Origin of the sequence: Kroppenstedtia guangzhouensis, assembly GCF_014637345.1 — a bacterium.
Classification (GTDB): Bacteria; Bacillota; Bacilli; order Thermoactinomycetales; family DSM-45169; genus Kroppenstedtia; species Kroppenstedtia guangzhouensis.
On sequence record NZ_BMEX01000002.1, the window covers coordinates 171943 to 229465 of the forward strand.

At 54.1% G+C, this 57523-nt stretch carries 56 protein-coding genes, 1 pseudogene, 2 riboswitches and 2 other annotated features (1 of these 61 cut by a window edge); of the genes and pseudogenes, 12 read left to right on the forward strand and 45 right to left on the reverse strand.

Annotated features, from left to right (window positions below; all coding sequences use genetic code 11):
- On the reverse strand, nt 1-754 hold the 5' portion of the coding sequence (gene gpr / locus IEV46_RS03405; RefSeq protein ID WP_229735879.1) for a GPR endopeptidase. It extends 368 nt beyond the left edge of the window; 754 of the gene's 1122 nt are visible here — the first part of the coding sequence; its start codon is at nt 752-754; its stop codon lies off the left edge, out of view.
- A 184-nt stretch (nt 755-938) separates the two neighbouring features.
- Between gpr and rpsT the strand changes: the two genes are divergently transcribed.
- Nucleotides 939-1205, forward strand: coding sequence for a 30S ribosomal protein S20 (rpsT, locus tag IEV46_RS03410; RefSeq protein WP_188429911.1), 267 nt, complete (start codon nt 939-941; stop codon nt 1203-1205).
- A gap of 42 nt (nt 1206-1247) precedes the next feature.
- Here the strand turns inward: rpsT and trpS are convergent, their stop codons facing one another.
- The gene (gene trpS, locus IEV46_RS03415; protein WP_188429913.1) at nt 1248-2231 is read right to left on the reverse strand and encodes a tryptophan--tRNA ligase; all 984 of its coding nucleotides are present in this window, start codon (nt 2229-2231) and stop codon (nt 1248-1250) included.
- A gap of 42 nt (nt 2232-2273) precedes the next feature.
- Nucleotides 2274-2495, reverse strand: a binding site (T-box leader).
- Between the two features lie 150 nt (nt 2496-2645).
- Here trpS and IEV46_RS03420 point away from each other — a divergent pair.
- Entirely contained in the window at nt 2646-3149 is a 504-nt protein-coding gene (locus IEV46_RS03420; protein WP_188429915.1) for a CcdC family protein, read from the forward strand.
- A gap of 71 nt (nt 3150-3220) precedes the next feature.
- Here the strand turns inward: IEV46_RS03420 and IEV46_RS03425 are convergent, their stop codons facing one another.
- From IEV46_RS03425 to IEV46_RS03450, 6 genes are all read right to left on the reverse strand, one after another.
- Nucleotides 3221-4747, reverse strand: coding sequence for a class I adenylate-forming enzyme family protein (locus tag IEV46_RS03425; protein WP_188429917.1), 1527 nt, complete (start codon nt 4745-4747; stop codon nt 3221-3223).
- A 492-nt stretch (nt 4748-5239) separates the two neighbouring features.
- Nucleotides 5240-5707, reverse strand: coding sequence for a GNAT family N-acetyltransferase (locus tag IEV46_RS03430; RefSeq protein WP_188429919.1), 468 nt, complete (start codon nt 5705-5707; stop codon nt 5240-5242).
- A gap of 390 nt (nt 5708-6097) precedes the next feature.
- Nucleotides 6098-6571: a 2-thiouracil desulfurase family protein gene (locus tag IEV46_RS03435; RefSeq protein ID WP_188430336.1), complete on the reverse strand. Its 474-nt coding sequence runs from the start codon at nt 6569-6571 to the stop codon at nt 6098-6100.
- A gap of 272 nt (nt 6572-6843) precedes the next feature.
- A complete protein-coding gene (gene holA / locus IEV46_RS03440; protein ID WP_188429920.1) occupies nt 6844-7860 on the reverse strand; it encodes a DNA polymerase III subunit delta in 1017 nt (338 codons plus the stop codon).
- Entirely contained in the window at nt 7832-8566 is a 735-nt protein-coding gene (locus IEV46_RS03445) for a zf-HC2 domain-containing protein (RefSeq protein ID WP_188429921.1), read from the reverse strand. The genes holA and IEV46_RS03445 overlap by 29 nt, the downstream gene beginning before the upstream one ends.
- Nucleotides 8563-9111, reverse strand: coding sequence for an RNA polymerase sigma factor (locus IEV46_RS03450; protein WP_188429922.1), 549 nt, complete (start codon nt 9109-9111; stop codon nt 8563-8565). The genes IEV46_RS03445 and IEV46_RS03450 overlap by 4 nt, the downstream gene beginning before the upstream one ends.
- A 423-nt stretch (nt 9112-9534) precedes the next feature.
- Between IEV46_RS03450 and IEV46_RS03455 the strand changes: the two genes are divergently transcribed.
- Nucleotides 9535-9771 carry a hypothetical protein gene (locus tag IEV46_RS03455; RefSeq protein ID WP_188429924.1) on the forward strand — a complete coding sequence of 79 codons (237 nt, stop codon included), beginning with the start codon at nt 9535-9537 and terminating at the stop codon, nt 9769-9771.
- On the opposite strand, the gene IEV46_RS03460 is transcribed toward IEV46_RS03455, so the two are convergent.
- The 5 genes from IEV46_RS03460 to IEV46_RS03480 all read right to left on the reverse strand — a co-directional run bounded on the left by IEV46_RS03460 (nt 9744) and on the right by IEV46_RS03480 (nt 17403).
- Entirely contained in the window at nt 9744-10664 is a 921-nt protein-coding gene (locus IEV46_RS03460; protein WP_308420269.1) for a pseudouridine-5'-phosphate glycosidase, read from the reverse strand. The two genes, IEV46_RS03455 and IEV46_RS03460, sit on opposite strands and share 28 nt — an antisense overlap.
- Before the next feature lie 2 nt (nt 10665-10666).
- Nucleotides 10667-11776, reverse strand: a complete 1110-nt coding sequence (locus IEV46_RS03465) for a carbohydrate kinase (RefSeq protein WP_188429928.1) — start codon at nt 11774-11776, stop codon at nt 10667-10669.
- A 436-nt stretch (nt 11777-12212) separates the two neighbouring features.
- Nucleotides 12213-12539: a YbjQ family protein gene (locus IEV46_RS03470; RefSeq protein WP_188429930.1), complete on the reverse strand. Its 327-nt coding sequence runs from the start codon at nt 12537-12539 to the stop codon at nt 12213-12215.
- A 43-nt stretch (nt 12540-12582) separates the two neighbouring features.
- Complete coding sequence (locus IEV46_RS03475; RefSeq protein WP_188429932.1) at nt 12583-15015, reverse strand: DNA internalization-related competence protein ComEC/Rec2; 2433 nt, start codon at nt 15013-15015, stop codon at nt 12583-12585.
- A 126-nt stretch (nt 15016-15141) separates the two neighbouring features.
- Nucleotides 15142-17403, reverse strand: a complete 2262-nt coding sequence (locus tag IEV46_RS03480; protein ID WP_188429934.1) for a transglycosylase domain-containing protein — start codon at nt 17401-17403, stop codon at nt 15142-15144.
- Nucleotides 17404-17725: 322 nt separating this feature from the next.
- Between IEV46_RS03480 and IEV46_RS03485 the strand changes: the two genes are divergently transcribed.
- A complete protein-coding gene (locus IEV46_RS03485; RefSeq protein ID WP_188429936.1) occupies nt 17726-17953 on the forward strand; it encodes a hypothetical protein in 228 nt (75 codons plus the stop codon).
- A gap of 538 nt (nt 17954-18491) precedes the next feature.
- A complete protein-coding gene (locus IEV46_RS03490) occupies nt 18492-19310 on the forward strand; it encodes a YitT family protein (protein ID WP_268235873.1) in 819 nt (272 codons plus the stop codon).
- 109 nt (nt 19311-19419) lie between these two features.
- Here the strand turns inward: IEV46_RS03490 and IEV46_RS03495 are convergent, their stop codons facing one another.
- The 5 genes from IEV46_RS03495 to IEV46_RS03515 all read right to left on the reverse strand — a co-directional run bounded on the left by IEV46_RS03495 (nt 19420) and on the right by IEV46_RS03515 (nt 24276).
- A complete protein-coding gene (locus IEV46_RS03495) occupies nt 19420-19683 on the reverse strand; it encodes a hypothetical protein (protein WP_188429939.1) in 264 nt (87 codons plus the stop codon).
- Between the two features lie 199 nt (nt 19684-19882).
- A complete protein-coding gene (dcd, locus tag IEV46_RS03500) occupies nt 19883-20440 on the reverse strand; it encodes a dCTP deaminase (protein ID WP_188429941.1) in 558 nt (185 codons plus the stop codon).
- A 130-nt stretch (nt 20441-20570) separates the two neighbouring features.
- On the reverse strand, nt 20571-21752 hold the full coding sequence (locus IEV46_RS03505; RefSeq protein ID WP_188429943.1) for an aminotransferase class I/II-fold pyridoxal phosphate-dependent enzyme: 1182 nt from the start codon (nt 21750-21752) through the stop codon (nt 20571-20573).
- Between the two features lie 22 nt (nt 21753-21774).
- Nucleotides 21775-22923 (reverse strand): aminotransferase class I/II-fold pyridoxal phosphate-dependent enzyme, encoded by a 1149-nt coding sequence (locus IEV46_RS03510; RefSeq protein ID WP_188429945.1) that lies wholly within the window; start codon nt 22921-22923, stop codon nt 21775-21777.
- A gap of 48 nt (nt 22924-22971) precedes the next feature.
- Complete coding sequence (locus IEV46_RS03515) at nt 22972-24276, reverse strand: homocysteine synthase (protein WP_188429947.1); 1305 nt, start codon at nt 24274-24276, stop codon at nt 22972-22974.
- A gap of 78 nt (nt 24277-24354) precedes the next feature.
- A riboswitch (SAM riboswitch) is annotated at nt 24355-24467 on the reverse strand.
- Between the two features lie 235 nt (nt 24468-24702).
- Here IEV46_RS03515 and IEV46_RS03520 point away from each other — a divergent pair.
- On the forward strand, nt 24703-25896 hold the full coding sequence (locus tag IEV46_RS03520) for an ornithine--oxo-acid transaminase (RefSeq protein WP_188429949.1): 1194 nt from the start codon (nt 24703-24705) through the stop codon (nt 25894-25896).
- Nucleotides 25897-25927: 31 nt separating this feature from the next.
- On the opposite strand, the gene IEV46_RS03525 is transcribed toward IEV46_RS03520, so the two are convergent.
- The 4 genes from IEV46_RS03525 to IEV46_RS03540 form a co-directional block, all read right to left on the reverse strand.
- Nucleotides 25928-26518, reverse strand: coding sequence for a hypothetical protein (locus IEV46_RS03525; RefSeq protein ID WP_188429952.1), 591 nt, complete (start codon nt 26516-26518; stop codon nt 25928-25930).
- A gap of 95 nt (nt 26519-26613) precedes the next feature.
- Nucleotides 26614-27045 carry a hypothetical protein gene (locus tag IEV46_RS03530; RefSeq protein ID WP_188429954.1) on the reverse strand — a complete coding sequence of 144 codons (432 nt, stop codon included), beginning with the start codon at nt 27043-27045 and terminating at the stop codon, nt 26614-26616.
- Nucleotides 27046-27241: 196 nt separating this feature from the next.
- A complete protein-coding gene (locus IEV46_RS03535; RefSeq protein WP_188429957.1) occupies nt 27242-27796 on the reverse strand; it encodes a TlpA family protein disulfide reductase in 555 nt (184 codons plus the stop codon).
- Nucleotides 27793-28344, reverse strand: coding sequence for a MauE/DoxX family redox-associated membrane protein (locus IEV46_RS03540; protein WP_188429959.1), 552 nt, complete (start codon nt 28342-28344; stop codon nt 27793-27795). The genes IEV46_RS03535 and IEV46_RS03540 overlap by 4 nt, the downstream gene beginning before the upstream one ends.
- Nucleotides 28345-28496: 152 nt before the next feature.
- Between IEV46_RS03540 and IEV46_RS03545 the strand changes: the two genes are divergently transcribed.
- Together IEV46_RS03545 and IEV46_RS17975 are read left to right on the forward strand one after the other, a co-directional pair.
- Nucleotides 28497-28919 (forward strand): DUF421 domain-containing protein, encoded by a 423-nt coding sequence (locus tag IEV46_RS03545; RefSeq protein ID WP_229735880.1) that lies wholly within the window; start codon nt 28497-28499, stop codon nt 28917-28919.
- 4 nt (nt 28920-28923) lie between these two features.
- Nucleotides 28924-29073, forward strand: a complete 150-nt coding sequence (locus IEV46_RS17975) for a hypothetical protein (RefSeq protein WP_505712041.1) — start codon at nt 28924-28926, stop codon at nt 29071-29073.
- Here IEV46_RS17975 and IEV46_RS03550 read toward each other — a convergent pair.
- Nucleotides 29070-30236, reverse strand: a complete 1167-nt coding sequence (locus IEV46_RS03550; RefSeq protein WP_188429961.1) for an alpha-hydroxy-acid oxidizing protein — start codon at nt 30234-30236, stop codon at nt 29070-29072. The two genes, IEV46_RS17975 and IEV46_RS03550, sit on opposite strands and share 4 nt — an antisense overlap.
- 419 nt (nt 30237-30655) lie before the next feature.
- Nucleotides 30656-31297 carry a helix-hairpin-helix domain-containing protein gene (locus IEV46_RS03555; protein WP_188429963.1) on the reverse strand — a complete coding sequence of 214 codons (642 nt, stop codon included), beginning with the start codon at nt 31295-31297 and terminating at the stop codon, nt 30656-30658.
- A gap of 113 nt (nt 31298-31410) precedes the next feature.
- Between IEV46_RS03555 and comER the strand changes: the two genes are divergently transcribed.
- Nucleotides 31411-32250: a late competence protein ComER gene (gene comER, locus IEV46_RS03560; RefSeq protein WP_188429965.1), complete on the forward strand. Its 840-nt coding sequence runs from the start codon at nt 31411-31413 to the stop codon at nt 32248-32250.
- Nucleotides 32251-32347: 97 nt separating this feature from the next.
- Here comER and IEV46_RS03565 read toward each other — a convergent pair whose 3' ends face one another.
- The 10 genes from IEV46_RS03565 to IEV46_RS03610 all read right to left on the reverse strand — a co-directional run bounded on the left by IEV46_RS03565 (nt 32348) and on the right by IEV46_RS03610 (nt 42881).
- Complete coding sequence (locus IEV46_RS03565) at nt 32348-33211, reverse strand: MurR/RpiR family transcriptional regulator (protein WP_076524231.1); 864 nt, start codon at nt 33209-33211, stop codon at nt 32348-32350.
- Nucleotides 33212-33219: 8 nt separating this feature from the next.
- Complete coding sequence (locus IEV46_RS03570) at nt 33220-34593, reverse strand: aspartate aminotransferase family protein (protein ID WP_076524230.1); 1374 nt, start codon at nt 34591-34593, stop codon at nt 33220-33222.
- Between the two features lie 325 nt (nt 34594-34918).
- Nucleotides 34919-35716, reverse strand: coding sequence for a hydroxyethylthiazole kinase (thiM, locus tag IEV46_RS03575; protein WP_229735881.1), 798 nt, complete (start codon nt 35714-35716; stop codon nt 34919-34921).
- 89 nt (nt 35717-35805) lie between these two features.
- Nucleotides 35806-35904: riboswitch (TPP riboswitch) on the reverse strand.
- A gap of 118 nt (nt 35905-36022) precedes the next feature.
- Nucleotides 36023-38476, reverse strand: a complete 2454-nt coding sequence (gene leuS, locus IEV46_RS03580; protein WP_188429969.1) for a leucine--tRNA ligase — start codon at nt 38474-38476, stop codon at nt 36023-36025.
- A 49-nt stretch (nt 38477-38525) separates the two neighbouring features.
- Nucleotides 38526-38756, reverse strand: a binding site (T-box leader).
- A gap of 116 nt (nt 38757-38872) precedes the next feature.
- Nucleotides 38873-39214, reverse strand: coding sequence for a ribosome silencing factor (rsfS, locus tag IEV46_RS03585; protein ID WP_188429979.1), 342 nt, complete (start codon nt 39212-39214; stop codon nt 38873-38875).
- Entirely contained in the window at nt 39211-39801 is a 591-nt protein-coding gene (yqeK, locus tag IEV46_RS03590) for a bis(5'-nucleosyl)-tetraphosphatase (symmetrical) YqeK (protein ID WP_188429989.1), read from the reverse strand. Before yqeK ends, rsfS begins: the two co-directional genes overlap by 4 nt.
- Entirely contained in the window at nt 39788-40390 is a 603-nt protein-coding gene (nadD, locus tag IEV46_RS03595; protein ID WP_188429991.1) for a nicotinate-nucleotide adenylyltransferase, read from the reverse strand. The genes yqeK and nadD overlap by 14 nt, the downstream gene beginning before the upstream one ends.
- Nucleotides 40390-41241: a shikimate dehydrogenase gene (locus tag IEV46_RS03600; protein WP_188429993.1), complete on the reverse strand. Its 852-nt coding sequence runs from the start codon at nt 41239-41241 to the stop codon at nt 40390-40392. Before IEV46_RS03600 ends, nadD begins: the two co-directional genes overlap by 1 nt.
- An 18-nt stretch (nt 41242-41259) precedes the next feature.
- Nucleotides 41260-42363 carry a ribosome biogenesis GTPase YqeH gene (gene yqeH / locus IEV46_RS03605; RefSeq protein WP_188429995.1) on the reverse strand — a complete coding sequence of 368 codons (1104 nt, stop codon included), beginning with the start codon at nt 42361-42363 and terminating at the stop codon, nt 41260-41262.
- Nucleotides 42360-42881, reverse strand: a complete 522-nt coding sequence (locus tag IEV46_RS03610; protein ID WP_188429997.1) for a YqeG family HAD IIIA-type phosphatase — start codon at nt 42879-42881, stop codon at nt 42360-42362. Before IEV46_RS03610 ends, yqeH begins: the two co-directional genes overlap by 4 nt.
- Nucleotides 42882-43055: 174 nt before the next feature.
- On the opposite strand from IEV46_RS03610, the pseudogene IEV46_RS03615 reads away from it, so the two are divergent.
- A pseudogene (locus tag IEV46_RS03615) lies at nt 43056-43628 on the forward strand (PD-(D/E)XK nuclease family transposase).
- A 141-nt stretch (nt 43629-43769) separates the two neighbouring features.
- Here IEV46_RS03615 and IEV46_RS03620 read toward each other — a convergent pair.
- From IEV46_RS03620 to IEV46_RS03630, 3 genes are all read right to left on the reverse strand, one after another.
- Nucleotides 43770-44726, reverse strand: coding sequence for a DUF4349 domain-containing protein (locus IEV46_RS03620; protein WP_188429999.1), 957 nt, complete (start codon nt 44724-44726; stop codon nt 43770-43772).
- 225 nt (nt 44727-44951) lie between these two features.
- Nucleotides 44952-46277: a helix-turn-helix domain-containing protein gene (locus tag IEV46_RS03625; RefSeq protein ID WP_229735882.1), complete on the reverse strand. Its 1326-nt coding sequence runs from the start codon at nt 46275-46277 to the stop codon at nt 44952-44954.
- Between the two features lie 430 nt (nt 46278-46707).
- The gene (locus tag IEV46_RS03630) at nt 46708-47601 is read right to left on the reverse strand and encodes a DUF2268 domain-containing putative Zn-dependent protease (RefSeq protein ID WP_188430002.1); all 894 of its coding nucleotides are present in this window, start codon (nt 47599-47601) and stop codon (nt 46708-46710) included.
- A 147-nt stretch (nt 47602-47748) separates the two neighbouring features.
- On the opposite strand from IEV46_RS03630, the gene IEV46_RS03635 reads away from it, so the two are divergent.
- Nucleotides 47749-47934 (forward strand): hypothetical protein, encoded by a 186-nt coding sequence (locus IEV46_RS03635; protein ID WP_188430004.1) that lies wholly within the window; start codon nt 47749-47751, stop codon nt 47932-47934.
- 227 nt (nt 47935-48161) lie between these two features.
- Here IEV46_RS03635 and IEV46_RS03640 read toward each other — a convergent pair whose 3' ends face one another.
- The 8 genes from IEV46_RS03640 to IEV46_RS03675 all read right to left on the reverse strand — a co-directional run bounded on the left by IEV46_RS03640 (nt 48162) and on the right by IEV46_RS03675 (nt 55005).
- Nucleotides 48162-49856, reverse strand: a complete 1695-nt coding sequence (locus IEV46_RS03640; protein ID WP_188430006.1) for a serine hydrolase domain-containing protein — start codon at nt 49854-49856, stop codon at nt 48162-48164.
- A 100-nt stretch (nt 49857-49956) separates the two neighbouring features.
- Nucleotides 49957-51216 (reverse strand): ABC transporter permease, encoded by a 1260-nt coding sequence (locus IEV46_RS03645; protein ID WP_188430008.1) that lies wholly within the window; start codon nt 51214-51216, stop codon nt 49957-49959.
- Nucleotides 51213-51929: an ABC transporter ATP-binding protein gene (locus IEV46_RS03650; protein ID WP_188430010.1), complete on the reverse strand. Its 717-nt coding sequence runs from the start codon at nt 51927-51929 to the stop codon at nt 51213-51215. Before IEV46_RS03650 ends, IEV46_RS03645 begins: the two co-directional genes overlap by 4 nt.
- A 316-nt stretch (nt 51930-52245) precedes the next feature.
- A complete protein-coding gene (locus IEV46_RS03655; protein WP_188430012.1) occupies nt 52246-52428 on the reverse strand; it encodes a hypothetical protein in 183 nt (60 codons plus the stop codon).
- A 480-nt stretch (nt 52429-52908) separates the two neighbouring features.
- Nucleotides 52909-53133: a hypothetical protein gene (locus IEV46_RS03660; RefSeq protein WP_188430013.1), complete on the reverse strand. Its 225-nt coding sequence runs from the start codon at nt 53131-53133 to the stop codon at nt 52909-52911.
- Between the two features lie 135 nt (nt 53134-53268).
- Complete coding sequence (locus tag IEV46_RS03665; RefSeq protein ID WP_188430015.1) at nt 53269-53472, reverse strand: hypothetical protein; 204 nt, start codon at nt 53470-53472, stop codon at nt 53269-53271.
- 442 nt (nt 53473-53914) lie between these two features.
- Nucleotides 53915-54106 carry a capping complex subunit for YIEGIA gene (locus tag IEV46_RS03670; protein ID WP_188430017.1) on the reverse strand — a complete coding sequence of 64 codons (192 nt, stop codon included), beginning with the start codon at nt 54104-54106 and terminating at the stop codon, nt 53915-53917.
- Nucleotides 54106-55005 (reverse strand): YIEGIA family protein, encoded by a 900-nt coding sequence (locus tag IEV46_RS03675; protein ID WP_188430019.1) that lies wholly within the window; start codon nt 55003-55005, stop codon nt 54106-54108. The genes IEV46_RS03670 and IEV46_RS03675 overlap by 1 nt, the downstream gene beginning before the upstream one ends.
- Before the next feature lie 308 nt (nt 55006-55313).
- Here IEV46_RS03675 and IEV46_RS03680 point away from each other — a divergent pair, with 308 nt between their 5' ends.
- Nucleotides 55314-57473: an ATP-dependent Clp protease ATP-binding subunit gene (locus IEV46_RS03680; protein ID WP_188430021.1), complete on the forward strand. Its 2160-nt coding sequence runs from the start codon at nt 55314-55316 to the stop codon at nt 57471-57473.
- Nucleotides 57474-57523: the final 50 nt, after the last annotated feature.

Sequence of the window (57523 nt, forward strand, 5' to 3'; positions counted from 1 at the left end):
CCACTGTCGGAATCCCGATGGCGATGACAGGAATGCCCAGACTTTCCCGGTTGAGAGCCTTCCGCTTATTTCCCACCCCAGAACCGGGATGGATGCCGGTATCCGCCACTTGGATGGTGGTGTTGACCCGACTGAGAGCGCGGGAAGCCAAGGCATCAACAGCGATTACCGCATCAGGGCGTGTTTTCTCCACAATCCCGAAGATAATTTCGCTGGTCTCCATCCCCGTGGTTCCCAAGACGCCGGGGGCGATGGCACTGACGGGTCGATACCCCTTCTCCACCTGTTCCGGCATCAGTTCAAACAGGTGTCGGGTAACCATCATATGCTGCACTACAAAAGGCCCCAGAGCATCGGCGGTGACATCGCGGTTGCCCAGACCGACAATCAGGATGTCAGCGTTGGGATCGATTCCTGTTTCCCGAAGAAACTTCTCAAATTGAACGGAAAAATGGGAGGCTACCCGGCTCTGCAATTCGGAATCCTTGCTGCGGAGAGCAGGAATCTCCAACGTCAGGTAAAGGCCGGGGACTTTACCCAGCGCCTCTGCCCCCTGTTCATCCTCGATTCGGATCCAGCTCGTGGTGATCCCTTCCTCCTCATGCTCATCCATCTGAACTCCCGGAATCCCGCTTCCGTCCCCCCGGTTTTGTACCGCCATATCGACGGCTTCCCGGGCCAGATCCGTCCGAATCGGGAAGTTCGCCAAGTTCAGCCGTTGATCCTTATCTCTCATCTCATGTTCAGAGGCCATCAGCAGCTCCATCCCTTCTGTTCATTTCTTACCATTTATTCCATGATCGGATGTAATTTATTCCCTTTCCTTCCCAGGGATGAACCTGTGACCTGTCTTGCTTTTTGCCATTCCCCGTGATAAAATTTAGCGTGTTGCACACTTATCGGGCGATTTTGACCTGAACGACCGGGAGGTGAACCAGATGCCCAACATTCAATCCGCCATCAAACGGACCAAGACCAATGAGAAACGGCGCCAGCAACGGATGGCCCAAAAATCAGCCATCCGCACCTCCGTCAAAAAATTCCTGGTGGCTGTTGAAAATCAGGAAAAGGAAACGGCCGGCAGCCTGTTGCGGGAAGCCAAGCGAAAGCTGGACAAAGGAGTGACCAAAGGCCTGCTCCATAAAAATGCTGCCGCCCGGCAAAAATCCCGCCTCGAGAAAAAGTTCAATGCCCTGAATGGCTGACACGGATCCATTTAAAAACGACCCTTACGGGTCGCTTTTATTTTATTTGGAAACCAGCCCCATCGCTTGTTGCATCCGGGACAGCGTCTCACCTGCCACTTCCCGGGCGCGCTCGGCTCCTCTGGCCAAGGCACGTTGCACTTCTCCACTGTCCATCACATCGCGGAAACGATCCTGCAGCGGTTTGAGCTCCTGGATCACTGCCTCGGCAGTATCGATCTTGAGATGGCCGTACCCTTTATTCCGATACCGCTTTACGAGGGATTCGACGGACTCCCCGGTCATCGCACTGTGGATATCGAGCAGGTTGCTGATTCCCGGCTTGTTTTCCCGGTCATACCGGATGTTGTTTTCCGAATCTGTGACCGCCCGTTTAAACTTCTTGAGAATGAGATCTGGATCATCGAGAAGTTGGATGCTGTTCAGATAACTGTCAGCACTCTTGCTCATTTTCTTCTCCGGATTGTCCAGCGCCATGATGCGGGCTCCAGTTGTTCCGATTTGGGGTTCCGGAATCTTGAACACCTCTCCGTAGATCCGATTGAACCGTTCCGCCAAATCCCGGGTCAACTCCAGGTGTTGTTTCTGATCTTCCCCGACCGGGACGAGATCCGCCTGGTACAGCAGAATATCAGCCGCCATCAAAACAGGATAGCTGAACAGACCGGCAGTGGCTGAATCAGATCCTTTTCCCTTATCCTTGAACTGAGTCATGCGACTCAATTCACCCATGCGGGTGATGCACTGAAGCAACCAAGCCCCCTCCGAATGAGCCGGGTTGTGGGATTGAACAAACAAGGCACTCCGATCCGGGTCCAGCCCCGCCGCAAGATAGAGCCCGGCCAACTCCAGGGTTTTTCTGCGCAACTCTGCCGGATCCCGAGGCACGGTCAAAGCGTGCAGATCAACCACACAGAAGAAACACTCCGCTTCTTCCTGCAACGGAATAAACTGTTTCAGCGCTCCGATGTAGTTGCCCAAATGAAGATCTCCTGTCGGCTGCATTCCGGAAAAAACACGTTTCATACTTTCAGCCACTCCTTTGCAGAAAATAAAAAAACCCGTCCACATCGGGACGAGGTTTCTCTCGCGGTACCACCCGGTTTCGCCAACTGAGGCGCGCTCTCAGAAATAACGGCCGGAACTGGGCCGACCGGCCTCCCCCTCTCCTTGACGGGTCGAAGGAGGCAGCTCCGAAGTCCATTCACGCAGTGTTTCCACCGGCTCGCACCCACCGCCGGCTCTCTGGGCGAAACTCTCTGCGCTACTCTTCTTCTTCATCGCCAAAGGGTCATCAATCGTTTGTTTCTAATCATCATACTCTTTGGCATGGAAAAACGCAATGCCCACCTGTTTTGCTTTTTTCCGGCCAAGAGGTTACTATAGCTATGGAAGTTTCCAAACGGGAGAATAATCGGGATGATGAAGGAGTCATGTACGATGGGGCATGTGTTTCCGCTCAATTTGCAACTGGCGGCCACTTTGGGCACTCTGTTCATGGCCCTGATGGTTATCTTTCTCCGTCTCAGAGCCTCCAAAAAACCCACCAACGCCAAAAAGATTCTGATGCCGCCGATCGGGATGAGCACCGGCTTTCTGATGTTTGCCTTTCCGCCCTTTCGAATTCCCTTCACTTGGGGACTGGCAGCCTTTGTAACGGGAACACTTCTCTTCGCCTGGCCCCTGATCCGCACCTCCCGGTTTGAAACGGGAAAGGATGGACAGGTTTATCTGAAACGATCCAAAGCCTTCATTCTGATTCTGTTCGCATTGTTGATTATCCGGTTGTGGGCTCATGAGTATATAGAACAATTTATCACGCTGGAACAGACCGCCGGTGTATTTTTCACTTTGGCCTTTGGCATGCTCTTTCCCTGGAGGATTATGATGTATCTGAAGTATAAAAAACTGAAAGAAGAAGTGCAGAGTACGGTAACGAAATGAAACGGCAATCCGGTGGATCAAACTTGAAATTCAGGCGACAGCCGGGCGGGATGTTCTTCCGCCCGGTTGTTTTATTCCACCATATCGACGGTTTTCATCCGATCTGCCTGTTCCCGCAGAACGTATTTCGTTACCATACCCAAACTGTTTCTGGGAAGCATGTCGACAAAGGCAACTTCCATCAGCTGATGCTCCGCAAGACGTTCCCGGCCGTAGCGAAGGACATCCTCCTCAGTGATAGAGGAATTTTCCTCCTTGACCACATAGGCACGGGGTACTTCCCCCTTCTCCGGGTCCTTCACACCGATCACTGTTACTTCTGCCACACCCTCCATCTCTCCCAAGACCTTCTCCACCTCAGTGGGTAAAACCAGTTCTTCATTGCAGTGAATCAGGTCTCTCCAACGATCCACCACATAAAGAAGTCCATCTTCCTCCAGTCTGCCGGCATCTCCCGTATGAAACCAGCCATCCCGGATCGCCCTCGCCGTCTCCTCCGGATCCTTCCAATATCCCGGTGTCACTTGTGGGCCCCGGTACACAATTTCCCCGATTTCACCCGGAGGCACCTCTCCGCCGGATTCCGGATCAACCACCTTGATCTCACCGAGCAGTCTCTTCCCTGCAGAGTGGCAGGTAGAAAGCCCCATATCCGGATTCCAAAAAGTGATTCCACCGGTCACCTCACTTGCTCCATAGATCTGGACAATCGGAAAGCCCAGTGAAGAATATTGCCGGATGATCTCCTCCGGTACCGGACCACCACAGAGAAATTCCCGCATCGAACCCGTGTCCCAATCCCCGTTCATCGCGGGGGGAAGCATGTAGCCCAACATCGCGGGCAGGCTCACCAAATGGGTGATCCGCTCTCTTTCCACCACTTCCCACACACGAACCGGATGAAACTCCGGCATGAATATCACGGTGCCCCCCAACAAAAGTGCATTGACCATCGCCGAGATCCCGTTGATTCGGAAAAGCGGGGTGCAGATCAGAAAACGGTCCCCCCTTCGTACATCCAGAGTCAAACTGGCCGCCACCCCGAAGGCATGAAAATTGGAATGGGTGGTAATGACACCCTTGGGCTTCCCGGTGGTACCGGAAGTATAAGTGAGAGCCACCTGATCTTCCGGATCAATCTGCACATTCGGTTCCGTGTCCGGATATTCCAGGAGAGCTTGTGCAAAGGGGGGATTCAGTTTCTGATCAATGCTGACCCGAACCATCCGCTCCAGAAACTCACAGGACTCTAGCTCGTCCGCAATTTCGGAAAACTCCTCGTCAAAGAAAAGAAGTTTGGGTTCAGTCTGCTCCATCATCTGCCAAAGCTCTGCCAAACTGAGCCGCCAATTGAGGGGGACCGCCACTGCCCCCAGTTTGGCTGCCGCCAATAACACCGTGGCAAAGGGGTGATTGGTGCTACAAAGAATCCCGATCCGGTCCCCTTTTTGAACATCCAATTCCATCATAAAATGGGCCAACCGGTTCACCCGCCGGTTCAATTCCCGATAGGTAACACGCTCGTCCCCATACACAACGGCCTCCAGATGCGGCGAAAAATCAGCTCTGTTTCGCAGCATCTCGCCAACAGTAAACATCACTTGCACACCTCTGTTGAAATATATTCTGAATGAATTAGGACCTTATCTAAACCATTATATAACAGAAAAAAGGATCTCAAAAGGAACTTTCCTTCAGACGCCAAAATATTGACAGGGGAATCCATGGAAAAAGCCCTCAAGGACAGCAAACCCACTGAACCCGTTGCTGTCGGAGATCAGGAATGAAAAAATCCCCCGTCCCGCTGTGCCTTCTTTTCCTTTCAAGAAAAAGGAAGGAAAAGTGGATTCCATCCAGGTCTGACCCGTCGTCGATGCATCCGTTCGCCACTCCTCCCGGTTTCCGTCTACGATACCGGTCGACGGGAATCCACCGAAATTTACCATCAGATTATTCATTAAGGCATATGTGAAGAAATACCGATTCAAGGTGACCCCCCACTGAAGACTTCATCTGATGGATGAAAAAAACACAGGCAAAGACCTGATCCAATTCTTCCGCCTGCACCGGATTGATTCCGATAACAAAGATTAACCGGCATCTCCATCCCGAACCATCGTAAAACGGGTCATCCAAAATCCCGGGGCCGTCTCCTCTTCTCCAACCTCAATAAAGCCCAGCCTCCGGTACAACTTTCTCGCCGGATGATTGAGCGATCCGGTGCGGACTTCCACCCGGTGAACTGCAGTCGTGGAATCCAGCAGTGATTGGAGGAGGGCGGTGGCCACTCCTTTGCGAAAGTGGCGGGGGTGCACCATCACCCGATGAATGTCCAACACCTTCTCTTCCAATTTGTACGAAACCGCCCCGGCCAACTCCCCTCCCAGATACCAGCCGTAGAAGGTTTCCCCGCTGGAGATTAGCATCTCCACAGTATCCCGGAGAGGAGGGATCCCGTCAAATCCTGTCAGTTCCGCTTCCACCCGGTAGGAGGAGAGTTGCAGATCCAACACCTGTTGCGCCACTTTCCGATCAGTGATGTCCAATTCCTTCATCATGCTGAAATCCCTCCTCAAGCAGATACACCTATTCAATCACAACAATAAAAAGAAAACAAAGAAAGGGATCGAATCTCCAGTCGGAGGGGGGAGTACACCTTTGACCGCCAGCCAAGACATCTACACCCGCACATACCGGCCTCATTTTCCATTGAAAGCTTTGTGATATAGTGCCTTCCAAGCCGGTCGGGACGGGGTTTCACACTCCACGCAATCGTTCTGACGGGCCAAAGGCGCTTCATATGTAACCCAATCCTCCCTGTGACGAGCTTTTCACAACACTTCGTTTAACCACGACAGGGAGAGAGTGACGCCACTTTCCGATTTTTCGAACCCATGAAGCAAAAACCGCCCAACCGGGCGGGTTCCATTCCCAAAACGGATCTAGTTTCAGGACTCTTCCTTCTCCCCTTCTTTGCCTTCCCATGTCTCCTCCGAAACCACACGGATACCGTGGCGGCGGAGCAGAGCCGCAGTCACTCCCAGTCCAGCTTTTTTTGATTGCCTGAAGGTACCGTCATAAATCATGCAACTGCCACAGGATGGACTCCGCTCTTTCAAAATCGCTTCCGTAGCGCCCACGGCCTGGGCCATGGCCAATGCCTCACGCGCACCTTCCACAAATTGTTGGGTGACATCGTTGCCCTGATTGTCGATCACTTTCGCCTTGCCGTCCAGCACATCGTCACCATCCCCGCCAACAATCTCCGCCGGATTGCGGGGGGTTGGAAGTCCCCCCATCTGTTCGGGGCAGACGGGGATGGCCTTTCCTTCCCGGACCAGCTTCCGGATCTTATCGATCTTATTGTGCTTTTTGTCATAACGGCAGTTAACCCCGGCAAAACAGGCACTGACAATCTTCACCTCTGCCGGTCCACTCTTACCCATGAATCCGTAACCTCCTTTCCCATTGATTTACCTGATTTGGATGTGAAGATCATATCCAGACATGGAAAGTTGTATCCATAGGACACTAGGAGCGTTGTGATTTAGTGCGTTCTTGGACGGTCGGGATTGGGTTTCACATGACCTTTTCGTTTCCGAACTGCCAAAACACTCCATGTGAAACCCAACCCTCCCTGTGAACAGCTTTTCACAATGCTTCCAGAGTGGCTATCCTTCAAACCCGGCGCCTTTCACCGGATGGACAGGATCAGACGCTCCACCGCCAAGGTCTTATCGATCCGGCCGGATTTGATAGCCCGATCCGCCTCGATCGCCCGGAACAGCCATTCCCGCAAGGCTCCCTCCGAACAGGAGCTGACCTGTCGCAAGGCAAGTTTCACCGGATAAGGATGAACTTTGAGGGTGGATGCGATCTCCCGCTCAGACATCCCCTTGGCAGCCAACACCTTCACCTGGAGCATCAGGCGAAATTGGCGGATGATCAATGCCAGGATACGGATCGGCTCTTCCCGGTTCTGCAACAGATCGTAAAAGAGAGCGATTCCTTCCGCAACCCTCCGTCGTGCGACCCGATCCACCAGTTTAAACACATCCTGCTCCAAGGTGCGGGAGACCAGCTCCGTCACTGTCTCGGGTGTGATTCTACCGGAAGGCCCCGCATAGGTAGCCAGCTTCCGGATTTCCATGTCGAGGAGACGCAAATCCCCTCCCACCTGGCGGATGAGAACTTCCCCTGTCTTGGGGTGAACCTCCACCCCGGTTTCTTTCAGCTTTTCTGCCACCCAACGGGGGAGCTCCTTGGAATCCAGGGGGTGAAAAACGACTTCCCGGACCTGTTTCCTCAACTTCTTCACCACTTTTTTCCGGGCATCCAGCTTTTCCGCGGGCACGGTGAGGACCAGCACATTCCCTTCCAGGGGTTGGGTGGCGTAGCGGACCAGCTCCTCCGGCCGGTGCTCTTGTTTCTTCCTGCCCTGTGCAGAGGTGAGAAACCAAGCGTTCTTCCCCACTACCAACCGATGCCTGCCAAAAAATGAAGGTGTTTCCGCCTCCAACACCAGGTCTTGGACCGGTATCTCCTCCAAATCCATCACGGTATGATTCCATTCCCGATCCTCCCCAACACCCAGCACCGCGTCCTCCAGACGCTTGATCGCCTCCTCCATGAGGAAAGTCTCCATTCCGTAAAACAGGTAGACCGGTGCGTACCGACCGGACTCAATCTCCTTGATCCACTTGCGATCCATGATGCGCGCCTCCGTTTTGCGAACTTGGTTGGTCCCCATCCGGGCTGGGGAGGTTTACCCTTTTGCTTTTTCCCGACTCCGGAAACCGAATGATCAAAATATCCGCCCGTTCCCATTCCAGCTGGATCTCCTCCTTCATCTGCAAAGGGGAAGATCGGTATATCACTTTACCTTTTTGATTCCGGACGATCACACGGTTCTCCGAAATCATGGCCTGATACTCCCCTCCCGGAGACCACTCTTCCTCCCCTGACATGAGAGAGTCCACGCCGGATTTGTTCTCCTTGGAAGTTTCCGGGGGGAGATCGGCTTCTTCCATTTCAAACCCCTCCAAATCCGGTCGCGATTTCCCTCCGATAGGAAATCCATCCTTTAAGCTGACCATCGCCAGGATGACAGCAGCCACAGCCACCCCCGCCGGAATGGTGCGGAACAGCCACTTTTTCCTGTGGGACCGGGGCGAATTCACCACGGGCTCCGCCGGTGGCATCGTCGTGTTGTCATTGAGCACCTGATCCACCAGTGAAACCGGCGGTTCCGGACGCGGCAATCCAGACAGAAGACGGGATACTTTCTCCAGCTCCCGGGCCACCTGTGCACATACGGGACAAGTGGACAGATGACGGTTCAGCTCCTCTCCCTCCGCGGGAGACAGGTCTCCATCCAGATTCCGTTGGATCCAATCCTGCCACTCTTTGCAATTCATGGGCGCACCCCTCCCTCCCGATAGTCCGCCAACCACTTTTGCAGTTTTTTGCGTCCCCGGAACAGGTGCGACTTGACTGTATTCAACGGTAATTGAGTCGTCTCCGCGATCTCCTCATATGTAAAATCCTGTAGATAACGTAGGATGACCACCCTGCGCTGAGGTTCCGGCAACCGGTGAATGGCGCATTTCACATCGTGGGAGACCCCCGCCCATTCCACCGGACTTTCCCGCCGCCCCCGGTCGGGATCCATCCCTTCATCCAGAGGAAGGATTTTTTTCCTCCTTCTCAGAAAGTCGACAGCTGTGTGGAGTGCGATCCGTTGCGCCCAAGTTTCCACCTTCGCTTCAAACCGGTAACCGGGTAGGTTTCGATAAATACGGAGAAGTGCCTCCTGAGCCGCATCCAGGGCATCCTGCTGATTTCCCAACATATACAAAGCTGTACGATAGACCGGTCCTTCCAGCTCTTTCAGCAATCCGACCAGGGCTTCCCGGTTTCCATCCTGGGCCCGCCGTACCTGATCCCCCTCGAGCAAATCCATCCCTCCTGGCAGAATTGACGGATCCATGCCACCAAAAGTTGCAATGGATTTCGAACCTCACTCCACCATCCCGCCTTTTGCCAAATCTCCGCTTCATTCCTGTTCCCGTCCATTGTATCACAGAGAAAAGTCCCCGATCCTCGGAAGGGAAGGGGAGCAGTAGCAAAGTCAAAGGGGATTCCGGTGGAGGTTCCGGACAAGGGGGTGCAGATTCTTGCCAGCGCACTCTGCTTATTTGTCCGGATCCGGTTGTTTTACACGATCGGCGAAAGAAAGAAGGCTCAAATGTATTCATTATCCGTATTTTAAGTGGGGAGGATCGTGTTCTGACACGCACATTGCACCTATAGGGAAAGTCCCGTCAGGGTTTCCGACGTCCTTTCTCCCAGTTCATCCACAGCCTTGGGGAGGAGTTCGAAGTGGATGGTGGACCGTTTGACATCTTCTCCTTCCTCTCATGCTTCACACCTCGGTACGGACCGGATCCATCTGTTGGCGGGGCTTTTTGCTCATGGCACTGTCCCGGGTCCGTTAAAAAAGGCAACCGGTGCCGCCGGTCGCAAAAGCAGAGTGAAAGCTGTGCGAAGTTCCATCATCAGAATACCAGGAGAGGGTGCCACTTTTGGGACAGGTCAGGAACGACTCAAAGCGGCCAACTGAACAGCCAGATCCCCTCCCACCCGGGCATTGTGTTTCACCAGGGCGATATTGGCCTGCAAGCTGGCCCCGCCTGTCATGGTTTTCACCTCATCCAACAGGAAAGGGGTAACCTCCTTCCCTGTGATCCCCTGTTTCTCCGCCTCGGCGAGAGCTCGTCGGATGATGTCGTCCATCTCATCGGCATCCAGAGCGTCTTCCTCGGGAATCGGGTTGGCCACCACCACTCCGCCTTTTAACCCCAAGGACCATTTGGTATGGATCAGGCGGGCAATTTCCCCGGTGGTCTTCAGTGAAACATCCAGAGAAAAACCGGAACGGCGGGAATAAAAAGCGGGAAACTCCTCCGTCCCCACCCCGACGACCGGAACCCCGTGGGTTTCCAGGTATTCCAGGGTCAATCCGATATCCAGGATCGATTTGGCCCCGGCGCAAACCACCGCCACATCGGTGTGGGACAATTCATTCAGATCGGCAGAGATATCCAGAGTGTTCTGCCCTTCCCGGTGAACACCTCCGATCCCTCCGGTGACAAACACATCGATCCCGGCCCATTCCGCCAGGATCATCGTGGTCGCCACCGTCGTCGCCCCGTCTTTTCCCGCAGAGATCACGTAGGGCAGATCCCGGCGGCTCACCTTGAGCACATCCTTACTGTGAGCCAGGTGTTCCAACTCCGCTTCGGTCAGCCCCACCTTCACCTTACCGCCCAAAATGGCAAGGGTGGCAGGGACCGCACCACGGCTGCGGACAATCTCTTCCACCGCTTTTGCCGTGTTCACATTCTCAGGATAAGGCATCCCATGAGAAATGATGGTCGACTCCAAGGCAACCACCGGTTTTCCGGTGGCTAAAGCCTGATGCACTTCGGGGGTGAATTCCAGTCGGTTTTGGATTTTCATCGTTTTTTTCCTCCCTCTTCGTTCCAGATTCCCTCTCCGAGACCTGGGGCGACACTTGCTTCCGTTTCCAATGTTGCTTTGGCAAAAGTGAGGCCCCTGCGGCAGGCATCTTCCAATCCGCTCCCCAGGTGGAGACTGCCGATCACCCCTGCGGCAAAAGCATCCCCCGCTCCGGTGACATCCACCACCTCCACCACCGGGCTTTCCAGCCTCCCTTCGACATTTCCTTCACCGGCATAAAGAATTCCAGCCGCCCCCCGGGTGAGGACCACATTTCGAATGCCCAGCTGCCGGAGCATCCGGCAGGCCTCCATTCCATCCTCCTCCCTCCGGATCCCGGCTCCGATGGTTGCCGCCGCTTCATCCGCATTGCCGACCCACACCGTCACGCCGGTGAGATCTTGCGGCAGCCGGTCCGCCTTTGGAACTGACACCGGAACGATAGCAAGATCCAATTCATCCTCCCGACAGCGTTGGATGAGCACCGCCAGAGTCTCCGGCGGCAGGTTGGTATCAGCGACCACAGTTTCCGCAGAACGGATCCTCGGCCACAACCGCTCCAGCAGAGAGGGGACGATCTGATCCAATACTTCCATATCCGCCAAAGCGAGAGCCATCTCCCCTCCCGGTTCCAACACCGCCGTATAACTGCCGGTTTCATACCCGGACCACCGGGTCGATAAGCTGACATCTACACCGAACTCCCGGCAGTGATCCAAAATCGCCTCCCCGTCCCGGTCCTCTCCGACAGCGGTGAGGAGGGAGACTTCCACTCCGGCTCGCGCCAGATTTTCAGCAATGTTGCGGGCCACCCCCCCAAAAGTGCGCATGCCCCTCACCGGATTGGAAGTTCCCGGACGGAGAGGGGCGTGGAGGCGGACCTTACGATCCACATTGGCCCCTCCGATGCAGACCAGCCCCTTCCGTTCAGGAAGGATATAGGCTCTCCCAACTATCTGTCCTTTTCGGGTCAGGCTGGAGACATGACCGGCCACCGCTGATCGGGACAGGCCCAGCTGGTTGGACAGTTCCTGCTGTGTCACAAAGGGATTTTTCCGAATCAGTTCCAAAACCTGCTTCTCCTTCTGTGACAATGACACCCTCATGGATATCCCTCCGTTTTACAAACAACTGTTTATATGATAAACAATTGTTTGTACAGGATCAAGTCGGAACTGATGGGCCCAGAAGCATTGTGAATCAGTGCTGGCCAGGTCGGCCGGGATTGGGATTCACATTCCGCTTCATTGGTTCTGATGAACCAAAGACGCTTCATATGTAACTCAACTCTCCCTGTGACAATTTTTTCACAACGCTTCCAGAGCCGGCTCAACTTTGAATTACGATAATGTTCAGGTTCAAAGCAGTACCGGATTCATAACTAAAAAAGCCGTTCCCGGTCACAAAGGAATCGGCTTTTTTCAAGTTATTCCTATAATATAGATTTCCAATCACTCAGACAGGAACGACCTCACCCAAAGGATCCAGCCAGAACAATTCACTCGAAGACCGAAGAGCGTTTCATGACGATTCATCTCACATCTAATCTGTCACCGGTTCTGTCACCACGGCCGTTCCATATACGATGATCTCCGAAGCACCATCCATCACTGCAGAAGTCTGCAGACGGACGGCGACGATCGCATCAGCCCCCAGTTCTTCCGCCTCCTGGGTCATCCGCTGAATGGCGACCCGACGGGCCTCCGTGAGCAACTCGGTATAGTCGCTGATCTCTCCACCCACGAGATTTTTCAATCCGGCCAAGATATCCTTGCCAATGTGTTTTGCCTGCACAGTACTTCCTTTGACCCATCCCTTCACTTCCCGAATTCTGCGTCCGGGTATACTTTCTGTTGTCACAATGATCATGATGGATCAATCCCCTTTCCTGTAGTCCGAACTTTCCACCTTATTATATCCTGAGTTTCTCCCGCCGGCATCCCTGTGAGTGGGGAATCATCGACTCCACTTTCACCCCTTGCGGACGGATTCGGAGGATGATTGCCCCGTGCTGATCAGTCCTCCACAGGCGGATCCCTCGCACTTTCAGACGGTCCACCACTTCGGGAGCCGGATGGCCGAAACGATTTCCCCTGCCGACAGAGATGATCGCCTCCCGGGGACGGAGGGTCTCCAGCCACTTCTCTCCCGTGGAGGTCCGGCTCCCATGGTGACCCACCTTTAAAAAATCGATCCGCGGCAGTTGCCAGCGCTCCAAAATTTCCTGCTCTCCCGATTCCTCCAGATCCGCGGGCAACAGGACGGAATGTCCGAAAGCCGTCAACAGAAGGACGACAGAAGCCTCGTTATCAGATCGGGGTTTTGGATCTGCCACCGGGGGATGGAGAACCTGCAACCGGATTCCCGGCTCCGGCTCCCACCATGTTCCCGGTTTGGAAACGGTGACCGGGATCCCTCGTCGGAACAACGTCCCCATCAATTCCCCTTCCAATCCAGTCCCCGGAGGCAATGGGTTACGCAACACCCTCACTACTGTCAACTCCTCAACCACTGCTCGCAACCCGCCGATGTGATCCGCGTCCCCATGGGTCATCACCATCCAGTCCACGCGACGGATTCCCCGGTATTTCAGATAGGGGACCAAGACATCTCTTCCCACTTCAAACTCCTTCCGTCGCTTTTGCCAGGGTTCTTTTTGCCAAGGCAGCGTCCCACCTCCATCCACCAGAATCACCCGGCCACCCGGCGTTTCGATCAGGGTGGCATCCCCCTGTCCCACATCGATAAAAGTGATCCGCAACTCCCGATCTCCGCCAACAGATCCTGGGAGAGAAGCGATCACCACCACGATGGCGATCATCCAGGACAACCCACCGTGCCGGGCCCGCCGCAGCCCCCCTCCACTCCAAGCCCACAAAAGATAAAGGACGGAACCGGTATATCCGGCCATCCACATCCCCGACGGAGGAGCCCAGGGGATGCGAAACCCTGTCCAGGACGCCGGGAAAGATAAAAGATACTGAACTCCTGAAAGCAGTTTTGAGCTGATCCAGGCTGGCCAAAAACCGAGGGTGACATGAAACAGTCCCATGACCAGAGAGAGCATGCCCAGAGGGATGACCAAAGCGGTCATCACCGGGACGACAATCCCATTTACTGCAAAGGAGAGAAGGGAAAATTCGTGAAAGTGGTAAATAAGCAAGGGAAATGATGCCATCTGAGCAATCAGCGTGACCGCCATCAGCTGATTGAAACGGGGCCAGGGGGTGGGAATCCGGCGGCTCAAGGGACCCGTCGCCACCAACAGGGCACCTGTGACCATAAAGGAGAGTTGAAACCCTGCCTCCATCAACTGATACGGATTCCACCACAACATCACCAGTGCCGCCAGCCCGAGGAAGGAGAGACTGTCTTTCCACCTGTTCAGGATCACCGCCACCAGACCCATCCCGGCCATCACCGCCGCCCGAATCACCGGTGCGCCAGCCCCGGTCAACATTGCATAGAAGGGGAGAAACAGGAGACAGATAAACGCCGTTTTCTCCCTTGTCACTCCGACCCATGTGAGAATCCCATACAAACAACCCACAAACACCCCCACATGAAGACCTGAAATGGCCAGCAGATGCACCAAGCCGAGAGAGCGAAAATTCTCTTCCGTTTCAAATGGAACCGCCTCCCGGTCTCCAAGAAGCATCCCCTTCATCAACCCCGCATGATCCGAAGGGTAGAGACGGTCCAATCGCTCTTCCAACCGGTCCCGCAACCGGTCCAGTTGCCTCCGGATGGAAAAAGTTTCAGACAAGATTCGGACATCCCGGAGATTCCCTTCTCCCAACAGATGAATTCCCTGTCGGCGGAGATAGCCGCGATAGTCAAATGCCCCCGGATTGCGTGGAGGATCCGGCCGTGTCAACTTTGCGGTGGTCACAATCTCCGTCCCCCGCCCCAAACGGAGAACAGCCTGTTTCTCTCCTGGATTGCGAAGGCGGAATTGAAATTGAATCCTCTCCTCCACATTCAGTTCCCGTTGTCCCAACCGGACACGCTGACTGCGAATCGCCAGCTCAACCCGATCCCCGTCCACTTTCGCCGGAGTGTCCATTCTCCCTTCCACCACCGCTTGAACTGAGGAGTTTGCAGGAACAGGAATTTGGGAGCGATTGTTCACATCGACTCCCCGAAAGTGAGCCGCTCCCAAAAAGCATCCTGCGAAAAAGAGGGTTAAAACCAACCCCCGCATCCGCCAGTAGTACCCGATCCCCCCGACCAACAGCACCGCTCCGCCCAAGCCTCCCCAAACCAGCCATGTGCCACCCCACCACTGTCCCAGACCAATCCCGAAGGCCCACCCCAAAGCCAACACAAAGAAAGGCCGCTTCATCAAGTCACAACCTTTCCAAAATACAGATGGTGCAATATTTCCACAAAAAATGACAATTCCCTTTTTTATGATCACTTTTATACAATGTAAAACCCCCGTCCGTGTGACGGGGGTTCAGTTTCTGTTTTAATCTGTGGACTGGGGGTCTCCCTCATTCGGGGGAGGGTTGGGGGTTCCCGGTTGTCCATGCCCATTGTCTCCTTCGTTCCCGGGAGGCCTATCACGTTGCTCTTCCCTCTGGTTCGAAGGCTGTTGAGGGGCGGAGGGTTGACTTGTCTGTCCCTCCCGCTTCTCTTCTTTCTCTTCTTTTTTCTCCTCTTTCTTGACCCGGTTACATTCGTAACATTTGAAGGGATATGCAGGCTGGGCCGGGAAGCCTGCACCGCTGATCAGCTTGGGATCGGTTTTGACTGCCGCCCGGAACAGATTGATCCAGACATATCTCGCCCGTTTGTCATTGGGAATCCTTTTGGGATAATCATAACCGGTCCAGACTCCCAGAGCCACATCCGGCGTATATCCGACAAACCAAACATCCTTGGTGGAGTTGGTTGTTCCCGTTTTCCCCGCCAGATGGTATCCCGGAAAGCTCTTGCCAACCAGGGTACCGGTTCCTTTCCGGACCACATCCTTGAGCATGTCTGTCGTCCAATAGGCCGCCCTGGGGGAGAGGACCTGCACCGGTTCGCTCTTGTGTTCATAAATCACTTTTCCATTGGAATCCTCAATCTTGCTGATCATGTACGGTTCGTTGAATTTTCCCTGATTCCCCAGCATGGCATAACCTGCCGTTATCCGTTGCACGTCGAAGCCGTAGGTGAACCCGCCGATAGCGGAAGATTCACCGTCATATTCATGAATGGGGAAGTTCATCTTGCGCAGATATTTGAATCCCGTCTGAATGCCGATGGAGCGTAACATTTTGATCGCCGGAATGTTTATTGACTTTGCCAATGCTTCACGGGCCGTCATGGCACCGTCATACCGATGGGTATAGTTTCGATACGTTTTGCCACCGGCACTCAGTGGTTCGTCAATGATGATCGAGTCGGGAGAGATGACTCCCCGGTCCAGGGCCGGACCGAAGTCCAAAAGCGGTTTGATGGATGATCCCGGTTGTCGTTGCATGTCCAGAGCGTGGTTTTTCTGATTCTTGTTATAATCCCGGCCCCCGACAAAAGCCAGGGTACCCCCGGTTTTGACATCGAGCAGAACCGCACCCACCTCCTCTTTGCTGTCGGCAAAGGGAGTGTTACGGGACGCCTCGTTCATCGCATTGTACAGCTTCTCATCCAGGGTGGTGGTGATCTTATAGCCGCCGGTCAACACTTTCTGTTGGTATTTATCCAGTGTGTCCCGGTATTTTCCCTGTTTGCTCAGCTTCTTGGCGTCTTTCCCGTCCACCTTCATCAAAACCTTGGCCGCTTCTTCCTCCACTGCCATAGTGATAAAAGGATACTTGCGGAAGGCGATCGCGGTATCATCCTTGGTTTTGATCGCACCCTTCACATCGTAAGCGGCCGCTTTCCGGTATTCCGCTTCGGAAATCTTTCCATTCTCCACCATATTTCGAAGAACCTGCTTCATCCGCCTTTTGCCGTTTTCCAGATTCTTCTCGCCGCGGAATGGGTTGTAGGCGTTGGGGCGCTGCACCATGCCCGCAATATAGGCGGCCTGCGGCAGATTGAGATCCTTCGCATCCACATCGAAAATCCCCTTGGCCGCCGCCTGGACTCCCAACATATTGCGGCCGCTGACGTTCTTTCCGAAGTAAACGCTGTTGAGATAGGCATTCAGGATATCTTCTTTGCTGAACAGCCGCTCCATCCGCATCGCCAGAAAGATTTCCTTGGCTTTGCGGTCCATGTTGCGCTGTCTGTAGTCGAGAAAAAGATTTTTGACCAGCTGCTGGGTGATCGTACTTCCCCCGGTCTGTATTTCCGCTCCGGAAACCATCTGGTACCCCGCCCGCATCAGGGACTTGGGAACAATCCCGTTGTGAGTGTAAAACTCCCGGTCTTCGGTGGAAAGCAAAGCGTCGATCAGGAGGGGACTGACCTCCTTCGTCGTCACCACTTTCCGGTCTTCCCCTCCACTCAATTTCCCGATGGGGGTTCCATCACGGAAATAAGCGTGACTGGTCTGAGTCCAACTCGTGATCTTCACCTTAATTTCTTCTTTGTCCCTGACTGGTTCATCTTTGACCAAGGACGCCACATAACCCGCGGCAGCCCCCACTGTGGCCACACTTCCCACTGCAATTAATGTAATAAGTACCAAAGATGTGAAAAGGATTCCTTTCCACACTTTTCGCATCCGTCCTGCGGGTTTGCCCGCCGATGACTCTTCCCGTCCTCTGTCCGAACGGGATTTATCTTGCCTCGCCACCGCTCAACCCTCCTTCAGCTCTGAGAAATATTGTATCATATGTAGGAAATTCCGGAGAGATGGCAGTTGTAAAAATGTGAACCCAAAATGAACCATGCCCCCCCAGCCCCCCCCAACTTCCACACCCGACCTGCCCACTGGACTCCGTCCTCTGTTATCCTATCACATGAAGAGACAGGATAGAATCCGGCTTCAGTAGTATAATGGCGGCGGGACGATGCAGCAATCAAAAATCTTTTTTATCTTGTGGAAAACGTTTTTTCCCGTCAAAAGAATCTCGGGAGTTGCAAGAACGCAACCAACCGAAAGAGGGGGGATATTCATGGAAAGAGAAACCGATTTAACCCATCGATCCCGAGAAGCTGGAGTATTACGAAGGAAGGATAAATTGTTCGCTGATGTACAGACACAAGGTATTGAAACAGGTGAACCTGTTACTGGCCATATTTTTTACTATCCCACCGGTTCAGACGAGAGGAAAAGAGGTGGAATTTTGAATTCCACGAACCCTGAACCCCAGAATCCCCCGGATGAATCTGGATATTTATAACCAAAATGTGGAGGATAGATCCATACCGCAGCTATGTCTGGGGCTTGGCTTTTCAGCGTTCACCGTTTCGCGGGATTACGGGAGCATGAAGGCCGGCTTTCCTTTGCCGGAGTTTCCGGGACAGTGGATAAGCTGCCGTTTCTCCATTCAAAGTTCGACGCTGTCGGATACGGCAGACTGAAGAAGGGAAAACCCGATCCGTCCATCCGGAAGGCCGCACGTTCGTTGTCGGTATCTGCTTTTGCAAACTCACTCCGGAAGCCGACTGGATCCTTGCTGATCCTTCCAGGATCACCCTGGAAGAATTGAGGCGACGCTTCCAGTCGTGGCACCTGCGAGAAAACCGATTGCGGCAGAGGTGAATCCGGTGGTAGCATGAAATAGGGATATGTACCCCTGAAGAGGCTTTCCGTCACGCACCCCACCCTGGGTGGTTCGAATCCCCTCTCAACGGGATTCCAGTCCGGCGGGATTCTCCGAGATCATTTTGGCTGAGTGCCTAGATCACCATTTGAACGAGAGGAGGCCATGCGCCTTGTTGCGCCGTCTGGTCGAGATTGTCACAATCATTGTGATGTCCGCCTTGATCGGTTTCGCCTTCAATATGTTTCTGTTGCCCCAGGAAATCCTGAGCGGGGGGGTGTCCGGGATTGCCATGATCCTGGGTTTGCGTACCCCTTTCAACACCGGAGTCATCATCTTCCTGCTGAACATCCCGATCCTCCTCTTGGGCTATTTCCGATTGGGAAAGAGGTTTATCGCCTACAGTTTGTTGTCGGTGGGTGTCACTTCCATCAGCATGCAATGGATCCCGGTGAGCGGGATCTCTGACGATGCCATTCTCTCTTCCGTTTTCGGAGGCGTGATCGTGGGTGCAGCCACCGGTCTGATCTTTCGTTCCGGCGCTTCCACAGGCGGATTCGACATCATCGGGATGGTGGTGAACCAGAAAAAAGAGTTCCCTCTCGGGGAGCTGATCTTCGGCATGAATGCCGTCGTTGTCTTTGTTTCAGGCTTTATTTTCGATTGGGATCGGGCTCTGTACACCATGATCTCCATCTTTGCCTCCGGCAAACTGATTGACTCGGTGCACACCCGTCATGTGAAACTGACTCTGATGATCATCAGCAACAAAGGAGAGGCCATCAAGAAAAAACTGTTGGCCAACTTTGTCCGGGGGATCACCGTGATCGATGCGGAAGGGGCGTACACAGCGGAGAAACGCAAAGTTCTTTTCACTGTGATTACCCGCTATGAACTGGAAGATGTAAAGCGGGTCATCCGGAAAGCTGACCCCCAGGCCTTTGTCAACATCACCCAGACTGTGGATGTAATGGGCTATTTCCGCCGGAATTGATCCCCTCACAAACACCGCCCGCTGAATCGGATTCAGCGGGCGGTGTTAAGCCGCGGGAGGGGGGATAACCGCTTCCCCCGGTCCATCGCAAAATGGAGTTGCCCACACCTTAAACCACTTGAGGTTGTCGGGAAACTTCCCCTTTCTTCCAGGTGGGCAGGCTGACCGGGACCACTTCATCGGCATAGATCAGACCCATCCCATCCGTCACATACACCTGTCGGTTGTTATACCGATAACTCTCCAGAATCTTCAGCTGGTTCACCTTGCCGAAGGCCCCGATCAGAGAGAGCTCATCACCGGGTTGGAGCTGGTCCAGAACCTCTCCGGATTTGGTTCCGCCAAAAACGTATCTTGCTCTGTATTTTGCCATACTGGATGAAAACCTCCTGTTTGAAATAAATATTTCGAAAATTGACCCCGAAGTTGAGGTGTCATTTTCATGTGCATTTATTTTAATATAATTTTTTCTCTTTGCACTGCCTACTGTTTGAATATTTCTTGAACAATCCCGGAGTCAAAAACGGAAGCCAAGGTTTTTCGCACCCACAGCTTCCGTTTCTCTCCCGGTTTCAAATCCGTGGCAGGGTGATACCGCGCTGGTTTTGGTATTTTCCCTTTTTCGCCTTGTAGGAGACTTCACAGGTTTCATCACTTTCGAAGAACAGCACCTGGCACAACCCCTCATTGGCGTAAATCTTGGCCGGCAGCGGGGTGGTGTTGGAGATCTCCAGGGTCACATGCCCTTCCCACCCCGGTTCAAAAGGAGTCACATTGGTAATGATCCCGCAGCGGGCATAAGTGGATTTGCCCACACAAACCGCGAGCACATTTTCCGGAATGCGGAAATACTCGACAGAGGTGGCCAAAGCGAAGGAGTTGGGCGGGATAATACAAACATCCCCTTTGTAGTCAAGAAAGGAGTCGGCACTGATCGCCTTCGGATCGATCACCGGCATCAGGGCATTGTGGAATATCTTGAACTCGTCTCCCACGCGAAGGTCATAGCCGTAACTGGACAAACCGAAGCTGATCGCTTCCCCTTTGCCCACATTGCTGTCAACGAAGGGGTCGATCATTCCCTGTTCGGTTGCCATTCTTCGTATCCATTTATCGGATTTGATCGTCATGAGTATGGATGCTCCCTTTCCTTTTCTGATTCCCATCTATTTTACATGATTCCGAAACAGACAAAAACCGCCCGAATCCGATTTGGATGGGCGGTTATTTCAGGAAGATCCCGGAGAAAGAAATAAGCGGTCACAAGACTGAGGCCCGCCCTTCCATACCGGCGGAGACAATCCGTCGTCCCCGGATGGCCCCCTCCAGATCCTCCAGAAGGTCCCCGGGATCTTCCAGACCCACAGACAGGCGGAGAAGACCGTCGGTGACTCCCCGGTTCAACCGTTCTTCCCGAGGCATAGCAGCATGGGACATCCGAGCCGGCCAGGAAAGAATACTTTCCACCGCTCCCAAACTGACAGCAACCAAGGGCAACTGAACACGGGAGAGGACCTTTCGGGACATTTCTTCACTCCCCAGGTCGAATGAAAGGACCGCTCCGTGACCATCGGCCTGAGCCGCCTGCAACCGATGTCCAGGGTGGTCTTCCAACCCGGTGTAATAAACCTGGCGAACCTCCGGAATCCGTCCCAGCTCCCGGGCGATCCGGTCCGCGGCAGCTTCCGCCGCCGCCATCCGCGCATTTAAGGTTTTCAGCCCCCGCAGGGTGAGCCAGGAATCCTGCACTCCCAGGATCGAGCCGAGGGTGTTTTGCAAAAATGCGATCTCTTCGGCCAACTCTTTCTCTCTCACCACCACCGCTCCCGACACCACATCACTGTGACCGGAGATAAACTTTGTGGCACTGTGAATAACCAAATCCGCTCCCCATTCGAGAGGACGCTGAAGACAAGGAGTTAGAAAGGTGTTGTCCACCAGGGTGAGCAACCCGTGATCCTTGGCCAGCCTGGACACCCCCCTGAGATCGGTCACTTTGAGCGTGGGATTGGAAGGGGTTTCTATATAGATCCCCCGGGTATCGGGCCCGATCGACGCCTCCACCCGATCCAGATCGGTAGTATCCACAAAATCCGCCCGAATTCCCAGTCGGGGAAGCACTTTGGTCAGCAGACGGTAGGTTCCTCCATACAAGTCCTCAGAGACAATCAAGCGATCCCCTTCGGAAAACAGGAGAAGAACCGTAGAAATGGCAGCCATCCCCGAGGCGAAGGCGAACCCCCGGCACCCTCCCTCCAGTTCCGCCAAAGTTTGTTCCAACGCATGACGGGTGGGGTTGCCGGAGCGTCCGTAATCGTAAGAACCTGGATGATCCAGGTCCGATTGATGAAAAGTGGATGTTTGATAAAGAGGAATGCTGGCCGCCCCGGTCTCGGGGTCGATTTCATTTCCGTTATGCAGAAGCCGGGTTGCAAATTTCATCCCACTCTCCTCCTTTCGCCCCTCATACGACCACCCGGGCGTGATTCAAAGCGCGGGACAGATCTCCGACGAGATCTTCCAAATGTTCGATTCCGACAGACATCCTCAACAACCGGTCGCAAACTCCTGTCCGTCTCCGAATCTCCTCCGGCAGGTCAGCATGGGTCTGGGTGGCCGGATGAGTAATCAGGCTTTCCACTCCGCCGAGACTTTCCGCGTAGGAGACCAACCCTAGATTGGACAAGAATGGAGACACCATTTCCTTCTGTTGTACGCGGAAGGAGAGCATCCCGCCATATCCCGTAGCCTGCCCTTCCTGCACCTTGCGCTCTCCGGGGCAAAAAGCCGGGTAATACACTTGATCCACAGCAGGATGGGTGGACAGGTACTGGGCAATGGCCATCGCATTTTCCTGATGCTTTTCCATCCGGAGGGCCAAGGTTTTCATCCCCCGCATCAACAGCCATGCTTCCTGAGGCCCGAGTACTGCCCCCAGCGTATTTACCAGCTCACCCACACGCTCTGACAACGCAGGGGTCGCGGTGATAATCAGTCCCGCCAACACATCGTTATGACCACCGAGATACTTGGTGGCACTGTGGACCACCACATCCGCCCCTTTCAACAAAGGCTGCTGACAATAAGGGGTCATAAAGGTGTTATCCACGATGGAAAGCCACCCCTTGTCCCGGGCCATTCGGCAGAGAGCGGTCAGATCCGTCACCCGCATCAGGGGATTGGTCGGTGTCTCGATAAAAATCCCCCGGGTCTGTGGAGTCGCCGCCGCTTCCACCGCCCGCAAATCCCGCAGATCCACATAGCTGAAGGAGAGACCGAGGTGCACCAACACCCGCTCAAACAGGCGATAGGTCCCCCCGTACAAATCGAGGGAGACAATCAGGTGATCTCCTTGGGAAAATAACCCCATCACCGTCTGAACCGCCGCCATTCCCGAACTGCAGGCAAATCCGGCATCGCCCCCTTCCAATTCGGCGATCGCCTCTTCCAGCACCGACCGGGTGGGATTGGCGGTCCGGGTATAATCAAATCCAGTGCTTCGGCCAGGGCCGGGATGTCGATAAGCGGTGGAGTGGTATACGGGAAAACTGATCGCTCCCGTCTCCCGCTCCCGATGATTCCCCATCTGGGCGAGAATCGTCTCCTTGTGCATCCTTCCTCCTCCCTTGCCACTGCCATTGCAGATGGAAAAGAAACACACTCACATCTGTACCGGGTGCTGACTTTTTTTCAAGGCTTGATCCAAATCCGCGATTAGATCTTCCACCGCTTCAATGCCGACGGAAAGGCGGATCAACTCCGGGTTGACTCCGGCAGCCTGTTGCTCCTCTTCCGTCAACTGCTGGTGGGTGGTGCTGGCCGGATGAATCACCAGAGATTTGGCATCCCCCACGTTGGCCAGATGGGAAAAGAGTTCCAAGTTATCGATCAGACGGCGCCCCGCTTCTACTCCACCCTTGATGCCAAAAGTGAAAATAGCTCCCTGTCCCTTGGGCAGATACTTCTTCGCCTTGTCATAATCGGGATGAGTCGGCAGGCCGGGATGGCTCACCCAGTCGACTGCCTCATGTTCCTGCAACCAGCGGGCCAGCTTCAGGGCGTTGTCGCTGTGTCGCTCCATCCGCAGATGAAGGGTCTCCAATCCCTGAAGCAACAGAAATGCATTAAAGGGGGAGAGTGCGGCCCCCAGATCCCGCAGAAGCTGGACCCGGGCTTTGACGATATAAGCCTGTTCACCGAGAGCCTCTGAATAGGAGATCCCATGATAACTGGGATCCGGCTCCACCAGTCCCGGGAATTTTCCGTTATTCCAGTCGAATTTTCCGGAATCGACAATCACACCGCCGATGGAGGTTCCGTGACCGCCGATAAATTTGGTGGCTGAATGGACGACGATATCCGCACCGAATTGGATCGGGCGCAACAGGTGGGGCGTGGCGAAGGTATTATCCACAATCAACGGAACCCCCGCTTCATGAGCCACCATTGCCACCTCCTCCAGGTCCAACACATCTCCCTTGGGATTCCCGATGGTTTCCCCAAAGACCGCCTTCGTCCTCCCGGTGATCGCCTGTTTGAAATTTTCCGGCTCTGAGGGGTCCACAAAGTTCACCTGAATACCCAATTTGGGCAATGTGTGACGGAACAGATTGTAGGTTCCACCGTACAGGCTGCTGGAAGCCACCACCTCATCCCCGGCTTTGGCGATGTTCAGGATGGAATACGTGATCGCCGCTTGACCGGAACTGACCGCCAGTGCCCCGACTCCCCTTTCCAAGGCTGCCACTCGCTGCTCAAACACATCCTGGGTCGGATTCATGATTCTCGTGTAGATATTTCCCGGTTCCGCCAGGGAAAAGAGATTAGCCGCATGGTCGGTGTTGTCAAAAGTGTAGGAGGTGGTCTGGTAGATCGGCACCGCCCGGGAACGGGTCACGGGATCAGGTTCCTGTCCGGCATGGACCGCCAAGGTTTCAGGACGAAAAGAACGCTCCCTTTCACTCACAAAAATCGCCTCCTCAGGAATTAAAAAACCTCTTCCCGATGAGAGAAGAGGCTTTGTTCACACACAAAACAGACCCTTCTCTTATCTCTCAGCAGCCTCTGAGGCTCTGCAAGAATTGGCACCTTCCGGTATTGAATGACCGGGGTTGCCGGGCTTCATCGGGCTCGTCCCTCCGCCTCTCTTGATAAGAGCGTCTTTTCAATGTTTATGGAGTTATTCCAGTCTGAAAACTTGTATTTTATTATACTGGGGGTTTTCAGCTTCGTCAACAGCCAATTTGACGAATGCATGATTAACAATGCCAGCCAATGTTTATCCGTTTTGCCGGGAAACCTTCTTATATCGGGGTCTTGATGGTACACTTGGAAATGGAACCCCGTTGTCCGGCGAGGCGACGGGAAGAGCGCAAGAAAAAGGAGGATACCGATGTCACGAAACCAAGAATTGATCCACCTCACAGACAAATACGGAGCCCGGAACTACCATCCGCTCCCCATCGTCATCTCCAAGGCGGAAGGCGTTTGGGTGGAAGATGCTGACGGCAAGCGCTATATGGATATGCTGAGTGCCTATTCCGCCCTGAATCACGGTCACCGCCATCCCAGACTGATCCAGGCATTGAAGGAACAGGCGGACAAGGTGACCCTCACCTCCCGCGCTTTTCACAATGATCAACTGGGACGGTTTTATGAAAAAGTGGCTCAACTCACGGGGAAAGAACGGGTCTTACCGATGAACACCGGTGCGGAGGCGGTTGAAACCGCTGTCAAAGCGGCCCGGCGCTGGGCCTACGATATAAAAAAGGTACCTGATAACCAAGCGGAAATCATTGCTTGCGTGGAAAACTTCCACGGCCGAACCATGACTGCCGTCTCCCTTTCCTCCAGCGACGAATACAAGCGGGGCTTCGGACCGATGCTTCCGGGGATCAAAATCGTCCCCTACGGCGACACCAAAGCTCTGAGGCAGGCGATCACCCCCAACACCGCCGCTTTTCTGGTGGAGCCGATCCAGGGGGAGGCCGGCGTGATCGTACCCCCGGAAGGCTACCTCAAGGAGGCAGCCGCCATCTGTAAAGAGAGCCGGGTCCTCTTCATCGCCGACGAAATCCAGACCGGTTTTGGACGGACCGGCCAACTCTTCGCCTGTGATTGGGAACAGGTTCAACCGGACATGTACATCATGGGGAAAGCCCTAGGCGGTGGGGTGATGCCCATCTCCGCCGTGGCTGCCGATGAAGAGATCCTCGGCGTGTTTGAACCGGGCTCCCACGGTTCCACCTTCGGCGGCAATCCCCTGGCCTGCGCCGTATCCGTGGCTGCTATGGATGTCCTGGAAGAGGAGAACCTCGTCCAACGCTCCCGGGAACTGGGACAACATTTCATGGATGAACTGAAAAAGATCAAAAATCCCGCTATCAAGGAAGTGCGGGGCAAAGGGCTCTTCATCGGAATGGAACTGCATGAACCCGCCCGCCCCTACTGTGAACGCCTAGCGGATGTCGGTCTTCTCTGCAAAGAAACCCACGAGAACACCATCCGCTTTGCCCCACCGCTGACCATCACCCGGGAAGAGCTGGACTGGGCCCTCGACCACATCCGCTCCGTCCTGGCGGAGTAATCCGATTTCAAAAGCCCCCGCCGGGGCTTTTTTATGCTTGAAGGACAAGATAGATCAAGGTCATCATCAACACGATCCCATTCAGCCCACGATTGAGAATCTTCACCCCCTTCGCCCTGGTGAGATCCAGAGCCCGCTGCCGCCCGGACATCCGGGAAGCCAGGGCCAGGCCCCAGGTTGGCAACATGCGGGAGAAACCGTAGAGGGCTCCCATCGGGATTCCGATGAGGGGATTCATGAAAAAACCGGTGAAGAGGTACAAGATATAAAAACTGACATGGGGAATATAAGTGAAAATTCCCGCCCCGAGGACCGTGCCCCACACCATCAGATCCCGTCCATCCCCCCGGTTGACCCAGGTGGAGGGAATCTGCCAATGATGCTGCGGAACTTTCAGCCGGAAGATTCCCCCCTCATGAAGGATATAAAGAAAGGCAAGACTGGAGAGGATCATGATTTTCACCGGTTCAGGCAAGAGAGTTCCGATCAGAAAGAATAAAATCGAATACAAAAAACCTGTCAAAGCACCCGATAACATCAGCGAAGCAGTGTAAATCAGAATTTTTTTGCTGAGGACTCCGATGGATTCCCTCCCGCCGGGAGGATGGACCGCCAGGGTCACGTTGATCCCTCAAGGGGTGGAAAAAGTGGTAATTCCGGCGATCCATGCCAGGGAAGCGGCCACGCCTCCAGCGGTGATCCACTCCGAGAACTCCGTCATGATTTCACCTCCCGCAGGTTACTGCATGTCACTGGGAACGGCCCAGCCGCAGCCACATCTGTAGGATGGCGAACAGAAGGGTTGCTTTCCGTAGTGCAGTCGCAACAGACTAGGGTGACTGATGATGAAGTCTCACACCAACAACCGGTTTGATTCCACCAAGCATAGGAGACTTGATACCCTGCAGGGCACTTGCTGTTTCCGCTGACATCGGGACAACCCCCGCAAAAACGACCATTGGGCGGATGGCAACGGTCCCCCGGCCGAGTAGCCTCACACCAACGGGGGGAGACGGCCAAGGTGTAAAAGGGCCACTTGGAAAATCTCATCAAAGACTGAAAAGCACTCGTCATCACCACTTTCAGCTCTTCATTTCCGTTCACCGATCCGGCGATTTTCTCCGCAACTCTGCGAACAACCTTCTCCATTTTGTCATCTTCCTCCCTCCTCTGAAAGTATTGTGAAAAAGTCATCATACCTACACCCAGGGTCGTTTCGCTTCCCGGTCACGCCATGCAGGGAGGGTTGGGTTTCATAGGGAGTGACTTGGGCAGTTCAGAACAACGAAAAGGTCATGTGAAACCCCATCCCGACCGGCCCGACCAGTACGAATTTACAACACTTTTAAATAGCCACCGATTCACTCTTCAGATAAGAGATCAGATTATCAATATGGCCGGTGCCATTACAGAGCCCTTTGCCCCGCACCACTCCCTCTTCATCCAGGATCAAGGCAAAAGGGGTCACCCGGATCCGGTGTTCCTCCAAAATGCTGTGATCCTCATCCAGAATGATCTCTCCTTCCAGCGTTCGTCCCTTCAGGATTTTCTCCGATTTTTGTCTGTCCCCCACCAGAACGACACGGAAATGGATCTCCCGTTGTTGATGAACCGCCTGATTCCAGTCCGGAATTAGATCAATACATGCCTTGCAGGTGGGGCTGAGAAAGACCAGAAGCACCGGCTTTGCCAAATGGGAGGAGATCGGCTGCCCGTTCCAGGCTTTGCGATTTGACAGGGAGGGGGCCCGCTCCCCGATGGCGATTCCATCCCGGGCGATACTTTCCCCCGTGCTCAAATAGACTTCACCAAATTGTCGGAAAATAATAAACAGGGTAAACCCGATCAACAACACCGCCAACCACAATAAAATGTTGGAATACAACAACACTTCATTCATGGCTTTCCTCCTTTCTGCAGGCCGGCCAAGATGTTTTGGTGGGACATCCATATTTTTTGGGCCAACAGGGTGAACAGAAACAGCATCGCACCGACAATGAATGGAAGGACCCGGACATCGATCCCGGCACCTGGGGTTTGTCCCCAAATCAGCACAATGCAAACAACAAAGAGAGACGCGATTTTGACGAGAGTGAACCCGTCCGCCTTGGCATCCATAAATTTTCCGTAACAACCGCAGGTAATCACTCTGCCGGAACCGATCACCGACCCCACGGCCCAGGCGAAAGCCGACAACAATCCCACCAAGATCAACAACCCCCACACATTCGTTTGCCGGAACAGAAGAAGAACGACAGCCCCCATTTCTATAAAGGGCAACAGACAGGCGAAGATCCTGTCCCAGGGGGACGGCAGGACTTCATAGGCCCGGGCCAATTCAACAAAAGATCGGATCCGAATCAATTTAGAGATCGCTGAAAACAAGAAGATCAAACACAAATAAATCGTTAGGACACTGTAAACCATCGCACCATCTTCCCCCGCCATTTTTTTGTTCCCCATCCCTGCAAAGAGACACTCTTTATGCAGACTATGGCCCGGCCCGGACGTTGGTGACATCTGATAAAAACATCACGTAAAAATGAACACCCTTTTGGCGATAATGGTGGAAAAGCCCATTTTCGAAAAAGGGGGATTCGATGGGTTTCATTTGGCAAGCCTTTGCCATCTTGGCAGTGGGATACATTCTGATCCGGATCGCCGGAAAGAAAGCGGCTTCGGAGATGACCGGATTGGAACTGATCACCCTCCTGGCCATGGCATCGATGATCGGTCATGCGGTTTCCGAACAGATGTGGTGGAAAACAGCCTTGGTGCTGTGCATCTTTGTCTTTTTGTTGGTCACGGTTCAGTTCCTCTCGATCAAATTTGACACGATGGAAAGATTGTTCATGGGTAAAGCCACCGTGGTGATAAAAAACGGGAAAATCCAACCCGAAAACCTAAAAAAGCTACGGATGTCTGTCGACCAGGCTGGAGGGACGGATGAGAAATATGGGAATCCATTCCTTCGCCGATGTAAAAACAGGAACGATCGAGGCGAACGGGGAGTTCGGATATGAATTGATGCGTCACGCAAAACCGGTAACCATCGGAGATTTGGAAAAGATTTTAAAGCTGCCGAAAGAGACCACCAAAAAACAACAACAGGAGAATATCTTCACCGAAGTATTGGAGAGTGGCCATCAGAAGGAGATTCCCTCTGAATTGGATTAATCCTCTACCTTCATCACCAGGGAGCGGTCCACTTCCCGGATCGAACCGCACCCGGAGATCCCCAATTGCAACTCCGTTTCCGCAATCAGATTTTCAAGAACTGACTCCACTCCCACCTGACCTGCGACAGCCAAGGCATAAGCGAAGGGGCGACCGAACAAGGTGGCCGCAGCCCCGAGGGAGATGGCTTTCAGGATATCCGCACCCCTGCGGACCCCGCTGTCCAGAATTACCGGGACTTTTCCCCGGACCGCTTCACAGATGGAAGGCAAAACCTCAAGGGTCGCCACCGCTCCATCCAGCTGCCGCCCTCCATGATTGGAGACAATGATCCCGTCCACGCCGTGTTCCACGGCCAACACGGCGTCATCAGGATGCGTCACTCCCTTGAGCCAAACAGGCAAGGGGGTTTGTTGTTTCATCCACTCCAGCTCCTTCCATGTAAAGTGTGTGTTGTTCCCTTCATCCAGTGCTTTTTTAACAGCTGCCTTCAGATTTTTCTCCGGCGGTTCCTCCAGATCCGCAAGGAAGACAGGATCGGTGAAGTAGTTGCCCATGCCGTGTCCGGTCAGAAAGGGAAGGTACACATTGGCAAGGTCCGTCTCCCGCCACCCAAGCAGTGTGGAATCCACGGTCACCACGATGGCGGAATAACCGGCGGCTTCCGCCCGCTTCAAAAAGCTTTTGCTCAATTCCCTGTTGATCGGTGGATACAGTTGAAACCACCGCAGCGCATCCCCCATCGCTTCCGCCACTTCTTCCATGGATTTGGTGGAGACATTACTCAGGATATATGGAACCCCCAGTTTGGCCGCCGCCTGGGCCACTGCCAACTCCGCGGCGGGATGGAGGATGGAGAGAACCCCGATCGGAGCCAGCAGAAATGGGAAAGGAAACTGCTTCCCCAGCAAAGTGACGGAAAGATCGCGCTTGGTGGTCTCGCAACAAATCCGTGGCCGGATCCGGTATTTCTGAAAGGCTTCGATATTGGCACGCATGGTGTCTCCGGCACCCGCCCCACCGTACACATACCCGAAGGGACCGGCCGCCAACTTTTTTCTGGCCCGCTCCTCCCATTCCTCCACGGATACCGGCAAAGTCTTGGCTCCTTCGTCCCCGCTTTCGTAATACCTCATCTGAATCTCTTCCCCGTTGATGGTCAACATGGATCCCCCCGGAAAATAAAGTCCAAATCTATTGTTCCAAAAAAGCCCTTTTTTATAATAGGCGAATGAGAAAACCCATGGAAAAACCGAGCAATCATTCCAGCCACCAACTAAGTCTTTTCCTCCATTTAATTTGCCTGTCTACTCCGGATTGATTATATGAGCGCTTCTCCCTTGTCCGCTTGAAAAATAGTATAGGCTGATCTCACCTCCCCAAAAAGGCATCATTGCCTCACGGCAGATACAGTGGCGGTTATCGCTTCGGTCCGGGGCGTCTTTTGATCTTCCTCTTGGTGATCGCTACCATTTTTGGCCTGGGCGGAGCTATCCATTGAACACAAAAAAGCCGGGCAGACATTTTCGTCTCCCGACTTGCTCTTATTTCAGGACCACGGCAGACTTCCATAATCGATGGTTCATTGCACTGTCACTTGATCCCGCAACTGGTCCAATGTTTTCTCCCCGATCCCCGGGACTTCGGTGAGCTGGTCGACAGAGGTGAAGGAGCCGTTCTCCTCCCTGTAACGAATGATCGCCTCCGCTTTGGAAGGGCCGATGCCGCTCAGCTGTTGCAGTTCTTCCGCGGAAGCAGTGTTGACATTGACCGTTTGACCCGCTTCCCCTCCGGATCCACTCGTCACCGGAGCTCCCGCAGTTACACCCGGCGGAATCTCCTCCCCTTTGGCCGGAATGTAGAGAGCCATTCCGTCGGATAGAGGCTGGGCCAGATTGACCCGATCCATATCCGCCCGTTTCAAAGGCCCGCCGGCTTTGCCCAATGCCTCTTCCACCCGAGCGCCGGGAGAGAGACGGTAAACCCCCGGGTGCTTCACCTCCCCCTTCACATCCACTACTAATTCTGTCGGCTCCTCTCCTTTGTCTTCTTCTTTGGGAACCGCCGTCTCCGACGGCGGCGGGTAGGGTTGCAACTCCGCCTCCGACTGCTTTTCATCCCCGGCCCACAGGGAAATTCCCACTCCTGCCAACAGAAGGAGCAATGCACCCACTGCCACGGCCAATCCTTTTTCCCGCGGAGTCCATCCCCCTTGATCCCACATTCTTTTACCTCCTTCCCGATCTTTATGCCATCATATTTCGGCTTCCTTGGCGTATGGATGAATAGAAAGTTACCGGCAGCAAAACGGAACTGCCATTCCAGGGAGGGAGAACGATGACCCACGGCGTGATCGGCACGGGCAGTATGGGCCGCATCCTGGTGGAGGCTTGGATTCGATCCGGTAAACTGCAACCCTCCGAGCTCCTCGTCAGCAACCGGACCCGGACCAAGGCGGAACGCCTGGCAGATGAGTTTCCGGGACTTCGGGTGGCGGCGGACAACCGCGAAGTCGTTGTTAAGTCTGACTGCTTTTTCCTTTGTGTTAAACCCCGAGAATTCCGAAAAGTGCTGGAAGAGATTCAAGATGTGGTCCGGGAGGAACAAGTCGTCGTCTCCATCACCAGCCCGGTGATGGTCCGGGACCTGGAAGAGTGGCTTCCCGCAAAGGTGGCCAAGGTGGTCCCCAGTATCACCAATGCCGTCTGTTCCGGAAACTCCCTGTTCATCCCCGGCTCCCGCCTGAACCGGGAGGAACGGGAACAATTGTGGGACCTGTTCAGCGCGATTAGTCACCCCCTCCTCGTGGATGAGGAGCACACCCGGATCGCCTCCGACCTGGCTTGCTGTGCCCCCGCCTTTCTGTCCAACCTGTTGGAGCAGATGGCAGATGCTGCAGTCAAGGAAACAGGCATTCCCCGGGAGTCGGCGATCTCCCTTGTCACCCGGATGACTCAAGGATTGGGAAAGCTCTTGACGGAGGGAAATTTCACACTGAAGAGCCTCCAGGAACGGGTGGCAGTACCCGGCGGGATCACCCGGGAGGGACTTCATCTGTTGGAGCGGGACACAGGCACTCTTTTCCGTGATCTGTTCCGGTTAACTCATGACAAATACCATGAGGACATCCATAAAGTACAACAATCCCTCTTCCCTGAAATGGAAAAAAAGATCTGACAACAATAAGAAAAAGATGTTAGCAAAGGATAGTTTTAGTATATCATATCGATAAAAAATAGCGGAAGGGGTTATATCCTTCCGCTGTTTTGGGTGATTATTCTCCCCCGGGATGATAGATTCCCTCGCTTTCCCACAGTTCCTCCATCTTGGACAACCGTTGGGAAGCCTGTTCCTTGACAGTTTGTCCCACTGCGGTTAGAAGGCCGTTCACCAGACTGAGGGGCGCGGTGAAGGAGTCCACAAAGGACGGCAGACGGCTGGAGGCGAATAAACACAGATCCGTTTCCCCGGCCAAGGGAGAGGCCCCAGAATCCGTCAGAGCCAGGGTGGGCACCCCCCGGCTGCGGGAAAACTGCAAAGCTTGCAAGGTTCGGGCAGTGTACCGAGGGAAGCCGATTCCGATCAGGAGGTCTTCTTCCTCCAGCCCCGCCAACCGTTCAAACATGGTGTCCGAGTTGTCGATCAACTCCGTATTCTGCAGGAGGAGGTGGAGATAAAAAGTGAGAAAGTAACCCAGGGAATGGGAACTGCGAAAGGCGACCACTTTGATCTCTCGAGCTCCACAGATTCGCCTCACCGCTTCGGCAAAGGTGGCTGCGTCCAGCCGGTTCAGGGTTTGCTGCAGATTATTCATATCATCCTGCATCACTTCAAAGGCCATCCTGGACTCCTCCGGATAAACATCCTCCGCCAAATCCAGCCGCTCCACTGTGGTCACCCGCTGCCGCATCTCCTCCTGCAATCTCTGCTGCATCTGTGTATAACCGGAGAAACCCAACATCACGGCGAACCGGACCACAGTCGCCTCTCCCACCCCCGCTTTTTCCGCCAGTTTAGCCGCGGTCAAAAATGGAGCCGCATCGGGATGGTGTTCGATATAGGCCGCAATTTTTTTCTGGGCTCGGCTCATCGAACCCGTCCGCTCCCGAATCCGTTGGTAAACATCATCCTTCACCACTTTACCTATCACCCTCTCTTCAGTTGTTTCACCCCCGCTTCAAACCGGTTCAGCGTCTCTTCCACTTCAGCGGCATTGTGAGCCGTGGACAGGGAGAAGCGGCTCAGCGGTTTGAGATAGATTCCTTTTTCCAGGAGCAGATGATCCAACCGCCGGCGCAGGGAGAGATCGGAACGGAGCCAATCCTGAATCTCCGTCACCGGATGTTCACCCAACACCAGGTTGAAAATGGTGCCATCCCCCACCGTCCGCGCCGCAAAACCGTACCGGTTCAAAATCTCCTCCATCCCCTCTCGGAGCCGGTGAGCCGCCTCTTCCACCGCCGTGTATACACCCGACTCCTCCAGGACCGAGATCGTCGCCCAACCGGCACTCAGAATTGTGGGATGCCCATTGTAGGTTCCGCTGTGAAAAAGGACCTCCTCCCCTTTGGCCTCCCGATCCCCTGCCAGCACATCCCCATGGCGCACCGGCGACGTCAACTCCATGATCTCCCGTCGGCCCCCGACAGCTCCCACAGGAAATCCTCCACCCAGCACTTTGCCAAGAGCAGTCAGGTCGGGGATGATTCCATACCTCCCTTGAGCACCCGCAAGTCCCATCCGAAACCCGGTCTTCACCTCATCGAAAATCAGAGGAATCCGATGCCGGCGAGTATACTCCCTCAAGTTGCGCAAAAATTGGGGTTTTGGTGGAATAAACCCGCCTTGGACCGGTTCCAGGATCACCGCCCCCAACTCTTCCCGGAAGCGATCCAAAATCGGTTCTGCCGTCTCCCAATCGTTAAAGGGAAGTACCACCGTCTGCTCTTGGACCTCTTTTGGAATGCCCATGGAATCGGCCCGCACCTCCGGCGGGGTGTTTCTCTTCCGTTTCCGGGCATGGACACTGATCAATACCTGATCATATCCCCCATGATAATGCCCTTCAAATTTGGCCACCTTGTGCCGGCCGCTAAAGGCCCGGGCCAGTCGGAGAGCAAACATCGTCGCTTCCAGTCCCGAGTTGGTGAAACGGATGGAATCCACACTTGGATACAGGGAGATCAGTTTGTTCGCCATCTCCATTTCCAGGGCATGGGGGGTTCCGAAAACCGGGGTCCCCATCTGTTCCAACTGTTCCCGAACCGCTTTCATCACGCGGGGATGTCCGTGTCCCAACATCAATGCCCCGTAACAAAGATTGTAGTCGATGTACTCATTCCCGTCGACATCCGTCAGTTCCGCCCCTGAGGCGGATTTCATAAACAGAGGGTAGGGGTCAAAGTGTTTGATATTGGCTGTTACGCCCCCCGGCATCGATCGGGTGGCTTCTTCATACAATACAGCGGAAGCTCTTGTTTTTTCCGACAACAGACGGACCGGCTGGGCCGGGATTCCCATCTTTCTCATCCCCTTGAAAGAAATATTTCATTCACTGAGATCAGTTTATGAATGATTTATTTCATTATATGTGGGGAACATCGATTTGTTCAGCGCCATTTTCCCTTATATCCCTTGATATAACGGCATCACAATGATGGAGATCCCTTCACCTCACCGGTACTCCCGTTTACTCCAAAATGAATGATTTCCTTCATATTTTGTTGAACCCAACAAAATAACCATCGGAAACTGGTTCCCGGATGGTTGTACAATACGAGAATGTCCATTATTTCTCTCCATCAGATATAAGGAGTTTTTCTTTGCCCCCGGAATCGAGGCCCTTCTATGCCCCGCCCCATTCCACCCGGGCATATTGCCTTACAGAGGCACCGTCAAGGGAGTATAACGCATCGAACAATTTCCACCGAAAACTGCCCGGCCCTTTGGCTGATTTCCCCGCCTGTTCCGCCGCGATACCATAAGTGGCCATAGCGGAAATCGCGGCAAACATCGGCTCTTTAGAGACGGCGGCAAAGGCGGCCACCACCGGGGCACACATACAACCCGTTCCGGTGATGGTTCCCATCAGGAAGTGACCGTTGGAAACCTCGGCCCATTTGACTCCATCAGTGATGATATCCTTCTCACCGGTGACAATGACCGTGAGCCCCCATTTTTTTGCCGCTTTGATGGCGATGGTTCGGATGTCATCCACATGACCTGAATCGACTCCCCTAACCTGGGCCCGTTCTCCTGCGAGTGTGGCAATCTCCCCGGCATTTCCTTTCAGATGGGAGATTCGGATCCTCTCCAGCAGCCTCTTCGCCGTTTCAGTTCGAAAGGAAGTGGCCCCGGCTCCCACCGGATCCAACACTACAGGGATTCCCTTTTTATTGGCGGATCTTCCCGCCTGGATCATGGCCTCCACCTGAGGCGCATGCAAAGTTCCGATGTTCAATACCAAAGTTGAGGCCCATCCGGCCATCTCCGCCACTTCTTCCGGAGCATGGGCCATGACTGGAGAAGCACCACAACTGAGGGTGATGTTGGCACAATCGTTGACGGTCACCTCGTTGGTGATCTGGTGCACCAGCGGACGCCTCTTCCTCACTTCCTGGATGAGATCGGGATTCCAATTCAATCGGATCGCCTCCTGATCCATTCATGACCAACCCATCCTCGAGGGATCCCATTCAAAAAGGCCGCCCCACCGGGAGCGGCTTTTCATACACCAAATCAGCCTGTACTCCCTTCGCCGGTATGATCCGGATCAGGTTCAAAGGGTTGGGCAGGATCCCTCTCAGCCGGTTGGCACCCCTGTACTCAAATCAAATGGATTTTCCATCCATCATAAAAAGAAAGAAGCATTTTGTCAAACCCACTTTCAATTGCCTCCCCTGAATCCTTTGTTCAGGGGCGCAGTCCAGGTTGTCTCAGCCACTTTCCGTCAATTGGCCACAATATTGATCAGTTTGCCGGGGACGACGATCACTTTACGAACCGTTTTTCCTTCCAGAAGGCTTCTCACTTTTTCTTCCGCCATTACCCGATCCTCCACTTCCCTACGATCCGCCCGGGCGGGAACAACCGCCTTGTGCCGGACCTTGCCGTTGATCTGTACGACCATCTCCACTTCATCCAAAATGAGGGCGTCCGGATCAAAGGAAGGCCAGGGCTGGTCATGGACACTGGACTCATAACCCAGTTCCCGCCACATTTCCTCGGTGATATGAGGCACAAAGGGAGCCAACAGGATGATCGCCTTCTCAATCGCCTCCGCCAGCACTCCCTGATTGGCGTCGGCGGGATGGGAGTGGATCGCGTTGATCAGCTCCATGATCGCACTGACCGCAGTATTGAATTGGAGACGATCCCCTACGTCGTCAGTCACCTTTTTAATGGTCTGCTGTAGGGTGCGATACAGCTCTTTGGCCTCTTTTGTTTCCATCTTTGCCGCCGGTCGGTTGCGGAAGAGTTCCTTGTGTTGCTGAACCATTCGCCAGACACGGTTGAGGAAACGGTGGCTGCCCTCCACCCCGGTATCGCTCCAGTCCAGTTCCCCGTCAGGAGGAGCGGCAAACAGGATGAACAGACGGGCGGTATCCGCCCCGTAACGGTCGATAATCTCCATCGGAGAGACGACATTTCCCTTGGACTTGGACATTTTGGCCCCATCCTTGAGCACCATGCCCAGCGGGAAATAATGGGCAAAAGGTTCAATCGCCTCCACCATTCCCGCATCGTGCAACACCTTGGTGAAGAAACGGGAGTACAGCAGGTGAAGCACCGCATGTTCGATTCCCCCGATGTAAAAGTCCACCGGCATCCATTGATTGGCCCGCTCGGGATCAAAGGGCCGGTCGTTGTTGTGGGGATCGGTGTAGCGCAAAAAATACCAGGAAGAGTCGATGAAAGTATCCATCGTGTCCGTCTCCCGGCGCGCCTTCCCACCGCAGGCGGGACAGGTGGTGTGGACAAAGCTTTCCGAGGTGGCAAGGGGATTGCTCTTTCCGTCAAAGACCACATCCTCCGGCACCATCACCGGCAACTCTTCCTTGGGAACGGGTACGATGCCGCAGGAATCGCAATAGACGATGGGGATGGGACATCCCCAGTAGCGTTGGCGGGAAATCAACCAGTCCCGCAACCGGTAAGAGACGGTCTTCTTCCCTTTGCCCGTCTGAGCCAGGTGGTCGGCGATCGCCCCGATCGCTTTCCGGTTGTCCATGCCGTCAAAGGGCCCGGAGTTGACCAAAATCCCCTCCGCTGTATATGCCTCTCCCTCGGGAGCCTCTCCCTTTTTCGGCCGGACCACCGTTCGGATCGGCAGCCCGTATTGTTTGGCAAACAGAAAGTCCCGCTCATCGTGGGCCGGAACCCCCATCACCGCCCCCGTTCCGTAGTCCATCAAGACGTAGTTGGCCACCCAGATCGGCACTTCTTCCCCGGTCAGGGGGTGTCGAGCCTTGGCCCCCGTGTCATAGCCGATTTTCTTCACATCGGAACCGGTGCGGGAGCGCTCTGACTGGCTTTTCATCTCCCGGATGAAGGCGCGGACCTCCTCTTCCCCCGATTTTCCCCGGATCAGTTGTTCCACCAAGGGATGCTCCGGGGCAAGGACCAGATAGGTGACACCAAAGAGGGTGTCGGGCCGGGTGGTGAAGACAGAGATGCGCTCCTCCATCCCGGGAATGGAAAAGACCACCTCGGCTCCTTCACTGCGGCCGATCCAGTTGCGCTGCATCATCTTGACCTGTTCCGGCCATTGCTGCATTTTTTCCAGATCTTCCACGAGCCGGTCGGCATAATCGGTGATGCGCAGGAACCACTGTTCCAGTTCCTTTTTCTCCACCACGGTGTCACAACGCCAGCAACGACCCTCTTCCACTTGTTCGTTAGCGAGCACCGTCTGGCAGTTGGGACACCAGTTGACCGCCCCTTGTTTGCGGTAGGCCAACCCCCGCTCGTGGAAAAGCAGGAACAACCACTGGGTGAACCGGTAATATTCCGGGGTACAGGTTCCCACATACCGGTTCCAATCATAGGATAAACCGAGCCGGGTCTGTTCCTCCCGAATCCGTTTCATATTGTTCAATGTCCACTCCCGTGGATTGACCCCCCGTTGAATGGCAGCGTTTTCAGCCGGCAGCCCGAAAGCATCCGCCCCCATGGGATGGATCACTTGGTAACCGTTCATCCGCTTAAAGCGGGCGACGAGGTCTCCCATGGAGTAATTACGCACGTGACCCATATGGAGCCCTTCCCCCGAAGGATAGGGAAACATCTCCAAAGCATAAAATTTCGGTTGGTCTGACACCTGCTCCGGTATCCGGTATGCATGATTCTCCTCCCAGATCTGCTGCCACTTGGGCTCGATCTCCTGAGGTATGTACTTTTTCACGAAACCACCCCTCCAAACACATATAAAACCTCCCGCCCCCGGCTCGGTTGCCAGGGACGAGAGGTTGATTCACATTCTCCCGCGGTACCACCCTGCTTGGCATCATTGGATGCCCGCTCTTCCGGATCCGTTATCGGGGATCAGCCGTCACAGGATACTCGATGGGTTTCCCCTGTGAGGCGACGGGGTGAGTTCACCCGCTCCTCCTCATCGGCTCGCACCGGCCGCCGATTCTCTGGGCAGGAAGTTACAGGTTACTGTTCCCCGTCATCGCCTGATTTCGAAGGTATTTTCTCATGCTATCGCTGAATAATTTAATTAACATTATATGCAACAGATTGGATCGATGTCAACGACCTTCCCGGATTTTTGTTTCCACTGGATGTACAAACCCGGTTATCGGGCACCCACTTGGGCTGCATCTCCCCACAGACGCTCCAAATCGTAGAAATCCCGCTCATCCTTGTGGAAGACATGGACGACCACATCGCCGAGATCGATCAACACCCAACGCGCTTCGGACAAACCCTCCACCGACCGCGGGGGGTGCCCCGCTTGTTCCATCTTCTTTTTGATGGATTCGGCGATCGCCTGCACCTGCGTCTGAGAATTTCCATGACAGATCACAAAATAATCAGCGATCACAGACAGACCCCGAATATCGAGAATAGTGATGCGTTGGGCTTTCTTCTCCTCGGCGGCCGCGGCCGCCAACTTGGCGATTTCCACCAGGTTCAAAGAGACTCCTCCTTCGGTCTTGGTTGGCGGATTCGGTCCACCATGTCATTGCGGGCAGCTACGGTCAAGGGATACACTTTTTGACCTCGTTGGATGAGAAAAACCAGGGTATTGTCCAAAGACTTCAATACGGCCTGATCCAGATCCTTCCTAGCCAGCTCACGGACTTCCTCTACTCCAGGAAACTGTCTCCCGGGTTCAATATAATCCGCTAGAAAGATCACTTTGTCTAATAAAGACATATGCGGCCGACCCGTCGTGTGATAACGGATGGCGTCCAATACCCCTTCATCTTCAACCTCCAGCTCTTCCCTGACCACTTCCGCTCCCACCGGGGCATGCCACAGCTCCACATGATGCTTCAACAGATCCTGGGGCAATCCCCGCTCCCGAATGATCCTTTCCATCCGCTCCCGCGGCCAAAACTTGCAGTAATCGTGCAACAGTGCGGCCAGCCGGGCCTGCTTTCGATCCACTCCGACACGATCTGCCAGCTCCACCGCGGTCTCCACCACCCGCAGAGTATGCTCCCAACGGGTTTTCGGCAATTGCTTCCGGACGGCTTCGGTCCGTTCATCCTGATTCATACAGTCGATGCGCCTCCATATACTGTCTGACCGGCTCGGGCACGAGATACCGGACGGAGCCTCCTTGGGCCACCCGATTCCGGATCCAGGTGGAGGAGAGGTCCACGGTGACCCCTTCCTTGACCCAGGTCACCCTGTCCTTAATATGGTCGGGAAGTTGCTCCATATCCAATTTCACCCCCGGCCGCATCAGACCGATCACTTCCACTGAAGCAAGGATTTCTTCTATTCTAACCCATCGCGGCAAATCAAGCACCATATCTGCGCCTACAATCAGAAAAAAACGGGTGTCCGGCTGTTCCCGACAAAGGAGTCGCACCGTGTCCACAGTGTAGGAAGGCCCGCTCCGGTCCATCTCCACCCGGGAAGCCCGGAAGGAAGGATGGTCCGCCACTGCCCGTTCCACCATGGTGAACCGGTCTTTTGCAGAAGCAGCGACTCCCTGTTTATGGGGAGGGATCGGTGCCGGGACAAACCAGACCTCCTCCAACCCCGCCGCTTGGCGGGCCTGTTCGGCCATCACCAGGTGGCCGATGTGAATGGGATCAAAGGTGCCCCCGTAGATCCCGATTTTCTTCCCTTTCTTCATCACGACTCCCCCAATGCCTGCTCCAACACCTCGCCCATCCGCTCCACCGGCGCCCGCTGTCCTGTCCACCGTTCATAGGCCAAGGCCCCCTGGTGAAGCAACATCCCCAACCCGCTGTGCACCCGTGCCCCCCGGGCTTTCGCTTCCTGCAACAGACGGGTCTCCCGGGGATGGTAGATCAAATCGCTGACCAGGAGTCCCTTGTGGAGGCAGGCGGGATCCACCAGACAGTCTTCGGTGTGGGGATGCATCCCCACGGATGTGGACTGTACCAGCAGGTCCGCCTCCCGGATCGCTGTCCCGGCTTCCCCCGGAGGAATCCCGTCGGCACGGGTCCAACGGCGGAGATGGTCAGCCAGATCCTTCGCTTTTTTTTCCGTTCGGTTGACGATCCGAATTTGCTCCGCTCCGGCCCGGGCCAAGGTGTACCCGACGGCGCGGGCGGCACCGCCAGCCCCCAGGATCACCACCCGGCTTCCCTTGACATCTAAACCTGTCTCCCGCACCAATGATTCCAGATAACCGGCACCGTCGGTATTGGTTCCGATCAGGCGGCCTTCCCGCCGGATCACGGTATTGACCGCCCCAATCTCCCGAGCACTCTCTTCCACTTCGTCCAGATACTCCATTACGGCCACCTTGTGGGGAATGGTGACATTCCAGCCCCGAAAACCGAGGCTCTTCAAACCCGCCACGGCCCTCCCCAACTCTTCCGACGCCACATCAAAGGCGAGATAGACCCAGGGAAGACCCTCCTGCCGGAAGGCTTCGTTCATCATCTCCGGTGATTTGGAATGGGCCACCGGATGGCCGATCAACCCCGTCTTCTCCGTCACCGCATCCAGTTTCAATCCTTTTCCTCCTCTTCTCTACAGGATGGCCGGCCGCACTTCCACCCGAACTCCACGTGGCACCCACAGCTCCACTCGGGCCCGCTCTTTGCCCGTGGCGATCCACCCCAGTCCGGAGATGACCAGGTCCTGTTTCTGTTTTCCGTCAAGATGAAAGGTGTGGCGCACCAGCGGCGGCAGGGAAGAGGGATCCTTTGGCGGAGACAGAAACTCCCCCCGGTGTTTCTCCCAGACCTCATCTGCCTTGGCCAGTTTGGTGCGGTGAATATAGAAGGAGTTGGCCATGTAACAGACAAAGGGCTGGCGTACTCCTTCACTGTAATCCATCCGGGCCAGACCGCCAAAAAAGAGGGTTTGTCCGTCGTTCAATTGATAAACCTTCGGTTTGATCTCGCTCTTGGGCGTGATCTCACTCAACTCCTCCGGCTCCACCCACTCACTCATGCGGTCCCGCCGCACGATCCCAGGCATATCCACCAGTTCCCGCTCCCCCTCCAGGGGAATGTGAATCGTATCCAAGGTGGTTCCGGGATAGGGGGAGGTGGTGATCACCTCTTCCCCGCTGCCAAACTCCTTCAACAGCCGGTTGATCAGAGTCGACTTGCCCACATTGGCTGTCCCTGTCACAAAGACATCCTGCCCCTCCCGGTGGGTCTCGATGGCCCGGACCACTTCGTCAAAGTGATACCCCTTAGCCGCACTGGTCAGGACCACATCCACCGGTTGGACACCCAGCTCCCCGACGGTGTGAACCACCCATTCCTTGAGGCGCTGCACTTTGGCTGATTTGGGGAAGAGATCCAACTTGTTCCCCAGGATGAGGATCGGGTTGCCACCGGTATGTCGCTGAATCCCCGGAATCCAACTGCCGGACAAATCAAACAGGTCCACCACCTGAACAACCAGCGCCTTTCGGTTGCCGATCTCCCCCAGCATCGACAGATACACATCCGGATCCTGTTCCACCGGGGCCACCTCATTGTAGTGGCGGATCCGAAAACAGCGTCTGCAAATGGGATGCTCCCGCTCCAGAGCCGTCAAAGGCACATAACCCGGCTTCTCCGGATACTCCGTCTGCAGTAAAACCCCACACCCTTCACATCCAACTTCCCGCTCCATCATTTGCGCTCCTCCCAACCCGACAATCCCCGCTGTTTCATCCACCAGAACACCAATCTCTCCAATATCCGGTTCAGCTTGGTGAAGACCCCCTCCGCCCGGGAAACCGGAACCACCAAAATCGTATAGAGACCGAGCCGGTTTCCCCCGAGCACATCGGTCAGCAGCTGATCACCGATCATCACTGTCTCGGTCACATCCACTTCCAACCTGTTCAGCGCCCGTCTGAATGCAGCGGACAAAGGTTTTTTCGCCTGGTGGATATAAGGGACGCGCAAGGGGGTTGCAAACCGGGACACCCGGGTGAGGTTATTATTGGAGACAATTATCACCTTAAATCCCATCCCTCGCAACTGATCCAGCCAGCTGACCAACTCCGGCGTCGCTTCCGGACGTGTCGCTTCCACCAAGGTGTTATCCAGGTCGACCAGTGCCGCCTTCACCCCTCGCCGTTGCAGGGCATTCAAATCGATTTCATAAATGGATTGAACAAATTCATTAGGAATCATCCGCTTAAACAAGACGCCACCCCATCACCGAAAGCGTTGTCATATCGGCACTAACTATACCACATCGCAAAAGGGCGAGGCAAAGAGAGGGGTAGCTAAAAAAAGCTACTCTTTTTTTGTTCTCTTGCAGAATGAATTTAAAAATGCTCCATAAAAGAGGGAGAAGGCGACATGTGGCGGTTGTCAATGCAGATCAACATCGAGATTCAGCCCTCCCATCATCACACTATTGAGAAGCGGACGCTGTACCACTGGAGTAAGCTGTATGAGGAGCAACTCGCCTCACAATCACCATCAACTCATAAACTCTCGCTACCTTCCAGGCGAACACCACAATGTCTTTCATTTGCGAGAGGATCGCTCGGGCATCTTGCTAACCGATGATTGGGAGGTTCATTTTATGAACTGCCCAAGCTGGAAACGGGGGCGTTTGATGTTGGCACCGGCCTGGTGAAGTGGTTGCTTTTTCTCAAAGGTCTGGATAAAAGCAAATGGGAGGAGATTGCCATGGATCAACCCAAACTGTGCAAAGCCATGACCACGCTGGAATTCCTGAGTCAGGACCGGGAAGCCCGCCGCCTGTACGAGATGCGCCAAAAGGCCCTCTTGGATGAACACTGGAAGGTTGAGGGGCAAGAGTGGAAGGGAAGGCGGGGGCGGCAGAAGTTGCTGCAAATGGGGATGGAAATTTCATCGATTGCCAAAACCACAGGATTGACGCAAGATAAGATCCGGAAATTGGCCGAGCCGGATGATTAAGGTTCCATCCCGCTTCGGAATTCGCAATAGGGTAATGAATAGCCACTTTTGCCCCCCTCCCGGGGAATTCCGTGGGTGTTACCATAACAAAGAAAACGTCAAAAACACCGCACCCCGTGGATGCGGCGTTTCCTTTTCCCTTCAGTGATCCCCCGGCTTTTCTCCCCCCTCTTCTCTGCTTCCGGGAGTCTCCCGTGGATCCAGATCCTCCCGTTTGCGACGGCGAATCCAAATATAGATGGGAACACCGATCGCTGCCGCCACCGCCACCGGAGGAAGAGAAGCCGCGCCGAAGATCAGGAGTCCCTGAAACAGGTCCCGCACCCACCCCACCGATTGGACAAAGGCGAGTGAAATCCGTTCCCCCAGGCCGGGTTTTCCTTCTGCTTCCTCCAAGGCGATCACCTGTCGGGCATGGATGGTGACGGTGGAGTAGACCGTCTGGTTTTCCAGATACTTCAACCGGCCCTGCAACTGTTCGATCTCCTCCTGCACGCGGGCCAGCTGTTCGGAGACCTTGAGCAGATCCTCCGTGGTTTTGGCCCTCTTCATCATCTCCAGCAGTCGTTTCTCCACCGCCTTTTTCGCCTTGAGCCGGGATTCCAGATCCACATACTCCTCCGTCACATCCTTGCCCGTGATCTTGCGGGATTCCATCTCCTGGGCGATCTTCTCCACACGTTCCAGATAGGTATGAAAGGACTCCCGGGGAATCCGGAACACATAGTCCCCGGTTTTCTCCTTTTCCGCCCGGGACTGGGAGGACTCCACCAGGTAGCCCCCCTCCTTCCGGGCCGCCGCCTCCGTCGCCTGCTGTGCCTGTTTCAGATTCTGCACCTTTATCCTCAGCTCCGCCCGGTAGATCACCTTCCGCTCCTCCTGTGCCACTTGCGCCCCTTCTTTGTTCAGGACTTTTTTCACATCGGATGCAGCCGTCCCCTTCCCGGACCCGGATTCTGTCGAACCCTCGCGGGAGAGCGAATGGAATTCGGTTTTTGACTGAACACTACTGTTCATCGACTGATCCGGAGCCTCACCGGATGAACAACCCGCCAACAGCCCCAGGGACACCCCCCAGACCAACCACGGTTTCCACACCTTACCCACCGCCCCTTTCCAGTTTCCTGCTGTCTATATGGACGAAAGGGGCGGGGAAAAGGTTGCGGGATAGGGAAAAAGAAAAAGAGAGGCTGGGTAAGCCTCTTTTTTTATCCTCCCGGTTGATCTGAGTTGTATTTGGATACAGGCAGATCACTTGGAGTCGCGGGGCCCAGTGATAAAAAGGAGAGAAGAAATACGGTTGATAGGGAGAAAAAAACAACTTTACCGAACTTCATTCAAGTCACCTGCTTTTCTCTGGTTGAGTTTTTCTTGTACTTTAAACATATTAACCGTACATTGTTGAAATTCCTTCTCGTCAACCCCTTCCCAGCACCGGGCGAGTTCATGCCACGCTTCATACTCCTTCTCCTCGGTATGATACTTCTGTGCGAGCTCAACTACCTGTCGGTAAAAAGCGATCGCTTCTTCTCTTCTGTTTTGCTGAACAAACAGACGTCCCAGGGCCAATGAGGCATCCATCTGATCCACGTAATCTTCTACTCGTTTCGCATTTTGAATCGCTTGGGTCAGATATTTCTCGGCCTGACTCCATTTCTCTTGATGGGTATACAGGATTCCCAACTGGGTGCAAGCACGGAGAAAAGATTTTTCATCCACCCTTCCCGGGGGAAGTCCAAGTGCAATTTTAAAGCAGTTTTCCGCCTCTTCCCATTTTTCCTGAACGGTGTGGATACTCCCAAGAACGCACCATAAAACCAGGGAACTGTTGTATTGCTGGTTGAGACTGGCTAACTGGATACCCTCGAGGGCGAATTTTTTTGCTGTTTCATAATCATGGCTCCTGCGGAGCAACTCCGCTCGCAACCAATAGAAAGAGAGTCTGGTTTCCATCGGTTCAATTTGCGGGAGTTCCTCCCAAACGTCCTGAACCAGTTGCAGGGACTCGACGATCCGTCCCAATCTTTCCAAGTAGATGGCTTTGTTTCGTAGCAAAAAATACTTGACCCATGGCCTCTCTCCCGTCGGGCAAAAAGCATCCAGGCCACTGTCCGCATACTGCAAGGCCTGCTGCAGATCGTTGTTGTAGTAACTGCAACGACTCAGATCATTGAAACTGTAGGCTTCGATGTTGTCCATCTTTGCGGTTTCGTTTCTATTGGCCAAGCGGATGGCCGTGAAAAACTCCCGTTCCGCCTTGTTGATTTTTTTCTGATGCAGGTAACAGGTGCCCTTGAGCCAATGAGCTTGAGAGGCATACAAGTGGTCGTCGGGGATGGGCGTCTTCTCCAGTAACGACAGGGCTGATTCACTCTGACCCAATCGGTTCATCGACTCAATCAATGTCAGTCGAAACTTCAGCTCGGCCTGGTCATCTCTCTCCCTCAGCAAGAACTCCGGCAGCTGCTCCAAGGGGATACCCAACTTCTCCAGGATGTAGTAGACCTTCTCATTCTTCACATGGGAGACACCTCGCTCCACATTGCTGATCGTCGCCGGAGAAATGTTGTCGTCTGCCAAATCTTCCAGACGAAGACCCCGTTCTTTTCGGACCTTACGAATGATTCCGCCAATTTCATGTATATCCAAGACCTTCAACTCCGTCACCTTCCATATCCAAGATATTTACCACTATTTTATACCAGATCAAGTTAGATGGAAATAGATTTTAAGACTTTTCCTGCAACTTTTCCCCCTGCGGTATAACTTTTGGATAAGGAAAGGCGGCGAAGCCACGGATTGTGCGATTTATGCTTCAGCCCCTGCCCATCGTTCCGGCCTTCGGGTCGATCTCTTCCCAAGCTGCAGAAAACAAAGGAGTCCGGCACCCGTGGCAACGGGAACCGGACTCCTGACCGCAAATCGTATCACAGGTTGTTCGTACGAACCCGGTGGCCATCGGGTTCGTGACAAAATTGAATGTCCTGCTCTCCGCCTCAGGGTGTGTATGGTTTGACCCCACACGCCCTGAAGCCTTCCCCGCCTTGATCAATGCCGAGACCTCAGCGCAACCGGGCAATTAAGAAAACCATCCACAACTGTTTATTATTTCATCTGTACTGAGCAAAGTCGCTTCTCCGATTCCCACATGATTTTTTTCCATAAAGGACTGTACCGCTTGGTATCCCACTGCATATCCGGCAAATGGTGATAAACCCACAGGCTGGTACCCCTGTTCTTTGGCAATGGGATCACCGAACATGTAACTGCTCACCTCGGCAAACCCCTTCACATTTAGCGCATCTTTTATTACTTCCGTTGAGTACGCTAAATCTTCTTTGTCAAAAGAGGTAACCCAGGGACCTAAAAGATCTTCTCCATAAAGTTCTTTTGCAAATGACTCTGCTAACCCCTCTATAATTAAGTAATCACCAACGGTAACGTTCCCCTGGTCCCAATCAAAATATGAAAAACGGAGATTGTGATGAAATTCATGCGCAATCACCGCCGGGAGTTTTGGAATGTTATAGGAATCGGGGTAGACAGACACTTGTATAAATCCCGGAATTCCTCCAAATCCGCAATAACCTTTTTGTAATGCAAGCTTCTTCGGATCGGCTATATACATTCCAAATTTCAATTCATCCGCATTAATATTTAGATTTTTCTCCTGAATCAAATCAACACAGCGGTTCAAGGTCTCATTTGCCCTTTGAAGAGCTTGAATTTCTTTTAACTTCTTCAACGCCACTTTCCCCACTTCGGTATCCCACACATCAACATATCCAAGCATTTTGCAAGCCATCAATACATCGTATCCATGAGGTTGCTTGGCTTTTAAAGGAACATGGATAGCATTCCACATCTTTTCAAAAGGTTTCATCATTGAATAGCGAAAGTAGTTTTCTCTCTCTTCTTCCAAGGAGAACAATTTTTCATATTGTTCGATGGTGTTTTCGATCACTATTTTCAATGTAACCACCTTGATTCTGTTTGATGAAAGATCCCCATTGCCACCCTCATCAATTTCACTCCTCCTGATGAGGCAATCTTTCACAATTGACGCCTTTTTGCACCTCCTTCCATAAGTACAATAAGGGATCACGCAACGTAAGAGTCAATGGGGTCCGATAACCAAAAACGAGTGGCCACCGGGCCGCCTGCCTCATTTCACCGGATGGTGAATTCCACTTTGGCATCCTTCGGACTTGACACCCTCGGAAATGTCGCCCACGGGACAGGTGTCATCCATGAACAGATTGGAGCCGAATTGCACGGTCTTGGCTTCCAGATGGGATACCGGTGAATTGCCTGGCCGCATTTATATTCTTAATTCAAAATCACCTGGATCCGATCCCGCTGGATCACCACTTCCCCGATCCCCAATCCTTGGATCCCCCTGCCCTTGAGTGAATGATGGGCTTTGATTTCCTTATTCCGAATGGGATTATCATCTCAGATATAACAGATCAAACCGCAACACTCCCAAGATAGACGCCGACGGAGAATCCGTCGGCGTCTATCATACTGATATTACCGATCTCTCCGTTGCCAGCCCTCCCCGGACCAGTCCACCGGGAGGAGGCGGCCGGAGGCGTCGGTGACGAGGGGGTTCTGCACGTACCAGCCGCGACCGTTGTAATAATCATCGGTATGGTAGCGGAAACGGAGGTACCGGGTGTCGACAGGAAGGGTGAGCTCCCGTCGGGTCCAGCCATCGCTGAGGCCGCTCATCGGCTCGCTGATCGCCGACCAGTGTTTCCCATCCGGGGAGGCTTCCACGACGCCATAGTCCGTCGGGGCCCTTTGATCTGCCGGCTCCATCCGGTACCAAGTATCAAAGGTGAGCTTCCTGCCGGTACCCTTCAGTCGGCTACCGGTCAGGGAGCGATCCAGGTGGTCCCCGTAGCCGGAGAACCAGGCTCCTCCCCTGCCGGGAATGGCCACCGGGATCGCATCGGCGGTGAGGCGGGCCACCTGGCGCCGGACCGGATTGGTGGAGAGGGTGTCCCGGGTGGGGTGCACCCGGTTGGTTAGAGTGATGGCGATCACCCCGTTGTTCCGGTTCATGACGATGGAGGTACCGGTGTAGCCAGTATGTCCCATGGCGCGGGGATCCGACAGGGCATCCATATACCAGCTCTGGTTCAGCTCCCAGCCGAGTCCGTGGTCATCACCAGGAAAGTCTGTGTTCATGTTTTTTTCCATCAGGGCCACGGTCGACGGCTTCAGAATACGCACATTCCCATATTTCCCGTCGTTGAGCAGCATATGGGCAAAGATGGCCAAGTCTTTCGCTGTGGCGAAGACCCCCGCATGTCCGGCCACCCCGTCCAGGGACCAGGCTTTTTCATCATGGACACTTCCCCAGACCAGCCCCCGCCCGGTCCAAGACTGGTATTCCGTGGCGGCGATCCGGGGTTTCAGGGAGGCTGGCGGGTTGTACATCGTATCCTTCATCCCCAGGGGATCGGTGATGTACTTCTTGACAAAGACATCCAGCCTTTTTCCGGAAAGCCGCTCCACCAAGGCACCCAGGGTGATCATGTTGAGATCGCTGTACAGATAGGCCTCTCCCGGCTCGTGGATCAACGAATGGGCAAAGACGGCCTGCAACCGGTCTTCCCGGGTCCCTTCCATCTGATGAATGGGAATCCCCGCTTCAAATCCGGAGGTGTGGGTCATCAATTGCCGGATCGTGACCTTCTCTTTTCCCTTTTGCGCAAATTCCGGGATGTATTTGGCCACCGGGTCGTCCAATCGGAACCTTCCTTCTTCGTACAATTTCATGGCGGCAACGGTGGTGAAAATTTTGCTGATGGAAGCCAGGTCAAAAATGGTATCCTTTCTCATCGGGACCGGCTCATCCATCCGGTTTCCCCGGTCATCCAGCTCCCGGGCAGCAAAGCCGTAGGCGTCATGCTTGACAATGCTTCCCTTCCGGACCACGAAAACCACCGCGCCCGGCATATAGCCCTCCCGGATCGCTTGTCGGATATAGGGATCGATCTCCTTCAGAGGCTCCTCCACCATACCGGCGGAGGCGGGGGTTCCCGGGTGAAGACGAGGTTGGATCGCCCCCGGTTGGTCCCAGGGAAAGGGCTTTCCATGAGCTGTTGCCGGTGTTTGGGTTGCCGTCCCGCTTCCCCAACCCGTTATCGGGAGGATCAGCAGGAAAACCAAAGTGAAGATTCCCATCTTTCGCCAAATCAAGCGTCTTGCATTCATCCACCCATCTCCTCCCATCCCTTGGTAGTGTATACCACCCTCCTTTTTATATTATCAGAAGTTATCAAATATTGATGTAAGGATGGAAAAGGGTCGGGAGTCATCCCCTTTTCCATCGATTCTCTTCGAGAAAGCGATGCCGTTCAAATTCTCCCCCGATCCCGGCTCCCGCCCGGCAAAGGAAGGGACCGGCCAAGACGCCGGCAGCCAACCCCGCCCAGCCCCACAGGATCCATCCCGTTCCCAGACTGATCAAGCCAAAGCCGGGAAGGGTCACCCAAAAAGTATAGATCCGAAAAGCTTCCCGGACTGTTTCCTTTTCCCAGGGGAACATGCTCACCCCGGTGGAAAAGATGAACTCCCGCCAACAGGATCGGCCCCAGGAGTATAGCAACAGCCAGGCGATCAACCAGACCACTCCCTTCATCAGTCCTGGCACCTGGATGATCCCGACGAGGAGAAGGACTGTCAACTGCAAGTAGCTTCTCAGGTGCCGCCAGAGTCGAACCAAGGGTTTCAAGGCCGATTCGGCAAGGATTGCGGCGGAGGTTCTCTGCCGGAACAAAGACTCTGATTGTCGAAACAGCCAGGGGCGACGGAGTCGGAAAGCCTTCCGCTCCGGCAATACCCCACTCCCCTGCAAGAGAAGAGCGGCAAAACGGAGCCGGTATTCCCGTTCCCGGGCCACATCATCCAAAAACAATCCTTCCACGGCCAAGCGACGCCGCAGGAGAAACCAGGCCACCGCCGCGGCCGGAATCCACCCGATCGCCGTCAATACCGGTGAAGACAGACCCCAACGGACTGAAGCCGCCCATACCGGCAACAACCCCGCCCCAAGGAGAGCGTGGCCCAACCACCGCTTCCAAGTCGGGGCGACGGAAGCCCACATGCAGCGGTGAAGGGACAGATTCCAACGTACCAGGAGCAGAAACACTCCCCAAATTCCCGCTTCCTGGGGGGAAGCTCCCCAGTGGGCGATCAAGAGAGGGCCGCTGAGCAGAAGGAATCCGCCTGTCGCCATCACATGAAACAGAAAAGAGTACACCAGTCCGGAGCCCATCAAAGTCTGCATCCATTCTCGCTTCTGCCGGAGAAAGAGCAGATCCCCTTCCCGGAGACCAAGTCGGACCTTCCCATTCCAAAGAAAGAAATATGATACCAAGATAAACCCCCAGGAGGGGACATGGCCCATCCAGCTGTCCACCTCCCACCAGGAACGGTACTCAAACCACAAAAACACCAGGGCGGGGAGGACCAGATACAGGACGACGGTCCAGTCCAACACACTTCGCCACACCCGATACTGAAAGCGCCACTCCTCAAACAGCCGGCTCTTGAACAAAGTAAAGGGGGTCACTTGCCGGCTTCCTCCCCGGCCAGTCGGCCAAAGCAATCCAACAGCGTCCCCTCCGCCAGACCGCTCCGCTGTCGGATCTCCTCCATGTTGCCGGCGGCAGTCAGTCTTCCCCCATCGATCAAGAGAAAGGTATCGCAGATCCGCTCCGCCGTATCCAGTACATGGGTGGACATCAGTACACCCGTTCCCCGTTTGCGTTGACGCTCCATCCAGCCCAGAAACCTTTGGGTCGCCCGCGGGTCCAATCCGACAAAGGGCTCGTCCACGATCAACACTTCCGGTTCGATCAAAAAGGCCAGAATCAGCATCATCTTCTGCCGCATTCCTTTGGAAAAGCGCTCCGGATATTCATGGCGAACTCCCTGCAGGGAAAAGGTGTTCAGCAGCTCCTCGCTCCGTTCCCGCCGGACCGACTGCGGGAGCTGAAAGGCCGCCGCCGCCAGTTCCAGATGCTCCTCCAATGTGAGACCCTCCAGTGTGACGGGCTGTTCCGGTACATAGGCATACCGCTTCGTCTCCCCCGTGAACCGGATCTCTCCCCGACACTCCTTCAACAAACCCAGGATCGCCTTCACCGTTGTGCTTTTGCCGGCCCCGTTGGGACCGATCAATCCCACCAACTCCCCGGCCCCGACGGAAAAAGCAAGGTTTTGTATGATGGGGCGGGAAGCTTCATATCCCGCTGATTCGATCTCTACTTCCAAAACCTTCATCTCTTTCCCCTCGCTATTCCTTATATCACCCGCTCCACTCTTAAAGTGGCGGGAGACTCATAATATGAATCATTGTCTATTTCAGTATACAAAAAAGAGAAGGGGAACAGATGGAACCTGTTGCTTGCTCTGCTTCCCAATTACACTCAGCGGAGCCCCGGAACAGGAGAAGCCTTTGCAACCTCATTGGACAGGCTTCCTCGATTCTTCTGTTCCTTATAAAAATCAAACGACCTTTCCCCTGTGAAACCTCGGGAAAGGTCGTTATATCATCATTCTTTTCCACCGTCGGTATGTTTCAGTCAAGTCCATCCACTTACGCTCCTCTTTTCTCTTCCTGCCACTCCATCGGAGGCAGTTGCTTTCTCCGTTCTTCCCTGATCAAGTGTCTCAGATACTCGTGGTATTCGTAAATTCCATGATGGTTCAAGGGCTTGACCACATGGGAGTGAATTCGGATCTGCTTTCCCGTCAGTCTTCTGATGACATTGCCAAACATAAAGCCAACTCCTTTCGAGGAATTTCCGCGAATCCGATGTTTCCGCGTATTCATTATCTATATTCCCGATTCTCAGGGGTTGAAACATCATTTTGTGATATTTTGAGCAATTCCCTCTGGGACTTTCACTGCATCAGATAAATCATTGCTTGCCCGCCAGCAACAAGCCAGTTCTTCGCTGACTTGACCGATCTAAGGGAGCAGCCCGATCAGCGGACAGGGTGTGTTCTGTCCCAACCTCTCCCAACTTCGATCCTGAATGGTGGAGGAAGCGTGAAACCCTCTGGACGCCCCCGTCTAACGCGCGGGGAGCACCTGATCATTGGAACCATGACCCCATGACCGAAAGCCAATCGTCGCTGGATCACCCCTCCGTCCACCCGGATGTCCATCGCCGGCGCATCGGGGGATGCGTGGACACCCGGAGTCGGGATGGACTGCCCGGCGACACGGACGGTGAAGAGTCGGCTCCCCTTCCCCTCACAGCCTTCCTCCCGTGCCCCAGGCCATTCCAGCCACTTTTCGCGTATATTTAAAGTGCTTTTTATAGTAGTGTGTGTACAGCTCGGAATCCCGGTATTTGTAATACTCAGCCAACAATCCATAGAGATGGGCTTTTTCCAAAGCCCGTTTAAACTCTTTCTCCCCGTCCATCCTTCCCCCTCCGATCCCATCGCTCCATACATCATATGCACGCAAGGGCAAAGTTCTTCCTCACCTTTTGAAATCTCCCTGTCTCTTCAATCAAGCTTTTCTCCCCTTTTCAAACAAACAAAAACCACCCTCCCATCGGGAGAGCGGCATAAAACCTATTTTTTAATAAATGGTAAAAATAGATGATCAATGCAAAATTGTCTCTTGCATCGGATAACAGTGGTTCAGTCCACTGAAATCGATCAGTTTGGAAGCGAACGGCTTCTGCCTCCCGCGGTTTAACCGCGACATTTTCCAATGGTAGTCAGCCATGGCCCGGTTGAAGAGGCGCATCTGCTCCTCTTCACCCAGGCTTTTCCACTCCCGGTAGCTCCCCCCGATAATCCGCATGTCGGCGATTCACTCCTTGAATAATTACATCCAGATCATCAAAAAAGTTAATCATAAAGATAAGTTCTAATCACAGTTTATAAAATCCTGCCGATCCAAATCAATAACCCAAAGACTTTGTCGGAAAAGATGCAGTTCCTTTCACGAAAAGACGATTATCGATCTTCTGTACCACAGGACGAGTAAAATCGTCCGCAAAAACGCTTCCTGGGCTGGAACAGGACATCAGACGGATGCCAAGGCAGACTCCAGCACAGGTGTTTGGATTGCGGGTGACAGACTGATTCCGGATGGCAGGACCGGGAAACCTTAACTTACCGAAATCCATCCGCCGATCCGTTGCATCATCCCAAGCATCGGACTCTTCCCTGAAGGAGAATCGTTGTCCTTTATCATCTATTTGCGACGGGATCGGTTCCTGTCAGGGTCGTCGGTTTCCGCGTCAAGTCTGACTGCTGTGATCAACGAGAATGATCGTCCCATTCTTCAGATCATGTGCCGCCGCATCCATGATCTTTTCGAGAGAGAAGGCAAGTTGTTGCTGCTCTTCCGGTCCATCCGCAACCAGGACGGGAGCCCCGCCGGCAATAGCCCGCTTTGCATCTGTTACCACAACCGCCACGATCCTGGACATTATCGCACCCCCTGGACAGAGGATTCCGAAGGCATGCGGACGGCATTCTCCAGGACCGGCACCAGCTTCAGCGCCTGGATCGCTTTCTCCATGTCCTTGTCCTTCGGCAAGATAAACACCGCCAAATCTCCGTTATCCAAATCCAACTTTGCCATCGGAATCATCGCCGGTTCCCCGGAATCCCGATAGATACCCAGGATCAGGGAGAGATTGTGGAGGATGGCTTGACGTTGACCCAGATTGGAGATGGTCACCTTCGCATCCATCGACTTGGGCCGCACGATGAGACCCATTCCATGCTGTCGGATCTTTTGTTGATTATCCTTGAGTCCGACATTCATGATATACACGGAACCGACATACAAATCAGGTCCATCCACCCGCACTTCCCCAGGCAGGACCTCGGCAATCTCCCCCAATTCTTTGCCTGATTTCAGCTTGACTCCGATGATGAGGACGATGATCCCGAGAAGAATTCCCCAATACCAAGTAAAAACAATGCTGGTGAGGGAAACGATCACCGCGGCAAACATAATCAAATAATTGCGGCCTTCAAATGCCATGGCGATTCCCTCGATATAGGAAGAGCCCCGGGGAACCAACTCCATCACATCCACTTTCGCCAGACTGTTGCGCTCCATGTTGCGCACCTCACGAAATTGCTGTGCAGCCAGGGAAAGGAAAGTGACCGCCGTATAATCCTTCCCCAACAGGGCAGGCACCGCAACCGCCCCCATGGCAGCCGCAATGACACCTAGGGAAATATGAATCACTCTCCCGTGAGGATAGGTCGGATATTGTCGCAAATCCGTACGCAACAGCAGGATTCGCAAAATCACGCCAAAGCCGACACTGATCAGCACACCGATGGTTTCATGAGATTTCAGCAATGAAATCATGGCTTTCAGCCTTCTTTCAGATTGTGCCCCTTCGGCAACTTTGATCTTGTTTTTCAGCACACATCCATGGCTGGGAACCGTCCACGCATTTCCCCTCTTTCATGTACTATTTTCTATACAAAAAACTTTTATGCGTCGACCGGTTTCGGAGGAAAGCCCTTCGCGAGTGATATTCCCGATTTTTTTAGGGGAGTTCTCTTGAAAGTCAAATAAGGTCAAGATATAATAAAAACAAAAGGTCAAATATAGTCAAAGTCAAAAACAAAACCCATAAACTCAAATAGAAATCCAAAGGAGGGACTCCGTCTATGCACTGTGATCAATGTAAACAGCACCCGGCCACCGTGGAGCTGAATTTACAGGTGAACGGCCGGGTCCGTCACCTGAAACTCTGCCAGGAATGCTACACCCAAGTCAGACAGAAGATCAAAAATCCCGTCGGTTTTGGCGGGTTCGGCCATCATTTACCGGAGGATTGGTTCCACGGGATGATGGAGCCCCCGTTGAAGGACAAGGAGGCGGTCCCTTTTTCACACACACCGCCTGCTGCACAAAACAGACAGCGAGGTGGGGGTCTTCTCGATCAATTGGGGAAAAATTTGTCCCACGAAGCCGCGGCCGGTCGGATCGACCCGGTCATCGGACGGGATCGGGAAGTGGAACGGGTCATTGAAACCTTGAACCGGCGCAATAAAAACAATCCGGTCCTGATCGGGGAGCCGGGGGTCGGAAAAACGGCCATTGCCGAGGGGCTGGCCTTACGGATCATTGAGGGGAAAGTCCCCCACAAGCTGAAAAATAGAACAGTCTATCTGCTGGACGTTTCTTCTCTGGTGGCCAATACTGGTATCCGCGGTCAGTTTGAGGAACGGATGAAACAGCTGATCACCGAAGTGCAAAAGCGAAATGATGTCATCCTCTTTATCGACGAGATCCATCAGTTGGTGGGAGCCGGTTCCGCCGAAGGCTCCTCCGATGCTGGCAACATCCTGAAGCCGGCTCTGGCCCGGGGGGAACTTCAGGTGATCGGTGCCACCACACTGAAGGAATACCGCCGGATTGAAAAAGACGCCGCTCTGGAACGCCGATTTCAGCCCATCCTGGTGGAGGAACCTTCTCTTGAGGATGCGATCCGGATTCTGCAAGGCTTGCGGGAGAAATACGAAAACCATCATCAAATCAAATATACCGATGAAGCCATTCGCGCCTGTGTCACTCTCTCCAACCGATACATCCAGGACCGGTTTCTTCCGGACAAGGCCATCGACCTGATGGACGAAGCGGGTTCCAAAATGAATTTGCTTCATGAAACCAAAAATACGGATGAGCTCCGCAACCGCCTGGATCAAATCGCCGCTGAGAAGGAGGCGGCCACCCACCGGGAAGATTATGAAGCGGCGGCCCGCCTCCGGGATGAAGAGCGCAAGCTGGAAGCCCGACTGAAGGAAACAGCCGAAACGGCATCACCGGCGACCGTCGACGTGGAGATGATCCAGCAAATTTTGGAGAGCCGGACCGGCATCCCGGTTCGTAAACTGCAAAAAGACGAACAGGAGAAAATGAAAAACCTCCCCGACCGGCTCCATCGGCAAGTGATCGGTCAGACAGAAGCCGTCCGCAAAGTGACCAGAGCTATTCGCCGCAACCGGGCCGGGCTGCGTAAAGGAAAGCGCCCGATCGGGTCCTTTCTCTTCGTCGGCCCCACCGGTGTCGGAAAAACTGAGTTGGCCAAAGCCCTGGCCCGGGAAATCTTCGGAAAAGAGGAAGCCATGATCCGGCTCGACATGAGTGAATATATGGAAAAACACTCGGTTTCCAAGCTGATCGGCTCCCCGCCGGGATACGTCGGGCACGAGGAAGCCGGTCAACTGACAGAACAGGTGCGCCGCAAACCTTACAGCATCCTGCTGTTGGACGAGATTGAAAAGGCGCACCCCGATGTACAACACCTCTTCCTGCAAATCATGGAGGACGGTCGGCTTACCGACAGCCAGGGACGAACCGTCAGCTTCAGGGACACCATCCTGATCATGACCAGCAATGCTGGTGTGGGGGTGAAAAAAGGATCGATCGGTTTTGGTAATACGGGGGAAGAATCAGCGTCCACCGATGTCCTTGAGACCTTGGGAGACTATTTCCGACCCGAGTTCCTGAACCGATTTGACGCAATCATCCCCTTCCGCTCCCTCAGCCGGGAAAATATGGTGAAGATCGTCGACCTGATGTTGCAGGAAGTACACATCGCCGCCGAGGAGCAAGGATTACAGCTCATCGTCACCGATGCCGCCAAAGAGCGACTGGCGGAACTGGGTTACAACCCCGCCTTCGGTGCCCGCCCTCTCCGCCGGGTAATCGAGGAACAGGTGGAAGACGGGATCGCCGACCTGCTCCTGGAAGGTGAAGAGATCCAGGAGATCCTGGTGGATACAGAGGCAGACGGGATCACTGTCACTGAACATCAAAACTGAGAATGAAATCATACAAAAAAATCCCGAAGGGGACATTTCCAAGTCACCTT

Excerpts from the sequence above, each read along its gene's own strand:
- IEV46_RS03420 (WP_188429915.1), top strand. The coding sequence starts at position 2,646 with ATGGGGCATGTGTTTCCGCTCAATTTGCAACTGGCGGCCACTTTGGGC.
- IEV46_RS03535 (WP_188429957.1), bottom strand. The coding sequence starts at position 27,796 with ATGAATGAAGTGTTGTTGTATTCCAACATTTTATTGTGGTTGGCGGTG.
- IEV46_RS03530 (WP_188429954.1), bottom strand. The coding sequence starts at position 27,045 with ATGGAGAAGGTTGTTCGCAGAGTTGCGGAGAAAATCGCCGGATCGGTG.
- IEV46_RS03655 (WP_188430012.1), bottom strand. The coding sequence starts at position 52,428 with ATGTTTGGCAATGTCATCAGAAGACTGACGGGAAAGCAGATCCGAATT.
- trpS (WP_188429913.1), bottom strand. The coding sequence starts at position 2,231 with ATGAAACGTGTTTTTTCCGGAATGCAGCCGACAGGAGATCTTCATTTG.
- IEV46_RS17975 (WP_505712041.1), top strand. The coding sequence starts at position 28,924 with ATGCGTCACGCAAAACCGGTAACCATCGGAGATTTGGAAAAGATTTTA.
- holA (WP_188429920.1), bottom strand. The coding sequence starts at position 7,860 with ATGGATCGCAAGTGGATCAAGGAGATTGAGTCCGGTCGGTACGCACCG.
- IEV46_RS03485 (WP_188429936.1), top strand. The coding sequence starts at position 17,726 with ATGGAAAGAGAAACCGATTTAACCCATCGATCCCGAGAAGCTGGAGTA.
- IEV46_RS03520 (WP_188429949.1), top strand. The coding sequence starts at position 24,703 with ATGTCACGAAACCAAGAATTGATCCACCTCACAGACAAATACGGAGCC.
- IEV46_RS03445 (WP_188429921.1), bottom strand. The coding sequence starts at position 8,566 with ATGAATTGCAAAGAGTGGCAGGATTGGATCCAACGGAATCTGGATGGA.
- IEV46_RS03670 (WP_188430017.1), bottom strand. The coding sequence starts at position 54,106 with ATGTCCAGGATCGTGGCGGTTGTGGTAACAGATGCAAAGCGGGCTATT.
- IEV46_RS03570 (WP_076524230.1), bottom strand. The coding sequence starts at position 34,593 with ATGGGAATCCCGGCCCAGCCGGTCCGTCTGTTGTCGGAAAAAACAAGA.
- IEV46_RS03505 (WP_188429943.1), bottom strand. The coding sequence starts at position 21,752 with ATGAAATTTGCAACCCGGCTTCTGCATAACGGAAATGAAATCGACCCC.
- yqeK (WP_188429989.1), bottom strand. The coding sequence starts at position 39,801 with ATGAATCAGGATGAACGGACCGAAGCCGTCCGGAAGCAATTGCCGAAA.
- dcd (WP_188429941.1), bottom strand. The coding sequence starts at position 20,440 with ATGACGATCAAATCCGATAAATGGATACGAAGAATGGCAACCGAACAG.
- IEV46_RS03495 (WP_188429939.1), bottom strand. The coding sequence starts at position 19,683 with ATGGCAAAATACAGAGCAAGATACGTTTTTGGCGGAACCAAATCCGGA.
- IEV46_RS03545 (WP_229735880.1), top strand. The coding sequence starts at position 28,497 with ATGGGTTTCATTTGGCAAGCCTTTGCCATCTTGGCAGTGGGATACATT.
- IEV46_RS03680 (WP_188430021.1), top strand. The coding sequence starts at position 55,314 with ATGCACTGTGATCAATGTAAACAGCACCCGGCCACCGTGGAGCTGAAT.
- IEV46_RS03455 (WP_188429924.1), top strand. The coding sequence starts at position 9,535 with ATGGTGGACCGTTTGACATCTTCTCCTTCCTCTCATGCTTCACACCTC.
- comER (WP_188429965.1), top strand. The coding sequence starts at position 31,411 with ATGACCCACGGCGTGATCGGCACGGGCAGTATGGGCCGCATCCTGGTG.
- IEV46_RS03675 (WP_188430019.1), bottom strand. The coding sequence starts at position 55,005 with ATGATTTCATTGCTGAAATCTCATGAAACCATCGGTGTGCTGATCAGT.
- IEV46_RS03470 (WP_188429930.1), bottom strand. The coding sequence starts at position 12,539 with ATGATCATTGTGACAACAGAAAGTATACCCGGACGCAGAATTCGGGAA.
- IEV46_RS03425 (WP_188429917.1), bottom strand. The coding sequence starts at position 4,747 with ATGTTTACTGTTGGCGAGATGCTGCGAAACAGAGCTGATTTTTCGCCG.
- rpsT (WP_188429911.1), top strand. The coding sequence starts at position 939 with ATGCCCAACATTCAATCCGCCATCAAACGGACCAAGACCAATGAGAAA.
- IEV46_RS03555 (WP_188429963.1), bottom strand. The coding sequence starts at position 31,297 with ATGTGGGATCAAGGGGGATGGACTCCGCGGGAAAAAGGATTGGCCGTG.
- IEV46_RS03650 (WP_188430010.1), bottom strand. The coding sequence starts at position 51,929 with ATGAAGGTTTTGGAAGTAGAGATCGAATCAGCGGGATATGAAGCTTCC.
- IEV46_RS03635 (WP_188430004.1), top strand. The coding sequence starts at position 47,749 with ATGGGGTCCGATAACCAAAAACGAGTGGCCACCGGGCCGCCTGCCTCA.
- IEV46_RS03540 (WP_188429959.1), bottom strand. The coding sequence starts at position 28,344 with ATGGCGGGGGAAGATGGTGCGATGGTTTACAGTGTCCTAACGATTTAT.
- IEV46_RS03510 (WP_188429945.1), bottom strand. The coding sequence starts at position 22,923 with ATGCACAAGGAGACGATTCTCGCCCAGATGGGGAATCATCGGGAGCGG.
- IEV46_RS03450 (WP_188429922.1), bottom strand. The coding sequence starts at position 9,111 with ATGGATTTGCTCGAGGGGGATCAGGTACGGCGGGCCCAGGATGGAAAC.
- IEV46_RS03475 (WP_188429932.1), bottom strand. The coding sequence starts at position 15,015 with ATGAAGCGGCCTTTCTTTGTGTTGGCTTTGGGGTGGGCCTTCGGGATT.
- nadD (WP_188429991.1), bottom strand. The coding sequence starts at position 40,390 with ATGAAGAAAGGGAAGAAAATCGGGATCTACGGGGGCACCTTTGATCCC.
- IEV46_RS03665 (WP_188430015.1), bottom strand. The coding sequence starts at position 53,472 with ATGCGGATTATCGGGGGGAGCTACCGGGAGTGGAAAAGCCTGGGTGAA.
- IEV46_RS03430 (WP_188429919.1), bottom strand. The coding sequence starts at position 5,707 with ATGATGAAGGAATTGGACATCACTGATCGGAAAGTGGCGCAACAGGTG.
- yqeH (WP_188429995.1), bottom strand. The coding sequence starts at position 42,363 with ATGATGGAGCGGGAAGTTGGATGTGAAGGGTGTGGGGTTTTACTGCAG.
- IEV46_RS03465 (WP_188429928.1), bottom strand. The coding sequence starts at position 11,776 with ATGAGGGTGTCATTGTCACAGAAGGAGAAGCAGGTTTTGGAACTGATT.
- IEV46_RS03640 (WP_188430006.1), bottom strand. The coding sequence starts at position 49,856 with ATGAATGCAAGACGCTTGATTTGGCGAAAGATGGGAATCTTCACTTTG.